This is a genomic window from Pseudofrankia sp. EUN1h (genome assembly GCF_001854645.1).
Classification (GTDB): domain Bacteria; phylum Actinomycetota; class Actinomycetes; order Frankiales; family Frankiaceae; genus Pseudofrankia; species Pseudofrankia saprophytica.
The window spans coordinates 57672-115342 of record NZ_MBLN01000073.1 but is presented as its reverse complement, the minus strand read 5'-3'; the positions used below and the strand labels follow the sequence as shown (position 1 = coordinate 115342).

Genomic DNA, 57671 nt, shown 5'->3' with positions numbered 1-57671 from the left:
GAGCGCGGGGAGCACCGACCCGGCGGCCGTCGCGATCGCGGCGACCGCGACCGGCCATGGCTACTGGCTCGTCGACGCGTCGGGCGCCGGCCACCCGGTGGGCGACGCGGCGTCGCTGCCGGCGGGCGCGGGCGGCGGCCCGGTGGTCGCCGCGGCCGCCAGCCCCACCGGGGGCGGGTACTGGACCGTCACCGCCGTCGGCGTGGTCGCGGCGCACGGCGGCCTTGCCGGCTACGGGTCGCTCCTGGCGGCGCCGGCGGCGCCGGTCGTCGGCATCGCCGCCACCCCGACCGGTGGCGGGTACTGGTTGGTGGACGCGGCCGGCGGGGTCTACCCGTTCGGCGACGCCGGCGGCATCGCGGCCGGCGTGACGCCCTCGACCGCCGCCACCGGGTCCGCCCGCGCCGTCGGCATCGCCGCGAGCCCGACCGGCTCCGGCTACTGGACCGTCACGGCGGCCGGCGCGGTGGTGGCCCACGGCGCGGCCGGCCAGGTCGGCTCGCCCGCCTCCCCACCGGCCGCGGTGGTCGGTATCGCGGCGACTCCCAGCGGCCGCGGCTACTGGTTGGTGGACGCGGCCGGCGGGGTCTACCCGTTCGGCGACGCGGTCGCCCTGTCCGCGTCGGTCCCGGCGGGCACCCGGGTGGTGGCCGTGGCGGCGGTGCCGTGACCGGTATAGACATATTTCTCACTCGGACGCCGCGCTGCTGGCGTAGCGTCGTCGCTCCCGGTCGTCGTCGGGCGAGCCAGGGAACCAGGTCGGAGGCCGTCATGCCGCGGTTCGGGTCGCCATTTCGGTCTCGGCGGGCACAGCGGTCTCGGCGGGTGCGCGGCGCCCGCGTCGTCGCGCCGGCGCTGGCGCTGCTGGCCGGCGCGCTGTCCGCCTGCTCGGACGGCGGCGGCTCGCCTTCGCCGGAACCGGTCACGACGACCTCGGCCGCCGTGGCGTCCACCTCGGCCGGCGGGAGCGCGACCCCGGCTCCCGGAGCGTCGCCCACGTCGAGCGTCGGAGGGAACGCGCCGACCTGGTCGAGCGGCCCGACGTCGCTCACCCGCTCGACAAGCCCCTCGCCGCGGCTGGTCGAGGTGCGCGCGGCGCACAACGTCGAGGGCGGCCTGAGCTTCGACCGGATCGTCCTGGAGTTCACCGGCGGCCTGCCCGGGTACTCGGCTCGTTACGTCCAGGACGTGGTCAGGCCGGGCGAGGGCTCACCGCTCGCGCTGGCCGGCCAGGCGCACTTCGAGATCGTGCTGCACCCGGCCGACGCCCATGACGACGCGGGCCGGTCGACGCTGCGCTCGCCGGTCACCGGTGGCGGCCTGCCGGCGGTGCGCCAGGTCGCCATGGCCGGCGACTTCGAGGGCTACGTCCACCTGGGCGTCGGCCTCGACGACGTCGTCGGCTACCGGGTCACCGAGCTGACCGCCCCCGACCGCCTGATCTTCGACTTCGCCGCCTAGCCCCTCGGCACCCCTCGGCGGACGCGCTGCCCGCCGCCGGCTGGCGGGAGCTAGCCGACCGGCGGAAACGCGGCGAGGCGGGCGTTCTCGTCGGCTTGCAGGGCGGCGACGGTGTCGGCGTGGAGGCCTGACTTGATCTTGCCGAGCGCCGGCGACGCCTTGGCCGTGAGCGGGCGGGCGACGCCGAGCGCGGCGAGGAGAACGGCGCGCTGCGCGGCGACGAGGTCCGCGGCGTCCGTGAGGGTTCCGGCGGCGACGGCGTCGACGATCCCGGCCTCGAACGCGTCCACGCCGCCGTAGCGGCGGCCGGTGACCATCGCCTCGGCGGCCGTTCTGGCGGGCAGCCGCGCGGTGAGCAGTCTCGTCATCCCGGCGGTGAACGGCATGCCCAGGTCGACCTCCGGCAGGCACCAGTAGCCGCGGTCGGCGCGCATCACCTGCTGGTCGTGCGCGAGCGCGAGCATGGCGCCGGCGCCGAAGGCGTGCCCCTGCACGGCGGCGACGGTGACGAACGGCAGCGTCAGCACCCGGGCGAGCAGGGCCTGCACGGTGTTCAGATAGGAGCCCAGCTCGCTCGGATACGCCAGAATCCTGTCCAGATCGAGCCCGTTCGACCAGATCTTCCCGCGCGCGGTGGTGACCAGCGCCTTGTGCCCGTCGGCGTCCTCGACCTCGGACAGCAGGGCATTCACCGCCGTCAGCCAGGGGGTAGTGAACCGGTTCTCGCCGTCGCCGAGATCCAGCACGTACACGTCCCCGTCGTGTTCCAGGTGCGGCATCGATCGGCTCCCTTGGTCATCGGTCTCGCCATCGTCGCGCCCCCGGCCGCCGCCTGCCCACTGGACGGCGCCTGACACACCGCTCGTCACCTTCACCACTCAAGTGACTACGTTCGGTAATATTCGTGTACTGCTCGTCTGTCTCCGGGGGCTCGACAAAGCGGGGTACCGATGGATCCAACAAAGTTGCGGCCGTCATCGGGCTTGTTCGGCGGCCGGAGCGGTCCGCGACGGCGGGCGTTGGCCGCGGTGACGATGATCCCGGGCCTGGCCGCGGCCGGACTGGTCCTCGCCGCCGCGCCCGCGAGCGCCGTCGCACCTGCCAGCGACGTCACGTATGCCRGCGACGGCACGCCCGTCGACGACGTCACATATGCCGGCGACGTCACGTATGCCGGCGACGCCATGCCTGCCGGCGGCACCGGCCCGGAGCTCACCCTGACGACACACATGGCCTTCGTGGACCCGGGCGCCGTGGACCTCCTCTACACCGTCGGGAATGTCGGCTTCAGTGACCTGATCTTCGTTTCGGTCCAGGACGACCTCGCCGCCGGTGGCCTCACGCCGATCATCTGCCCGAGCTCGACGCTGGCGGCCGGGGCCTCCATGACCTGCACCGCGAGGTACTTCTACGGGGCGACCGACATCCCCCCGCAGGGGACGGTGACGAGCATGGCGACGGCCGTCGGCAGCGACGACGCGGGGACCGAGACCGTGATCTCGCCGACGGTGGCGACGGACATCCCGGTTCTTGACACAGCTGGCGGGCTCGGGTTTTCGGAGCCGCCGCCCTGGCCCACCGACCTCATCCAGCCGGCAACTACCGGCGAAGGTGTGCCTACGGTGCAGATCTACGCCAACGTAATAAACGTCAACATAAATGGCGATGTGCCGCCGTCGCCGGGCCTGGATAGTGGCTTCGGCCCGTCGGATGTCGACTGGGGTGACCCCGATCCGGGATTCCTTGATCCGGATTTCCTCGGCGCTCCGGATTACCCCGCCCCGAGATTCGACTACCAGCCTCTCGACGAGGCGCTCTGACGCGGGTCAGGTGTCGCGGGTCAGGTATGGAGCCGCTCCATACATCTGCTGACATCTCCCGCCTCTCCGGCACATCTGCGCCCGCTCTTCGCGGTTGACGCCGATCCCATCCCTCCAGGGCTGGTTCTGTCCGGACCCGCCGGGTACTTGCGCGACGGGACGAGAACGGCAGGCGAACGGAGGAGGGGCACGATGTCGACTCCATCCGGCGGGCGAGCCGCCAAGGGAACGGACACGCGTTCGAGGCCAGCGACCGGGCCGGCTCGGGGCAGGACCGCGGAGGCGGGCGCGGGCGCCAGCGACGAGGAGATGACCAGGCAGGTCGCCCGCCAGACCGCGTCCGACCGGGCGGTCGAGCCGTTCTTCGAGCGGGAGCGAGGCGGGGCCTCGACCGACGTCGAGGCGGCCAAGGCTGGCGCCGACCAGGTGAGGTAGCGCACCCGCTGAACTCGCGGGCCCGCTGAAGTGGGCGGAAACCTCCGCTGACCAAACGCGCACAACCAGCGTCGATTGGTCGCGCGCCCCTGCGGACCGAGCATTCGTCGTCGAAGGTGGGTGGGGGCGCGGTTTGCGCTGCGCCCGCCGGGAACTCACCGACAGACACCGAGCCGGACGCGCACTTCGATCGCGGCGGTGCGCGACTCGAACAGAGGATGCCCGGGCAGACGCCGGCCTCAGGGCGTGACCGGCGCCTCGGTCGAGCCGGCTCGACCCTCGTCCTGACGACGAGGGCTCCAGCGGAGGTGATGCAGTTGCCTACCAAGCAGATGCCCGCGAAGATGACCCGTACCAGCCCTACCAAGACGACGACTCCTACCAAGACGGCTTCCCGTTCCCGTAAGGCGGAGCAGGCCGACCAGACGTGCGCCGGCGTGCCGTCGACGATCACGCGGTCCGACGGTTTGGCCGTCCGCACCTGGAAGAAAGCCCACGACTCGGCGGTGGGCACCTACGGCGAGGGCCAGCGCGCGCACCGGGCCGCGTACGCCGCGCTGAAGCACACCCACGAGAAGGTCGGCGACCACTGGCGGCCGAAGTCGTCACCCGGGCCGTCCGACGCGCGGGCGAAGCAGAGCGCGCCGGCGAGCGTACGCCGGCCGCGTCCGACCGCCGAGGGCGTGAACGCGACCGCTCCGTTGACCCGGCTGCGCGAGATGGCCCGCGAGCTGGAGATCCCCGGCCGTACCCGGATGACGAGGGACGAGCTGATTTCCGCGATCAAGAAGGCCAACCGGCGCGCCACCGCCGCCGCCCGCAGGTGACCCGGCGCGTCGCGTCGGCGTCGGGAAGTCGCGCGGGGTGACGGCGGGACCGCTGGCAAGCCAGGATTCGCCATGGTCGCGCGCGGGGGTGCCCGATGATCCGCGTCCGTCGATCATCGGGCACCCCTTCAGCTCGCGATGTGAGGTTGGTGACGCGACGCGCGGCTGTGGCGCCCTGCCAGGCGCGACTTCCGCCGGGTGACGTTGCGGGGCGGTTTCGTGGCCGTGGTCGCGGTCGCGCCGCCTGCGCGCCGCCGATAGTCTCGATACAGACCTCTTCCACCTGCTGGCGAGCCGTCCGGTGGTCGGGTCGGCGTCGGCTCGCGGGTCCGCGAACCGGGGTCACAACCACATACTGTGCCGCTCACACCCGTGCGGGAGAGTCCCGGGCAAGCCAGCCCGAGGCGCCGAAGGAGCAAGATCTCCCCACAAACTCTCAGGCCCCCAACCGCCGGGTCAGGCAACTCTGGAAAGCGGATGCCGCTGGGTGTCCCGCCGACGGTGCAAACCGGGCACGAGGTTGCCCGGTGAAGCTCTCAGGCCGATGACAGAGGGGGAGGCCGAGGCGAGCGACCCCTCCGTGGTCGAACGCCTGCCGTGCCTACCGGGGGTAACCCCGGACCCCGAAGCGGGGCCGGTACCAGGCCGGTGCCGCCTGACCTGCGGAGCGACACGTGCCTGACACCACCCCGACCCCGGCCACCACCACGCTCCCGATCGCGGCGCTCCCGGCCCCCGCCTATCGCGCCTTCGTCGACCGCCACATCGGGCCAGACGCCGAGGCTCAGGCGACCATGCTCGCCGCGCTCGGCTACTCGTCGCTCGCCGCGCTGACCGACGCGGCCGTGCCGGCGGCCATCCGATCCACCGAGCTGGAGCTGCCGGCGCCGGTCCCGGAGAGCGCCGCGCTCGACGAGCTGCGCGCGCTGGCCGGCCGCAACCGGCGGGTGACCTCGATGATCGGGCTCGGATTCCACCCGACCGTGCTGCCCGGCGTGATCCAGCGCAACGTGCTGGAGAACCCGGCCTGGTACACCGCCTACACGCCGTATCAGCCGGAGATCTCGCAGGGCCGTCTCGAGGCGCTGCTCAACTTCCAGACGGTGGTCACCGACCTCACCGGCCTCGCGACCGCCGGCGCGTCCCTGCTCGACGAGTCGACGGCGGCGGCCGAGGCGATGCAGCTCGCCCACCGCGTCGACAAGAAGAAGCGCTCGACCTTCCTCATCGACGCCGACACGCTGCCGCAGACGATCGCCGTCGTGCGGACCCGGGCCGAGGCRCTGGGCCTGACGGTGCACGTCGCCGACCTGCGCGAGGGCGTCATTCCTCGCCCGGCGCCAGCCCCGGGCGAGGGCCCGGCCGAACCGCTGCCCGCCGAGCCGGGCGAGGGCCCCGCGGAGGCCGCGGGTGAGCTGCCGGCGGCCGTGCTGGCCGACACGTTCGGCCTGCTGCTGTCCTACCCCGGCGCGAACGGCGAGGTCCGCGACCTGCGGGGCGTCATCGCCCAGGCGCGCGACCACGCCGTGACGGTGACCGTCGCCGCCGACCTGCTCGCGCTCACGCTGCTCGCCTCGCCGGGCGAGCTCGGCGCCGACATCGCGGTCGGCACCACCCAGCGGTTCGGGCTGCCGGTGATGTTCGGCGGCCCGCACGCCGGCTACATGGCGGTGCGCAAGGGATTGGAGCGGATGCTGCCCGGCCGGCTCGTCGGCGTCTCGGTCGACGCCGCCGGGAAGCCGGCCTACCGGCTGACGCTGCAGACCCGCGAGCAGCACATCCGCCGGGAGAAGGCCACCAGCAACATCTGCACCGCCCAGGTGCTGCCGGCCGTGGTCGCCTCGATGTACGCCGTCTACCACGGGCCCGCCGGGCTCGCCGGGATCGCGACGACCGTGCACGCCCACGCCGTCCGGCTCGCCGCCGGGCTGCGCGCCGGCGGGGTCGACGTCGTCCACGACGAGTTCTTCGACACGGTGCTCGCCCGGGTGCCCGCGCGGGCCGGCGAGGTCGTCGCGGCGGCGCTGGAGCACGGCGTGAACCTGCGCCTCGTCGACGACGACCACGTGGGGATCTCCTGCAACGAGGCGACGCTGGACGCCGACCTGCACTCCGTCTGGGCCGCCTTCGGCGTCCCGGCCCCCAGCGAGGCGCCGCCGGCCGTGCCTGGCCTCGACGCGGCCGGCGCGCTGCCGACGGCGCTCGTCCGCTCGTCCGGCTACCTGGAGCACCCGGTGTTCCACAGCCACCGCTCGGAGACCGCGATGCTGCGCTACCTGCGCCGGCTCGCGGACGTGGACTTCGCGCTCGACCGCGGGATGATCCCGCTCGGCTCCTGCACGATGAAGCTGAACGCGACCGCCGAGATGGCGGCCGTCACCTGGCCCGAGTTCGCCGAGATCCACCCGTTCGCGCCGCTCGACCAGGCCGCCGGCTACCTGGAGATGATCGCGGACCTGGAGCGCTGGCTCAGCGAGATCACCGGCTATGCCGGGGTGTCGCTGCAGCCGAACGCCGGCAGCCAGGGCGAGCTGGCCGGGCTGCTCGCCATCCGCGCCTACCACCGCGACCACACCGCGGGCGACGGTTTCCGTGACGTCTGCCTGATCCCGTCGTCGGCGCACGGCACGAACGCGGCGAGCGCGGCGATGGCGGGGATGAAGGTCGTCGTCGTCGCCTGCGACGACGACGGCAACGTCGACCTCGCCGACCTCGCCGCGAAGGCCGCGCAGCACGCGTCGCGGCTGGCCGCGCTCATGGTCACCTACCCGTCGACGCACGGCGTCTACGAGGAGGGCATCGGCCAGGCGTGCGCGATCGTGCACGACGCCGGCGGCCTGGTCTACGTCGACGGGGCGAACCTGAACGCGCTCGTCGGCCTCGCCCGCCCCGGCCGGTTCGGCGCGGACGTCAGCCACCTCAACCTGCACAAGACGTTCTGCATCCCGCACGGCGGCGGCGGCCCCGGCGTCGGCCCGGTGGCGGTTGGCGAGAAGCTGCTGCCCTACCTGCCGAACCACCCGCTCTGCCCGGAGGCGGGCCCGGCAACCGGTATCGGCCCGATCTCCGAGGCCCCGTGGGGCTCAGCCGGAATTCTCATGATCCCGTGGGTGTACCTGCGGCTGATGGGGGCCGAGGGCGTGCGCGCGGCGACGTCGGTCGCGGTACTGAACGCGAACCACATCGCCAGCCGGCTGCGCCACCACTACCTCGTCCTCTACACCGGCCGGGGCGGCCTGGTCGCGCACGAGTGCATCCTCGACCTGCGCCAGCTCACCAAGGAGACCGGCGTGACGGTCGACGACGTCGCCAAGCGGCTCGTCGACTACGGCTTCCACGCGCCGACGATGTCCTTCCCGGTCGCCGGCACGCTGATGGTCGAGCCGACCGAGAGCGAGGACCTGACCGAGATCGACCGGTTCTGCGACGCGATGATCGCGATCCGGGCCGAGGCGGACAAGGTGGGCGACGGCACCTGGCCGGCGGACGACAACCCGCTGCGCAATGCCCCGCACACCGCCGAGATGGTCACCGGCGACGACTGGGACCACCCGTACCCCCGGTCGGTGGCCGCCTACCCGGTGGCATCGCTGCGCACCGCGAAGTACTGGTCCCCGGTCCGGCGGATCGACGGCGCGTACGGCGACCGCAACCTCGTCTGCACCTGCCCGCCGCCGGAGGCTTTCGCCGACGACCTGACGGCCGCGGACGCCGCCACCGTCCCGGGCGCTCGCTCGGCCGCCCGCCCGCTCACCCCCGTTGGCACTGCCGGTTAGCGCCGCCGCCGGAAGATCAGACCTCCATATTCAGGCTATGCTCGATCCGCCTGAATATGGAGGTCATCGTGGCACAGCTCGTGCGGCGCCGCTGGGAGAGTGACCTCGGTGCTGGGCTGTCGAGGAAGGACCGGCTGTCGTGCGAGTACGACGCCTACCTGCCGGATCCCCTCGTCGGGCGCGCGTTCACGCTGGACGGGCTGACCGCGGCCGACGTGGTCGACGCGGAGCATGCGATCGCCGCCCTCAACCGCGACGCGGTGGCGTTGCGCGGCATGGAGGTGCTGGCCCGGATCCTGCTGCGAGCCGAGTCGGTCGGCTCGTCCTGGATCGAGGGGCTCGAGGTCGGCGGTCGGCGCCTGCTGCGCGAAGAAGCCAGCCGCGAGTTCGGAGAGCCGGTGACGGACGTCACGGCCGCCGAGGTGCTCGCCAACGTGGACGCGATGGTCCGCGCGTCGGAGCTGGTGGGGGCCGGCGACCCGATCACGGTGGCGTCCCTGCTGGAGATCCACCAACGGCTGCTCGCCGGGAGCCGGCTGGAGCCGTATGGCGGCAAGGTCCGGACCGAGCAGAACTGGATCGGCGGCAGTAGCTACAACCCGTGCTCCGCGGCCTTCGTGCCACCGCCGCCGGAAGCCGTGCCCGACCTCCTGGAGGATCTTTGCGCGTTCTGCGCGGACGATGGCCTGCCGGCTGTGGCGCAGGCCGCCGTCGCGCACGCGCAGTTCGAGACGATCCACCCCTTCGTCGACGGAAACGGCCGGACCGGTCGGGCGCTGATCCACATGGTTCTGCGTCGGCGGGGCCTCGCGCCTGACGTGCTCCCGCCCGTCTCGCTGGTTCTCGCGACCCGGTCGCGGGACTACGTGGCGGCGCTGACCGCGACCCGGTACCTCGGGCCCTCGGACTCCGAGCAGGCCCGGGCCGCGGACGACGCCTGGATCGGCACGTTCGCCGGCGCCTGCGTTCGAGCCTGTGCCGACGCGGGCGACTTCGAGAGGCGAATCGGCACCCTCCAGGAGGCCTGGCGTCAGCGAGTCGGCCCGGCGCGCCCAGACTCCACCCTGGATCGGCTCCTGCGGATGCTGCCCGCCGCGCCGGTGCTCACAGTGCGCTCCGCGGCCGAGCTCACCGGGCGCAGCGTGCAGACCGCCAATGAGGCGGTGAGCCGGCTGGTGGACGTCGGCGTGCTCCGACAGATAACGGTCGGGCGGCGCAACCGGGCTTTCGAGGCCGCGGACGTGATCGAGGCGTTCACCTTCCTCGAGCGGCGTCTCGCCAGCCCGGGGGGAGACACCATGGCCAGCCCGCCGTCTCGGCGCGTACCGCGACGTCCCTGCTGAGCGGGGCACCCTGCGGGAACCGGGCATCTGGGCGCGAGGGTTGGGATACTGCTCGCCGCGGCGCGCGGCGCCAGGCGCGTGGGTGATGGCCGGGCGAGCCGGGCGCTCGGTGGGAGCTTGGAGGAGACGGATGGTCACGACGATCCAGGGGATCGAGGGCGCCAAGGCGCTGGCCGGGCAGGAATGGGGCAGCAGCGGCTGGATCGAGGTGACCCAGGAGCAGGTCAACACGTTCGCCGACGCCACCGGGGACCACCAGTGGATCCACGTCGACGTCGAGAAGGCGAAGGCCGGGCCGTTCGGCGGGCCGATCGCGCACGGGTTCCTCACGCTTTCGCTGATCCCGGTGCTGTTCCATGACGTGGTCCACGTCGAGGGCATCTCGATGGCGGTGAACTACGGCCTGAACAAGGTGCGGTTCCCCGCGCCGGTGCCGGTGGGCTCCAAGCTGCGCGCGCACATCAAGAACCTGACGGTCGAGGACGTCACCGGCGGCGTCCAGGTCGTCAACCAGGTCACCATCGAGCTCGAGGGCCAGACCAAGCCGGTCTGCGTCGCCGAGTTCATCTCCCGCTACTTCGCCTGAGACGGCTCAGGTGGTCGGGCTGGTGGCGAGGCCTGGAGCGCCTCGCCACCAGCGATCTGGTCAGCTGACGACCGCCGGCTGTTCGTCGGCTTGGTCGGCCTCGTCGGCCTCGTCGGATGGCTCGCCGCGCGGCGCGGGCAGGGCCAGCGCCGGCGCCGCGGACCTCTCGCCGYGCAGGTCGATGCGCGGGAGGATCCGGTCGAGCCAGCGCGGTAGCCACCAGTTGGCACGGCCGAGCAGGGCCATGGTCGCCGGCACCAGCACGAGCCGGATGACGGTCATGTCGACAAGGACGGCGACCGCCATGCCGAGGCCGATCATCTTCACGGTCACGTCCGGGTCCAGCGCGAAGCCGGCGAAGACGGCGATCATGATGAGGCCGGCGCTGGTGATGACCCGGCCGCTCTTCGCGAGCCCCCGCGTCACGCTGCCACGGGCGTCGCCGGTGGCCAGCCAGTCCTCCCGGATCCGGGAGAGCAGGAACACCTCGTAGTCCATGCTCAGCCCGAACAGCACCGCGAACATCAGCAGTGGCAGCCAGCTCGACATCGGCACGGCATGTGGCAGGCCCAGCAGGCCGGTGCCCCAGCCCCACTGGAAGACGGCGACGATGACGCCGTAGGCGGCGGCGATCGACAGCATGTTCATCACCGCGGCCTTCAGCGCGACCAGCGGCGAGCGGAACACCAGCAACAGAAGCAGCACCGAGACGCCGACGACGAAGGCCACGACCTCCCACAGCTGGTCGGCGAGCAGGGCGGAGATGTCGGTGAACGAGGCGGTCCAGCCGGTGATCTCGGCGCCGCCCGGCAGCACGTCGGCTCGCAGGTGGCGGACCAGCGCGGATGCCCTGGGGTCGCTCGGGCCGACCGTCGGCTCCGCGACGAGCAACGCGGTCGAGCCGTCGGCGGAGAAGATCGGGTCGGCGACGCCGGCGACATCCGGAGTCGCCCGGATCTTCGCGGCCAGCGGGCCGAGCTCGGCCTTCGGCAGCGTGCGCAGGTCCGTGGCGATCAGCAGCGGGCCGTTGGCGCCCGGCCCGAACTCGGCCGCGATCAGGTCATAGGCGCGCCGCTGGGTGAGCGACGTCGACTGGCTGCCGGCGTCCTGCGGCCAGGTGCGCATGTCGAGCACCGGGGCGGCGAGGGCGAGCAGCAACCCGAGCGCGCCCAGCGCCCAGGGCAGCGGCCGGCGGCCGACCCGGGCGGCCCAGCGCGCGGTGAGCGGCTCCCTGGCTGAGGTGGCAGCGGGTGCGCCGTCGGTGGTGCCCTGGCCGGCGTCGGCCGTGCCGCCGGCCCCGGCCCCGGCCGCGCCGCCGGCCCCGGCGGTCGCCGCGGTGGCCAGGGCACGGCGGGCCTTTCGGCCGAGCAGCCGTTGACCGGCCAGGCCGCACAGCGCCGGCACCAGCGTGAGCGACGTCGCGACGACCGCGACGACGACCAGGGCCGTGGTGAAGCCGGTCGTGGAGTAGGTCTTGAGGTGGACGAGGCGCAGGCCCATCAGCGCCAGCACGACGGTCGCGCCGGCGAACAGCACCGAGGTCCCGGACGTGGCCGTGGCCCTGGCCGCCGCCTCCCGTACCGGCAGGCCGGCGCGCAGGCCCTCGACGTGCCGGGTGACGAGCAGCAGGGCGTAGTCGATGCCCACGCCGAGGCCGACCATCGTGCCGAGGGTGGGGGCGATGGTGCTGACCTGGGTCGTAGCCGCGATCAGCGTGACGCTGCCGGAGCCGATCCCGAGCCCGATCAGGGCGACGGCCAGCGGTACGCCGGCGGCGATGACCGAGCCGAAGGCGAACAGCAGGATGACCAGCGCGGCGGCGATGCCGATCGCCTCGGCGGTGCCGTCGACCTTCTGGATGTTCTCCGCGACCTGGCCGCCGATCTCCGCGGTGACGCCGCCGGCCCGGCTGGGCCCGGCCACGGCCGCGACCAGCTCGTCGAGTGCCTTCTTGCCGCCCACGTGGGTGACCGGCCGGTCGTAGTAGACGGTGATGAGCGCCGTGTCGCCGTCGGCGGACAGCCGGGGCGGGGTGACCAGGTCGACGTGCTCGACGCCGGCGAGGTTCCTGGAGACGGCGGTCGTGACGGCGGCGTCGAGCGGGCTGTCGCGGTCGTGCAGCACGATGCGCGCGTCGGCGCCCGCCACCTCGGGGAAGCCGGCCCGCAGCAGGTCGGTCGCCGCCTGCGAGGGCAGGCCCGGGGTGTCGTAGTTGTCCTGGGGCGCGCCGCCGAACGTGCCCGCCAGGCCCAGTGTCAGTACCAGCGCTGCGACCCAGGCGCCGACCACCCGCCAGGGGTGGGCGGCGCAGGCCCCACCCAGTCGCTGCAAGAACCCGGACATCGTCTCCTCGTTCCCTTCGGGGTCGCGGTCCCGGACATGACGAGCCGGACCCGGGGACTGTGACATCCGTGGTCATCCACGGGCAGTCGCGTACCCGACCGGTGTGACGCCAGACATCCGACGGGCCGCCGTGTCGGCCGGGTTGTGGTCGGTGGCGTTGGTCCCGCCCGGCTCCCAGGCCGCGTGGGGGCGAATGCACCCTGCAACCGAATGGAACAAATTCTGGACAAGTAAGGCACATGTTCCATGGTGTGATCTATACGAAGAGCGACGACTCGATACTGTTGCGTTGGGGCTCGCGGTGCGTCGGCTCCCGGTGGCAAACAGGCACTACCGGTATGTAGGCGAACGGTTTGCCGGCGCCGTCGCGAGCACTCGCACGGCCGAGATCGCGCGCGCGACACGTCTCCCGGCGCCGCGAGACGGCGTCGCGACGACGTCGGCGGCCGTGTCCCCACGTGCGGCGGCCGCCCTGGCGCGCCGCGTCATGGCGCCCTCTGGCGAAAGGCTGCGCATGGCATCGATCGATGATCTTTGTCGAGCCGGCTCGCCGTCGCCGGCTCGGCTACCCGCGCGGGAACACGGCGCGTCCGGCGACCCGCCCGATGGCACGGCGGGCCTGGCCGGGTGGGCGGCCGCGGGCCGCGCCGCGGTGAGCCTCGTCCGCCTGCCCGTCGCGGCCGTCGAGCGGGTGACCATGCCGCCCCTGCTGTGGGCGGGCAGGCTCTGGCTGGGCTATGTGGCCTTCGGCGCCGTCGCGATCTCCAGCTGCTACATCGGCGGGTACGGCGCGGGCTCCACCACCACCAGCGGCTGGGTGGTCGCGCGGTTCACCGTCTACTGCGCCACCAGCGTTTCGGCCGCCGGCGCGGTGTTCGTCGGGCTCCTGCGGTTCCGCCCCACGCCCCGGTCGCCCTGGCTGCTCATCGGGATCTCCCAGCTGGTCTATGCCGGCGCGGGCATCGCCTTCTGCGTCGATCGTTACCTGTTCGCCTCGACGGCGTTCGTCGCGATCAGCGATGGGCTCTACTTCGCCCACTACCCGTTGCTGGTCGCCGGCCTGCTGCCGATCGTCCGTCGACGGACGCCAGGCGGCGACCTGCCGGGCCTGCTCGACGGGCTGCTGGCCGCCACCTGCGCGGCCACAGTGGCGTACCTGCACCTGGTCAGGCCGCGCCTGGACGGCGAGCTGTCCACCGCGGTCGCCGTCATGTGGGTCGCCTACCCGATCGCGGACCTCATCGTGTTCGTGATCGGTGTCCGGCTCGTTCTGGGCACCGGTAGCCGGCCGCCGGCGTTCAGCCTGCTCACCGCCAGCCTGTTCGTGATCCTCGCCGCGGATGCCGGCTACTCCCTGCGGCAGCTCAGCGATGGGTACTCATTGGGCGGCGGGCTGGAGGGCGCCTGGCTTGCCGGGAACATCGCCCTGGGGGCCGCCGCGCTGCACCCCACGATGGCCGGCATCGCCGAGCCCGCGCACCGACCCGCCGGGCTTGGCCGCGCCCGGCTGTTGGTGCTCTATCTCGCCGGCCTCATCGCCCCGCTCACCCTGGTCCTGCAGGGCGGGCGCGCTGACTCCCACACCGAGCTGGTCATCGCGTTGGCGATGGCCGTGTCGACCGCTCTGATCATGATCCGGATGCGGTGCGCCGAGGCCCAGCAGCGCCGGCTCGCCAACACCGACGTGCTGACCGGCCTGTGTACCCGGCGCTTCCTGGAGACCCGGCTGGCGCTGGCGACGGCGCGAGCGGCACCGCGCGGCTGGGCGCTCGCCCTCCTCCTCGTCGACATCGACCATTTCAAGTCGATCAACGACCGGTACGGCCACCCCGCCGGGGACCGCGCGCTGGCCGAGGTGGCGCTTCGGCTGCGTACCGCGGCCCAGTCCCGGGACGTGGTGGCTCGCTACGGTGGCGAGGAGTTCGCGCTGCTCGCGACCGGAGTCGGCCAGGACGACCTGCGCGCCCTCGGCGAGCTGCTGCGCGCGACGGTCGCGGCCACCCCCGTCCTCATCGCGGACGGAGTCCACCTCACCGTGACGGTGTCGGTCGGCGCCGCCGCGGTCGTGGCGGCACCCGCGAGCCCGGCGGAGCTGGTCGACCGCGCGGACCGAGCCCTCTACGCCGCGAAGGCCGCCGGCCGCGACTGCGTGGTCGTCGCCGACCGCGTCGAGTACGGCCACCTCGGCACCCATGGCCGGCTCAGGGTGTTCGGTTCGTACTGAGGTGAGGTCCGCCCGGCGGAGAGGTCGCGGCGGACGTCGGGCCTGGGATGGCTCGTCCGGGTAGTGCCGGGTATCCGGAAGACGTCAGGTGACGGCGGGGTGTCGGCTGCGCGTCCCGCGCATCGAACCGGCTGACCGCGGGTAATCCGTGTTGGACACTGAAAACTCCGGTACGCCCTGCCCGTCGCCATGAGGCCAACGGGCGTCAAAGTGACGATGTCGCCACCGACCACGACCGTCACCGGGGGTCGGGTGTGAGGGAGCTAACGCCCCGCGCCGTGCCCGGGTGGGAGGAATGGTCGGAAGCGGATACTGCGGATACTTTGACCAGGAGGACCTTTCGATATCGCCCGCCCCGCGCGGGCCACCACCCAGTCATCCGCGCCGCGGCGAGGACGGCTGTGGCGGACCGCGTTGTCAGCAGGGCTGGCGAGTCGCTGTTCGATACCCGTACCGCCACCGGCGGCCGGGACGGATAGAGAGGAAGTGTTCCGGCCGACGGGCGGAGCCGGGCCGGGCGGATGCCCGGGTGAGCTCCCTCGCTGTCGCGACGCACGAGCCGGAGCGGGGTGGTGCGGGTTCGGCGCGACTCGCACGCGGTGGCCGCACCCCGTTCCGACGACGTTCCAGGCGACGGGCGTGACAAAACCCATGGCCGGGTGGAGGGGATGTCCACACCACACTAGGTCACCCGAGAGGGGCGTCCGTGCAAACGCTCGATCCCACCACCCTCGACCTCGACGCGATCGAGGAAGACAGGCTCGCGCGAGGAATCACGCTGAGCCTGCTGATTCCGGCCAGGGGGCCGGAATCCGCGAAAACCCTGGGCAACATGATCGCGCAGATCCGGGATCGATGGATGCGGGACCGGCATGCCGTCGACGAGATCGGCGTGATCGTCGACCCGACCTCCGACGGTGACGAGCACGGCCTGGTAGACATCGCCGAGGACGCCGGCGCCAGCTGGGCGGTGCGCGGCGAGAGCGTGCTCGCGGCGCACGCGGGCGCGGAGGCGCCGTCGCTGGGCGGCAAGGCCGGAGCCATGCGCAGCCTCGCCTATCTCGCCTTCGGCAACCGGCTGATCTTCCACGACTCCGATCTGGAGAACTACGATCCCAACACGGTCGGCCGGCTCGCGGCGGCGGTCACCGCCGACGAGGGCCTGATGTTCGTCAACGGCAGCTCGCCCCGGCTCACCGGGAGCGGCCAGCCAGGCGGGCGCACCACCGAGATGCTGCGCTCGCTCTACTCGAAGCAGCTCTCCGGCCACGTCCCGGCCGTCACCACGACCTACCAGCCCCTGATCGGCGAGTTCGTGCTCGACGCGGACGTCTTCGCCGCGCTGGCGTTCTCCCGGGGCTACGGCGTGGAGACGTCGGTGAAGGTCCTGGCCCTGGATCTGCTGGCGCCGGAGGAATGCGCCCAGGTGGAGCTGCCGATCAAGTACCAGGTCGGCCAGCACTACCTCGACCTGGTCAAGCAGTTCCACGAGATCAGTTTCACCGTCGACGTACTGGAGGCGTACTTCCAACGCCGCCGGGTCGACCCGCGCGTGACGGTCTGCGAGATCGCGGACGACTACGACCTGCTGTTCCCGGGCCGGCAGTACGCGCTGCACCGGCCGTCGGGCTACGACCAGGCCGACTTCATGCCGCGCCTCGGTTTCTACCCGCCGCTGGCGAGCACGCCCGCCTACCAGGCGCGGCTGCCCGAGATCATGACCGCGCGGCGCGCGGCGCTCGACGCGCTCGGCCGCAAGATGCGCACCTCGGCCTAGAGGGCCAAAGGGCGTGCGAAAATGATCTTCTTTCGCACGCCCGGAGGCCGTTGTCCCGGATCACCAATAGGGGTTACCGAGCCGGATAGGCGGCGGGCTGGCTGGTGGGGGTCGAACTGCCCACCAGCCAGCCCGCCGGGGAAGGCGCGGCGGTCGTTGCCATGCTGACCGGGTGTCGGTAGCCGATGCGGATGATGACGTCCAGCATCTGCTGGTCGAACAGGTCGTCGAAGTGGCCGAGCGCCGGTGGCAGGTGGCCGAAGAGCTCCAGCGACAGGAACCCATGCAGCTGGGTCCAGACGATCAGGCAACCGGCGAGGCCCGCGGGAGAGATCGGGGCGCTCTCCTCCACCCCCCAGTCGATCAGCCGTGACCGCAGCTCCGGCTCGAGCTGCTCGTCGAGGTGGGAGGGGTCGACGGCGCCGCTGGCCATCTGTTCGCTCATGCACCGGAACAGCACCGCGGTGCCGCGGTGCATCTCGTCGCCGCAGCGCCCGGACTTGTCCAGCTCCAGGGTGCTCGGCCCGAACAGCAGCGCGTACTCCGGCTTGTTCGCATGTGCCCAGTCGCGGTACGCCCTCGCCAGCAGCAGCCAGCGCCTGGCCTGGTCCGGCTCGCCGACGCCGGCCTCGAAGGCCGCCTCGAGCGTGTCCGCGAGCGAGCCGAACGCGTCCGCGCACAGCTCGCCGATCAGCACGTCGTGGCTGTCGAAGTATCGATACAGCGCCGACGGTGTCATTCCCATCGCCCTGGCCACGCCGCGCAGCGAGACCGCCGCTACCCCGCCCTGCGCGACCTGGTCGCGAGCGGCCTGCTTGATCTCCGCGATCGTCGCCGCGCGCAGCCGCTCGCGCCGCGGTGCCAGTGGGTTCATCGGGGCCATCTTTCCAGCTTCCAGCCGAGATCGGCCACCGCGACGGACCGAGGGCGGTCGCGCGGCAAGCGTTCTTGCCGGCATTTGCTCTTGACAGCATTCGCGCTAGAGAACACTGTTCTCTCTTGAGACTATAGCTCGCAGGAGGCAACGGTGTTCTCGCGTCTCGCCGGGGCAGTCACTGGACGGCCCCGCATCGTCCTGGTCGCCACGTTGGTCTTCGTGCTCGGGGCGGGCGTGCTCGGCGTCGGTGCCTTCGGCAAGCTGCTGACCGGCGGCTTCGACGACCCGAAGTCCGACTCGTCCCGCGCCGCCGACATCGTCGACACCCAGTTCGGCGGTGCTCCCAACCTCGTCCTGCTGGTCACCGCGCGGTCGGGCACCGTCGACGACCCGGCCGTCGCCGCCGCCGGCCGGTCGCTGACCGCACAGCTCGGCAAGGAGCCGGGTGTACGCGGCGCCGCCTCCTACTGGACGGGCGCCGGCCCGGCGCTGCGCTCGGACGACTCGCGCGCGGCGCTGGTCGTCGCCTCGGTGGACGACGACCACTCGGATGACGTCGTCGAGAAGTACGAGGACGCCGTCGACCCGTCCGGCCCGGTCACCGTGCGACCGGGCGGCGCAGCGGGCGTCAACAGGGACATCGGCGTCACCGTGAGCGCCGACCTCGCCACCGCCGAGTCGTTCGCGATCCCGATCACGCTCGTCCTGCTGGTCCTCGCGTTCGCCGGCGTCGTCGCCGCACTGCTCCCGCTGGGCGTCGGTCTGATCGGGATCCTCGGCGGGTTCGCCGCGCTGTCCGTGATCGCCGAGGCGACCGACGTCTCGATCTTCGCGGTCAACCTGGCGACGTCGTTGGGGCTCGGCCTCGGCATCGACTACGCGCTGCTCACGGTGAGCCGTTTCCGCGAGGAGCTGGCCACCGGTAAGGACAGCCGCGCCGCCGCGGTCGCGACCGTCCAGACCGCCGGGCGCACCATCCTCTTCAGCGGTGCCACCGTGATCGTCGCGCTCGCCGTGATGCTGGTCTTCCCGCCGTTCTTCCTGAAGTCGATGGCGTACGCGGGAATCGCCGTCACCCTGGTCACGATGCTCACCGCCGTGGTGGCACTGCCGGCCGTCCTGCTGCTGCTCGGGGAGCGGGTCAACGCGCTGCGGGTGGGCGGCCTGATCAGCCTGTTCCGGCGTCGCCGCGCCGCCCGGCAGAGCATGGCTTCCACGCCCACGGCCGCCGCGGCCGCCGGCCCGCCGCGGGAGGCCACCGAGTCGCCGTTCTGGCGGGCCGTCGCGACCCAGGTGATGCGCCGGCCGCTGCTGACCGGGCTGCCGGTGGTCGCGTTGCTCCTGCTGCTCGCCGCGCCGCTGCTGCACGTCAGCTTCGGCACACCGGACGACCGGGTGCTCAGCGGTGACAGGTCGAGCCGGTCGGTCGGCGACGTGCTGCGGGACGACTTCGGCTCCAACATCAGCGGCGCGCTCGACGTCGTCGTCAACGGCCCGACCACGACCGACACGCTCGCCGGCTATGCCACCTCGCTGTCCAGGCTGCCGGGCGTCGGCCGGGTCGACAGCGCGGCCGGGGAGTTCCGCGACGGCGCGCTGACGACGCCGGCCGGCCCCGCCTCGGCCCGTTTCGCCTCGGCCGACGGCACCTTCCTGCAGGTGGTCCCGTCGATCGACCCGATGTCCGGCGCCGGTCAGGACCTGGTCCGCGCGGCCCGCGCGCTGCCGGTGCCGGCGAACACCGAGGTCCTCGTCGGCGGGCAGCCGGCCTACCTCGTCGACGGCAAGCACGTGATCAGCGCGAAGCTCCCGCTCGCCATCGGCCTGATCGCGCTCGCGACGTTCGTGCTGCTGTTCCTGTTCACCGGGAGCGTGATCCTCCCGCTGAAGGCCATCGTGCTCAACGGGCTGGTGCTCGGCGCGGTCCTCGGCGTCTCGGTCTGGATCTTCCAGGACGGGCACCTCGCCGGGCTGTTCGGCTTCACGCCCGGCCCGTTGGACACGTCGATGCCGGTGCTGCTGTTCTGCATCGCGTTCGGCCTGTCGATGGACTACGAGGTCTTCCTGCTCTCCCGCATCAAGGAGCAGCACGACGCGGGCGTGCCCAACACCGAGGCCGTCGCCACCGGCCTCGCCCGCACCGGTCGGATCGTCACGACCGCCGCGGTGCTGCTCGCCGTCACCTTCGCCGCGTTCGCGACCGGCTCGGTGCGGTTCATGCAGATGTTCGGCCTGGGTACGGCGCTGGCGATCCTGCTCGACGCGAGCCTGGTGCGCGGCGTCCTCGTACCTGCCTTCATGCGGGTCGCGGGCGACCTCAACTGGTGGGCGCCGGCGCCGCTTCGCTGGCTGCACGCCCGTATCGGCCTCAGCGAGGGCACCCCGGCGCCCGCTCCGGCCGAGGCGGGCGTCCCGACCATGGCCGAGATCCCGCGTCCGGGCGGCGAGCCGGAGGGCCGGGCCTCGTCGGCCGCCTCCGCCTCCAGGTCCTGATCTCCAGGTCCCTGATCTCTCGGCCCGGCTCCGCGCCGGCCACCAGCCCGACCGGTGGCCGGCGCGGTGTCCTTCGTGGCCTTGGCCGCCGGCGGCCGGCTCAGGTCGCCGGCGTCGGGCGGGGGGTGGCGGCCGGGGCGGGAGCGGGGGCGGACGCGTGGCCGTCGGGGGTGTGGGCGCGGGTGACGGCCAGGTCGAACCAGAGGTACTTGCCGGAGTCGGCGGTGACCGCGCCCCAGCTACCGGCGAGGGCGTCGAGAACGAGCAGGCCACGGCCGCCCTCGGAGTCGTCGTCGACTGTGCGGCGTTCGGGCAGCGCGGTGGAGGTGTCGGAGACCGAGGCGTGGATCAGGCCGGGGCGCAGCTCCACCAGCAGCCAGACGGGCGGCTGGCCGTATTTCACCGCATTGGTCACCAGCTCGCTGACCAGGAGCTCGGCGACCGAGGCGGCGTCCTCGTCGAGGCCGGCGCCGCGCAGCGACTCGCGTAGCACCTGGCGGGCCCGCGGTACCGCCGAAGGCAGGTAGGGCAGCTCGGCGAGGATGTGGGTCGCCGGTGGGGTGCGCGACGTCGCCCGGCGCACGACGTTCACCGGCGCCACCTCCCCATCCGGTTCCGCGAGCGGAATCGAAGGGGACCCCTGCATCGCGCTCATCGACCACCAAATCGGAACGAGGACATCCAACACGGTCTACCCAGCCGGAGCGATTCGGAAGCCTCGGTCAGGCACCGATTTTTCCGCTGTCGTCCCGTCCCGGAGCCCACGCGACCGGCTCGCCCGCGCCTCCGGCGGCCCGGGAGTGCAGGTCGCCGGCCTGTCGGCGGCGAACCCTTGGTCACGCTCCGGGTCGGTTTGCCCCGAAATGACGGTCGGTCATTACCGGGGGACTGCCGCCAGCCTCCTACCCCGCTACCCGCTGTCGCAACCACCGGGCCTTTTTGGCTACAGAGAGTCACTAGCATGTGCGGACCGCGGTCGTCAAACCGGGCGGACGGGACGGGCGGCGAGCTCGAGGTGGGCGGATCCGGTCCGCCTGCGTGTCGCTGCTGGCATGACGGGTGCCGCTGGCGTCACGTCGCTAGTGGCGTCACGCCGTCGCCAGCGTGGTGCTGGGGACCCGGATGACGACGATGGCCACGTCGTCGCGCAGGTTGCCGCCCGCGAACCGGTCGGCGGCGGCCCGTACCCGGTCGGCGATGCCCTGGGCGGACATCCCCGCGCAGCCACCGACCGCCTCCAGCAGCCGCTGCTCGCCGAGCAGTTCCCGGCCCGCCCTGGCCTCCACCACGCCGTCCGTGTAGAGCACCAACGCGTCGCCGGGGTGYAGCTCGACGTCCGTCGACGGGAACGCGACCTCGTCGTCGTCGAGCACACCGAGCAGCGTCCCGGGCACGCCCACGTAGGCGACCCCGCCGTCGCCCGCCAGCATCACCGGCTGCGGATGGCCGGCCAGGTGCAGCGTCAGCCGGACACCCTTCTCCGACGGTTCGGAGAGGCTCGCCGTCGCCATCGTGCAGAACCTCGGCTGGCCGTGCGGGTAGGCGGTCGCGGTGTCCCGCAGCGTCCTGTTCAGGTCGATGAGGATGCGTCCCACCGGGGTGGCCAGTCCGGTGAGCAGCCGCAGCACGGCCCGCGCGACGCCGGTGACGGTCGCCGCCTCGGCGCCCTTGCCGCAGACGTCACCGATCGCGATCGTCCAGCCGTCGGGCCCGGGCATCAGGTCGAAGAAGTCGCCGCCGACATCCAGCCCGGCCGAACGGGCGGCGCCGTACGCGGCGCCAAGGTCGAGCCCGGAGATCTCGGGCAGGACGGGCGGGCGCAGCCCGGCCTGCAGGCCGTCGGCGAGCTCCACCTGCCGGCTGTAGAGCTTGGCGTTGTCCACCGCGAACGCGGCGCGGCGGGCGAGGTCGGCGAGCAGGTCGGCCTCGTCGGCGGCGAACGTGGCGCCGGGGTCGCGGCCGATGGCGACCATGCCGAGCGCCCGGCGCCTGGCCCGCAGCACCGCGACGAGGACCGGCCCGTCCGGGGTGGCCACCTGCCGCACCGGCGTGGCGCCGGCGCCGCGTACCGCCGCGAGCAGCGGGCCGTCGGGGTCGCTGGCGGCCCTGGTGAGCTCGGGCTCCGCGGCCTCCTCGGCGTGCGCGACCGCCGCGAGGACCGGATTCCCGTCGTCGCGGCGCAGGTAGACGGCGCACCAGCGGCCGATCCGCGGCACCGGCAGGTGAGCCAGCATCGACAGCGTGTGCTCCAGCTCGAGGCTGCCGGCGAGCAGGTCCGAGGCCTCGGCGAGGAACGACAGCATCCCGATCCGGCGTTCCTCGGCCTGGCGCATGTCGCCGCCGCCCAGCGCGAGCGCCATCCAGCGCGCCACCAGCCGGACTCGCTCGCCGTCGACGCCGTCGACGCCGTCGACGGCGTCCGGCTGGCCGCCGTCGACCGGGTGGGCGTGGTCTGGCCAGAGCAGCACCTCGCCGAGGCTGTCCTGGGTGGGGTCGAGCGGGAACGACAGCGCCTTGGCGGGGTCGCCGGTATTGCCGAGGGCGGCGACGATCTCCGGTTCCGGGTCGTCCGGTGACGGCCGGTGGACCAGGCCGCCCGTCACCGGCTGGGTGTCGACGAGCTGCGCGAGCAGCTCGGCCACCTCGCCCTCGGCGGTCAGGGCCCGTGCGGTCGACCGGGAGATGAGCCGCGGGGGCCGCGGGTGGGGCTCCAGTGCCGGTCCGATGGTGGTGGACGGCGCCATCCCGTTCATGGCCGGCGGCGGGCCGGTGGGTATCGCCGTCGGCTGGGTCGGCCCGGCCAGCGAGCCGTCCGCCGCCCGCTGCGCGGACGTCGGAGCCGCGTTGGGCGCCGACGGCGCGGTCACGGGCGCTGATGTGATAGAAATCACATCGGCGGTTGGCTCGGAGGGGGTGGCCGCCGGCTCGGCGGGTGGGGTCGGCGACTGGGCGGGGCCGGCGAGATGGAACCACACGGTCTTGCCGCCGGCGCCGTGCTGGGTGCCCCAGCTGCTGGCCAGGGCGTCGACGAGGGCGAGACCGCGGCCGTCCTCGCGCAGCCCACCCAGGCCCGACTCGCCGAGACCGCCCTCGTGGGAGCCGGCCGGCCCGTCACCCCCGCCACGCCGCGAGGATCCGATGCGCACCGGATGCAGGTCGTGCACCCGGACCGTCAGCTCCCCCGAGGGCGTGGCCGTGACGTCGACCGTGGCCGGCGTACCCGCGTGCACCACCACGTTGGTGACAAGTTCCGTGACCAGCAGCAACGCCGAGTCGAGCGTGTCCTCGTCGATCCGCCCGCGCAGGGCGGACAGCAGAAATCTGCGAGCGGAACGTGGTGACTCCGCCGCGGGTGGCAGTGTGATGGTGTGGTGAGGTAGCCGTTCATCCAGCCCTACGGCGCTCATGTCGGTCAGTCTCTCCTGTGATGTCCCCGCCGAGGCGGATACTGGCGCCGGGTGTGACCTGCCGAGGGACGATTAGCTACCACCGGTGTGCTGCCGTAGACCCCGAGGAGACAGATGAGCCTCGATCGTGACCACGAAACGCCGGATGCGCGCCAAGATGATGGTGCCCTGCCCGGTTCGTCGGCGAGCACGAAGGCCCGCTCGGCATCGGCGGATCACGGGGGGACCACGGAGAGCGCCGGATCCGCGAGCCAGAACGGCGGCGGTCATGGGACGGCGACCGCCGTCCTGGACGGCCCGCCGGCCGACGGGGCGGGGCACGACCTCGCCCCGGGCGCCGTGGACAACCTGCTGTCGGATCTGCTCGCCGGCCTGTCCGGGCTCTGTGACGGCGACTTCGGCGTCCGCCTCGGCGCCCGGGAGGGGCTGTCCGGCGAGGTCGCCCGCCGCTTCGACGAGCTGGCCGCGACCCAGGAGCGGCACGCCCGCGAGCTGGAACGGGTGAGCAACGTCATCCGCCGCGAGGGCCGGCTGACGCAGCGGATGGACGACCTCGGCGGCCGGGACGGCTGGCGCAGCCTCACCCGGTCGGTGAACTCGCTGATCGACGACCTCGCCCGCCCGACGCACGAGGTCGGCCGGGTCATCGCGGCGGTGGCCGAGGGTGACCTCTCCCAGCACATGCCGCTGGAGATCGCCGGCCAGCCGGTGCGGGGGGAGTTCCTGCACATCGGCACCACCGTGAACACGATGGTCGACCAGCTGTCGTCCTTCGCCGACGAGGTCACCCGGGTGGCCCGCGAGGTGGGTACCGAGGGCAAGCTGGCCGGCCAGGCCCAGGTCAAGGGCGTCTCCGGCGTGTGGCGGGACCTGACCGAGTCGGTGAACTCGATGGCGGGCAACCTGACCGCTCAGGTCCGCGGGATCGCCCACGTCACCACCGCGGTGGCGAACGGCGACCTGTCACAGAAGATCACCGTCGACGCGCAGGGCGAGATCGCCGAGCTCAAGCACACCGTCAACACGATGGTCGACCAGCTCTCCGCCTTCGCCGACGAGGTCACCCGGGTCGCCAAGGAGGTCGGCACCGAGGGCAAGCTCGGCGGCCAGGCGACGGTCAAGGGCGTCTCCGGCGTCTGGCGCGACCTGACCGACTCGGTCAACGTCATGGCGGCCAACCTGACCACCCAGGTCCGCGGCATCGCCGAGATGGCGGCGGCGGTCCAGCGCGGCGACCTGACCCGCCAGATCCAGGTCGACGCCCGCGGCGAGGTGGCCGCGCTGGCGCACACGCTGAACACGATGGTCGACCAGCTGTCCTCGTTCGCCGACGAGGTGACCAGGGTCGCCTGGGAGGTGGGCACCGAGGGCAACCTGGCCGGCCAGGCGCACGTGCGTGGGGTCTCCGGGGTGTGGCGGGACCTGACCGAGTCGGTGAACTCGATGGCGGGCAACCTGACCGCCCAGGTCCGCAACATCGCCCTGGTGGCGAAGGCCGTCGCCAACGGCGACCTCTCGCAGAAGATCACCGTCACCGCTCAGGGCGAGATCGCCGACCTCAAGGAAACCCTGAACACGATGGTCGACCAGCTCTCGGCCTTCGCCGACGAGGTCACCAGGGTCGCCAAGGAGGTCGGCACCGAGGGCAACCTGGGCGAGCAGGCGCACGTGCGCGGGGTCTCCGGCGTCTGGCGGGACCTGACCGACTCGGTCAACGTCATGGCCACCAACCTGACCACCCAGGTCCGCGGCATCGCCCTGGTCACGACGGCGGTCGCCAAGGGCGACCTGTCCCAGAAGATCACGGTCAACGCGCAGGGCGAGATCGCCGAGCTCAAGGACACCGTCAACATCATGGTTGACCAGCTGTCCTCGTTCGCGGYCGAGGTGACCCGGGTGGCCCGCGAGGTCGGCGTCGAGGGCGAGCTCGGCGGCCAGGCGACGGTCGCGGGCGTCGCCGGCGTGTGGCGCGACCTGACCGACAGCGTCAACCAGCTCGCCTCGACGCTCACCATCCAGCTGCGCGCCATCGGCGACGTGTCGACGGCGGTGACCCGCGGCGACCTGACCAGGACGATCTCGGTCGAGGCCGAGGGTGAGGTCGCCGAGCTCAAGGACAACATCAACCAGATGATCACCCGGCTGCGCGAGACCACCGAGGTGAACGCGCAGCAGGACTGGCTGAAGTCGAACCTGGCCAGGATCGGCAGCAAGATGCAGGGCCAGCGCGACCTGTACGCCGTCTGCCAGATGATCATTTCCGAGATGACCCCGGCGGTGAACGCCCAGCAGGGCACCGTCTACCTGCTCGACTTCATCGAGGGCGACAAGCTGCGCTACGTCGCCGGCTACGGCTCGGTGCCGCGGCGCCGCTCGGACGGCACCTTCCTGTTCGGCGAGGGCCTGATCGGCCAGGCCGCCGTGGAGAAGACCCGGATCAGGGTGGAGAAGGTGCCGGCCGGCTACCTGACCATCCGCAGCGGCCTGGGCAGCGCGCCGCCGAGTGACCTGGTCGTCGTGCCGGTGCTGTTCGAGAACCAGGTGCTCGGCGTGATCGAGCTGGCCAGCTTCACCCCGTTCTCGGACCTGCACCTGAACCTGGTCGAGCAGCTCGTCGACACGATCGGCGTGGTGCTCAACACGATCATGGCGAACGCCAGGACCGAGGAGCTGCTGGCGCAGTCCCAGCGGCTCACCCAGGAGCTGCGTTCCCAGTCCGTCGAGCTGCAGCGCACGAACGCCGAGCTGGAGGAGAAGGCGCAGCTGCTCGAGGTGAAGAACCGCGAGATCGAGCTCGCCAGGATCGGCCTGGAGGAGAAGGCCGAGCAGCTCGCGCTGTCCTCGCAGTACAAGACCGAGTTCCTCGCGAACATGAGCCATGAGCTGCGCACCCCGCTGAACAGCCTGCTCATCCTGGCGAAGCTGCTGGCCGACAACCAGGACGACAACCTCACGTTCCAGCAGATCGAGTTCGCGAAGACGATTCACTCCTCCGGCTCCGAGCTGCTCATGCTGATCAACGACATCCTCGACCTGTCGAAGGTCGAGGCCGGKAAGATGGACGTCGAGGCGGCGGCGGTGCGCACGGACTCGCTGTGCGACGCCCTCGGGCAGGCGGTCCGGCCGTTGGCCGAGGAGAAGGGGCTCACCTTCGCGGTGACGGTCGCCACCGACGTGCCGACGGAGTTCGTCACCGACGAGCAGCGCATCCAGCAGGTGCTGCGCAACCTGCTGTCGAACGCGGTCAAGTTCACCGACGCCGGCATGGTCCGCCTCGACGTCACGGTCGCGTCCTCCGACGGGCCGTTCATCGTGCCGAGCCTGCGCTCGGCGCCGACCGTGCTGTCGTTCGCCGTGTCCGACACCGGCATCGGGATCGCCGCCGACAAGCTCCGCATGATCTTCGAGGCGTTCCAGCAGGCGGACGGGACGACGTCGCGGCGCTACGGCGGCACGGGGCTCGGCCTGTCGATCAGCAAGGAGATCGCGCGGCTGCTCGGCGGCTCGATCGCGGTGTCCAGCGTCTTCGGGCAGGGCAGCATCTTCACGCTCTACGTCCCGTCGGTGATGCCCACGGACCACGTGCCCTACGGGCTCACGCCCGGCGAGCCGGACGACGTCCTGATCATCATCGGCGACGAGGGCGCGTCGGGCGGCCGAGGGGCAGGGCCGGGCGGCCACGGCGCGTTCACCCCGCCCGGCCAGCCGGGCGCGGGCTACCTGGGTGTGGGCCACGGCGACGCCTGGGCCGCCGACGCCACGGCGCCCCGCCTCGCCCCGCCCCCGCCAGCACTGCCCGCCGCCGAGCCGGGCGAGAGCGAGCCGCCGACCGTGCGGACGCTCTCGAGCGGCGGCGCCGGTACGGGTCCCGCGACCCGGCGCGGAGAGGTGGGCACGCCGGAACCGGGCGGGACGCCGTTCCTCACCGAGACCTCACGGCCGCGCCGCGAGCTCGACCCGGACGAGACCGACCCGTTGCAGGGCACCACGGTGCTGGTCGTCGACGACGACGTGCGCAACGTCTTCGCGCTGACCAGCGCGCTGGAGATGTTCGGCATGCGGGTGCGCTACGCGGACAACGGACGCGATGCCATCAAGCTGCTACAGCAGGAGGCCACCGAGGCCGTCAGGCTCGTGCTGATGGACGTGATGCTGCCCGGCATGGACGGCAACGAGGCGACCTCGGTCATCCGGGCGATGCCGGCGTTCATCGATCTGCCTATCCTGGTACTGACCGCGAAGGCGATGCCGGGCGACCGGGAGAAGAGCATCTCGGCCGGCGCGAGCGACTACATCACCAAGCCGGTCGACCTCGACCACCTCCTCTCCGTCATGCGTTCACACCTGTGAGGCCCGCGATTCATCGCCCCGCGGTCGGAAGTTGTGCGTTGTCAGCCGGCGACCGCCAGCTACCTGGGAAGCCGGTGGGCGTGGCTCACGGGCGATTGTTCGGGGGGCGGTGGTGACCGCTTGGCGGCTATCGGCGATGGTTGGTATGTCGGCGCGCGCGTGGAGGACGATCCTGGTGTCCCGTGCCCGCGGAACCGGCGCGACCTAGGAGCATCACGACAGGAGGAGGAAGGCGGGTGACCGAGCGGACCGGCGGTCCTGTCGACACAGGAGACGGGCCGAGCGCGGAACGGCCACGGAGCAAGATTCTGTTGGTCGACGACCGGCCCGACAACCTCATGGCGCTGGAGGCGATCCTCGCCTCGCTGGACCAGGAGCTCGTTACCGCCTCATCCGGCGAGGAGGCGCTCAAGCGCCTGCTCGTCGACGACTTCGCGGTGATCCTGCTGGACGTGCAGATGCCCGGCATGGACGGCTTCGAGACCGCCCACCGGATCAAGCAGCGCGGGCGGACCAGAGACACGCCGATCATCTTTCTCACCGCCATCGACCGTGAGCCGCACCACGCTTTCCGGGGCTATGCCGTCGGCGCCGTCGACTACATCGCGAAGCCGTTCGACCCGTGGCTGCTGCGGGCCAAGGTCAGCGTCTTCGTCGAGCTGTTCGAGAAGAACGAGCGGCTCGGCGAGCTGGCCCATCAGCGTGTTCGTGACTTCGACCTGATGACCGAGGTCGCGGAGCGGTTGATCGCGCTCGATGTGCTGCTGGAAGGCGCGCGCGACGCCTCGGCGGAGGAGATCATCGCCGCGGCGGGCGCGGAGGTGCGCGGACTGGTGGCACGACTGCAGCCGTTCGCCCGGTCAACGCCCGCCGGCTGATGTCGCTTGGGCGGCCAATGGTCGTCGGCGGGCGGCTCCTCGTTGTCTCTGGTCGGGGTGGCGGCGCGCCGCGGCTGGCACGCGTGGACCAAACGCGCCCGTGGTTCCGTGCGTCCTGCCCAGCCATTCCGACTGGTCATCGGGCCGTGCGGGCGCGCGGATAGCATCCGGCCTGGACAGACGTACCGAACGGCAGACTCGATGACATCTCCCGCGCCCGGCATTTCGATGGCGGCCCGGTTGTCGGGATTGCCGGCGGGCCAGCGATATCGCTGGGGTAACCAGGCGACCGGATGTCGTTCGGCGAGACCGCGTCGTCCACTGGCTGGTCGGCGTTTCCTGGAGGTCGATGCGTGGCCGTAGCCGGTGAGCGCCCGACGCCCGCGCGCCAGAACCGTGGCGGCCGCGCGGAGCGGCCGACGCGGATCGGTCCGTACGCCGTCGAGCGGGTGCTGGTGACCAGCGGTACCGGGACGGTGTACCTGGGCCACGCGGCCGACGGCCGGCAGGCGGCCGTGAAGATCATCGCTCCTGACCTGGCTCGTGACCGCGCCTTCCTGGGGCAGCTGCGCTCGGAGGCGCTGCGCGCGCGCGACGCCGCGCCGGCCTGCCTGGCCGAGGTCCTGGACGCCGACGTGAACGGGTCGACGCCGTACGTCGCGACCGAGTTCCTCGACGCTCCGACCCTCGGCGCGGTCGTCGACGGCGGCGGCCCGCTGTCCGCGGACGCGGTCGGGCGGCTGGGCGCGGCGATGGCGACCGGGCTCGCCGAGCTGCACCACAAGGACCTGGTGCTCGGCGACCTCAACCCGCCGCGGGTCGCGCTTGCCGCCGGTGGCCCCCGGTTCATCGACTTCGGGGTGGTCAGGGCGCTCGGCCGGCTCGGAGCGGGGACCCGCCGCGGCCCGGCCGTGGCGACCTTCGGGGCGCCCGCGTTCATGGCGCCGGAGCTGGTGCTAGGCAACCCGCTGACGGCCGCCGCCGACGTGTTCGCCTGCGGCGCGCTGGTCATCTACGCGGCCACCGGCCGACCGCCGTTCGGTACCGGCTCACCGCGCGCGCTGCTGCAACGGGTCGTCTACACCGAGCCGGACCTCAGAGGGGCGCCGCCGCCGCTCGCGGCGCTGCTGGCCGATGCGATGCGCAAGAATCCGGCCCGCCGGATCAGCGCCCGCAGCCTCGCCGACCGCCTGCTCGAGTTCGCCCACCTGCCCGCGCCGGGCACGGTGGCGATCCCCGTGCGCCCCGTCCGGGCGGCGGCCGATCCGAGCTCGGCGGCCGTCGAGCTCGAGGACCTCTTCGGGGACGCCGCGCCGCGGTCCGAACGCGACGGCACGCGGCCCGCGGCTGAGCCGGCCGCGGCCCCGACGCCCCCGACGGCTCCGACGGCGGTGTCCGAGGAGACGGCCACGGTCGTCGAGGTCGCGGCGGTCGTCGAGGAGCCCGTGGTCCTCGAAGAGCCCGCCGTCGTCGAGGAGCCGGCCGTCGTCGAGGAGCCCGCTGCTCCGGACGGCGCCGGCACGGCCGCGGACACCCAGGTGGCGGCGTCCGACGGCGAGTCGTTGGACGGGGACACCCCACCTGTGCCCGACGAGAAGCCCGATCCGCCCGTGTCGGCGGTGCCCGTCACGGACGGTGGGACGACGCCTGCGGGAGCCCCCGAGCCGCCCACCGACCTGAATTCGGCGGATGCTCCCCCCGACCCCGACCCCGACCCCGACCCCGACCCCGACCCCGACCCCGACCCCGACCCCGAGCCCGAGCCCGAGCCCGAGCCCGAGCCCGAGCCCGAGCCCGAGCCCGAGCCCGAGCCCGAGCCGGAGCCCGAGCCGGAGCCGGAGCCGGAGCCCGAGCTCAAGGCCGAGCCCGAGTCGGAGCTCAAGGCCGAGTCCGAGCTCAAGTCCAAGTCGGATCTCGAGCCGGATCTCGAGCCCGAGCTGGATCGCGGGTCGGATCCTGAGGGGCGGCCCGAGCCGGTGGCCGCCGGTACCGGCCCGTCGGCGGACGCGGACCGCGAGCCAGGGCCGCCCGGCGACCTGCCCCCGGGCGGCGGCGCGGGCGGCGGGGCCGGCGTCACCCCGTTACCGGCCGCCAGCCAGGAGCCCGACGACGAGCCGGCCTCGCCGCCCGCGCCGGAGATCGGGTCGGCACGGGCCAGGGGCGCCCGCCGCTGGGGCTCCGCGGCCGTCCGCCGGCTGCGGGCGCTGGTGACACCGGCGAGCACGCTGGTCACCGTCGTCCTGGCCGCCGTGCTGGTCATCGGCGTGATCGCGGTACTCGATCGGGTGCACGCGACCCGCGACGCGGCGACGTCGCGGCGGCTCGCCGCCGAGGCGAGCCAGCTCCTGCCCGCGCGCCCGGACTTCGCCGGTCAGCTCGCCGTGGCCGCCTACCGGATCTCCAGGACCGCGCAGGCCGCGCAGGTGCTCGTCGCCGCCGCGGTGCGCGAGACAGGGCAGGCGGGCGGCGCCGTGCACGACGTCGCGCTGAGCGCCGACGGCGCGACGCTCCTGCAGGCGGGCGACACCGGCGTGGGCGTCTGGGACCTGCGCGACCCGAGCGCGGTCCGCCGGGGCGCCACGTTCCTGGCGAAGACGGGCGCGGTCATGACGGTCGCCTCCGCGCCCGCGGATGCCGAGGACCGGCGGGTGGCGGCCACCGGCGGCGCCGACCGGCTGGTCAGGCTGTGGGATCTCGCCGACCCGGCCCGCCCCGTCCAGCTCGCGGTGCTGCGCGGTGCCACGGCGACGGTCAACGACGTCGTGTTCTCCGCCGATGGCCGGACGCTCGCCACGGCGGAGGCGGACGGCTCCGTGCGCCTCTGGGACGTGGCGGACCGTGCTCATCCGCGCCAGCTCGCCGCGGTCAGGATCGCGGGTCCCGCGCTGTCGGTCGCGCTCGCGCCGGACGGCCGGACGCTCGCGGTCGGGGGCGTCGGCTTCCTGCGGGTCTGGGATCTCTCCGAACGGGCCCGGCCGCGCCCCTACGCCGAGTTCTACGTCTGGACCAAGGCGAGCCAGGTCCGGTTCAGCCCGGATGGCTCCCTGCTCGCCGTCGCCACCACCCCGCTCGACCGGTCCTCCGCCGGCGCCGCGGCCTCCACCGCGTCGGACGGCGGCAACATCCAGCTCTACCAGCTGTCCGGCGGCCGGCGGCCGCGGCCGGTGGCCACGTTCGGCGCCCGCCCCGCCGGCGTCGCGGGCCTGGTCTTCAGCCAGGACGGGCGGACACTCCTGTCCGGCGGCGCCGACGGTGAGATCACGATCTGGGACATGACCTGGCCCACGCGCCCGCGGGCCGGGGGCACCCTGCGCGTGGACGGGACACCGGGTGCGCTCGCCCTCAGCTCGTCCGGCCGCGGCTGGGTGCTGGCCGCCGTGGGYGCCGGCTCGACGCGGGTGTGGGAGCTGGATCCGGCGGTCGCGGCGGAGCAGGTCTGCGCCCGGGTCGGCACTCGTCTCACCCAGGCGGAATGGCTGCGCGCCCTTCCCGGCCACTCCTACCGGGCGCCCTGCCCGTAGCTCCGCCTGCCCGTACCTCCGCGTGCCCGCAGCCCCGCGCCTGGTGGGAGCCCGGCTGGACGGCCGAGATCTGGACGGCCGGGGCGTCAGGAACGGACTAGACGGGCGATGGCGGCGGTGCCGAGACGAGCGGGAAGGTACCCAGCCCAGGGGCCAGGCCCGAACGGTCGTGCAGCGCGGCGCCGACGGCGGCCAGGCGGGCGTCCGATCCGGCCGGGCCGATCAGGCTCACACCGTAGGGGAGACCGGCGGCGAAACCGGCCGGGACCGCGACCGCCGCGAGATCCAGCAGGTTCACGAACGTCGTGTACCGGCCGAGGCGGGCGTTGCGCCGGATCGGGTCGGCCAGCATGTCCGCGACGGAGAACGTCCGCGGCACGGTCGGCAGCAGCAGCGCGTCGGCCGCCCGCCACGCCGCCTCGGTCTGGCGGCGCAGCGTCCGCAGCCGTTCGAAGCCGGTGAAGACGTCGACGCCGCTGACCCGCGCGCCGGGCGCGAGCAGCTCGGCGACGACCGGGTGGACGGCGTCCGGGTGCTCCTCGAGGAAGTCGCCGACCGCGGCGTAGCGCTCGGCGAGCCACGGGCCCTCGTAGAGCATGGTTCCGGCCTCGAGGAACGGCGCGAGGTCGATCTCGACCAGCTCGGCGCCCAGGTCGGTGAGCAGGTCGAGCGCCCGCGCGAACACCGCCTGGACCGCGTCGTCGCAGTCGGCGGCCACCAGCGCCGCGGCCGGGATCCCCAGCCGGACGGGTGGCGCGCCCAACCCCCCGAGACCGGGCGCGCCACCCGTCGCGTTGTCGTCCGCCACGTCGTCGTCCGCCGGGTGGTCGTCCTCGCCGCTCCAGGAGACCCGGCCTGGCGTCGGCGGGGGAAAACGGCGCGACCAGGGGTCGTGTTCGTCGAAGCCGCTGATGACGTCCAGCACGAGCGTGCCGTCGGCGACCGACAGCGCCGAGACCGCCGGGCAGTCCAGCGACCGGCAGGCGGGCACGACGCCGCGGGAGCTGACCAGCCCGCGCGACGGCTTGATGCCGACGGTGTTCGTCAGTGCGGCCGGTACCCGGCCGGAGCCGGCCGTGTCGGTGCCGATGGCGAACGTGACCAGGCCGGCCCCGACCGCCACCCCCGAGCCGGAGCTGGACCCGCCGGCGATCATGGCCGGGTCGAACGGCGAGGTGGGGATGCCGTAGGGGCTGCGCACCCCGGACAGACCGGTGGCGAACTGGTCGAGGTTGGTCTTGCCGACGCAGACGGCGCCGGCGGCGAGCAGCGCGTCGACCAGCGGCGCGCCGGCGGTGGCCGGGTAGGCGAAGCCTGGGCAGGCGGCCGTCGTCGGCATCCCGGCCACGTCGATGTTGTCCTTCACCGCGAACGGCAGGCCGAACAGCGGCGGGAGGTCGCCACCGGACGCCGTCCCGATCAGGGAGGTTCGGAGCACGTCGAGCTCCGCCGCCCTGGCGAGCAGGTCGGCGCGGTCCGCGACGTGGATCCAGACGCCGTCGTCGCCGCGGGCGGTGATGGCCGCCAGCACCGCCTCGACGACGTCGATCACCCGCAGCCGCCCCGAGAGGTAGGCGTCGCGCAGCACGGCGGCCTGCAGGTCGAGCGGCCCTGGCGGGAGCGCCGGCGCTGTCGCCGGCTCGGAGGCTGGAACTGGGGGTTGGACTTCGGGCTGTGTCAGGGCTTCGGGTTCGGGGAAGGTACTGACCATCGCCGGTCAGCCGGCGACCGGGGCGGCCACGGTGGCCAGCAGCGCGTCCGAGGTGGCGACCGAGCCGAAGACACCGCCCTGCATCTTGACCATGTTGAGGGCGGCCTCGTAGTTGCCGTAGTCGGTCGCGCCGGTGCAGTCGGAAAGCAGCAGGCACTCGTAGCCGCGGTCGTTGGCGTCACGCATCGTAGTGTGCACGCACACGTCGGTGGTGATGCCGGTCAGGATGATGTGGGTGATGCCGGCGCGCGCCAGGATCAGGTTCAGGTCGGTGGCGTAGAACGAGCCCTTGCCCGGCTTGTCGATGACGACCTCGCCGGGCAGCGGGGCGACTTCGGGGACGATCTCCCAGCCGGGCTCGCCGCGGGTGAGGATGCGGCCCTGCGGACCCTCGTCGCCGATGCCGGCGCCGATCCGCTTCGAGCGCCACAGCTTGTTCGGCGGGCAGTCGGACAGGTCGGGGCGGTGGCCCTCGCGGGTGTGCACGATGAAGAACCCGAGCGGCCGCAGCGCCTCGAGCAGTCGCGCCGTCGGGGCGAGCCCCGCCCTGGTGAGCTCCAGGTCGTAGCCCATGGTGTCGACGTAGCCGCCCTTGCCGCAGAAGTCGACCTGCCAGTCGATGTTGATCACGGCGGTGGTGGCGGGGGAGAAAGACCCGTTGTACGGCCAGTCGTACGGGTCCGCCTCCACGGTGGCGAAGGTGACGTCGTTGGCGGTCATCGTGGTCCTACCTTCCGGATTCCCCGAACTGCTGGCATAGGTCGATGGCCCGCTTTCCCCGCCGATTCCGTCCGGCCCGGCACCAAGGTCGAAGCTATGGCGCCAGGGCCAGCGGAATCGGCGGGGAAGCGAGGCGGAGAGTCAGGTCGTGCGATTGGTCGTGTCTAGGACTTGGGAAGCTCCCCGACGACGCCGTCGACGAAGTAGTCGATGGTGTCGAGGGTCGCATAGTCCGGGACGGTGCCGGCCGGGATGCGGACCTTGCCCTCCTGGTCGGTGATCGGGCCCTTGAACGGCGAGCCGTCCGTCGCCGAGATCGCCGTCTTGGCCTTCGTGATGGCGTCCTTCGTGTCCTGGGTGACGGACGGCCCGAACTTCGACTGGACGAACGGGTTCTCACCGTTCTTGTAGCCGACCCGGTAGTTCGCGTTGTACTTGCTACCGGTGAAGCTCCCGGCCAGCGACGTCTTCACGATGTCGGTGTAGAGCGGGCCCCAGGCCCACTCGGAGCCGGTGAGCCAGCCCTTCGGCGCGAGCGCCGAGGCGTCCGCGTGGTAGCCCACGGTGAATGCTCCGCCGGCCTCGGTCGCCTTGATGACGGTGCCGGTGCAGTCCTGGTGCTGGGTGATGACGTCGACGCCCTGGGAGAGCAGGCTCTGCGTGGCCTGGGCCTGCTTGGCCGGGTCGCACCAGTTGGAGGTGTTGACGGTGTAGGTCTTCGCGTCCGGGTTGACCGACTTCGCGCCGAGCTCGAAGGCGTCGATGTTCGCGATCGTCTGCGGGATCGGGAACGCGTAGACGTAGCCCAGCTTGTTGGACTTCGTCGCCTTCCCGGCGGCGWTGCCGGCCAGGTAGACCGGCTCGTAGACCGTGCCGAAGTAGGTGCCGGTGTTCGCCGTGACCTTCCCGTCGGCGATCACGTTGCCCTGCTGGACGACGACGACGTCCGGGTGCGCGGCGGCGACCTTGAGCGCGGCGTCCAGGTGGCCGTAGCTGGTGGCGAAGATGATCTTCGCGCCCTTCTGGATCATGCCTTCCATGACCCGGGCCGCGTTGTCGTCCTCGGGGACGTTCTCCGCGGTGATGACCTGCAGGTCCGGGAAGGCCTTCTTGACCTMCTGGCTGCCCTGGTACGCGGCCTGGTTGTAGCCGTAGTCGTCCTTYGGGCCGACGAAGATGAAGCCGACGGCCTTGCTGTCCTTGCCTGGCACCGATGAGCCGGTGGCGGCGCCGGCGGAGTCGTGGGACGCCGCGCTGCTGCAGCCGGCGGCCGCGATCGCGAGCGCGGAGGCGAGCGCGGTGAACGCCACCGCGACGCGCCGTGAACGGAATCGCATGGTGAAAGGGTCCTTCCCGGTGGAAGTGAGCCGAGGTTCCCGCGGAACGCGGTCGTTTCGGGCAGGGAGGAATGACGCCGCCGGGGGTCAGTGCGGCGCGCACGGGCAGGGAGAGATGGCCGGACGGCCAAAGGGGGGCAGGGGAGGATCCCGGCCGTCCGGCCGATCGGTGAGAAACCGATGCGGGGGCTTTGTGGCCCGCGCGGCGCGGGTCTCGCGCCAGGCGGCGCGGGGTCTCGCGCTAGGCGGCGCGGGTCTCGAAGACGCGGCGCAGTTCGTCGGGCGCGGCGAGCAGCGTGCGCTTGCCCAGCACGGCGAGCACCAGGATCGTCACGACGAACGGGATCGCGTCCAGGGCGAACTGGTTGATGCCGTAGCCGCGAGCCTGCAGCGCGGGCGAGAGCGCGAGCGCCGCGCCGAACAGGTACGAGCCGGCCATGACCCGCAGCGGGTTCCAGGTCGCGAAGATGACCAGCGCCACCGCGATGAAGCCGCGACCGACCGTCATGTTCTCGAACCAGGCGTTCGAGTAGGCGATCGACAGCTGCGCCCCGCCGAGCCCGCACAGCCCGCCGCCGGCGATGACGGAGACGTAGCGCACGGCGTTCGTCGAGTAGCCGTGGACGAGCAGCACCTCGGAGTGCTCGCCGGCGGTGCGGATCAGCAGGCCGACCCGGCTCTTGTAGAGCAGCCACCACACCAGCGGGGCGACCGCGAACGAGAGGTAGGTCAGCGGGTCGTGGTCGAACAGGATCTGGCCGACCCAGGGGATCGACGACAGGCCCGGTACCTTCCACGGGTCGAGCGCGTGGATCTGCCGCCCGACGTAGGCCGCGCCGAACAGGGACGTGAGGCCCAGCGCGAAGAACATCACCGTCAGCCCGGAGGCGAACTGGTTGGCCTTGCGGGCCACCACCAGTACCGCGTGCACGGYGGCGAGCGCCGCGCCGGCGCCCATGCCGGCCAGCACGCCGACCCACGGGCTGCCGGAGGTCGCGGTGGCCGCGTAGGCCGCCAGCGCCCCGCCGAGCATGCTGCCCTCGGTGCCCAGATTGATCACACCCGCGCGCTCGGAGATGGTCTCGCCGAGCCCGGCGTACATGATCGCCGTGCCGCCGCCGACGGCGCCGGCCAGGACGTCGACCACCAGGCTGCTCATCGCGCCTTCCCCCCGCTCTTCTTGCGTGTCGTCCAGCCGAGGACGGCGATGAGCACGAGGCCCATCAGGATGTTCACCGTGGCCGCGGGCAGCGCCGAGTCGAGCTGCAGGCTGTCGCCGGCGACCGTGATGGCCGCGAGCGCGAGCGCCGCGAGCACGACGCTCACCGGGTTGTGCCGCGCGAGCCAGCTCGCGAGGAACGCGATGTAGCCGAAGTTGGTGGTGATGCCGGTGCGCAGCTTGTACTCGACGCCGGCGTAGTGGACCATGCCGCCGAGCCCGGCGAGCGCCCCGCCGACGAGCATCGCCGACAGCAGCAGCAGCGCGACCGGGAGCCCGGCGCGCCGGGCCGCCTCCGGGTTGCCGCCGATCACCCGCAGGCGGAAGCCCCAGGTCGTGTAGCGCAGCAGCAGCCACACGACCGCCGTCGCGATCAGTGCGAACACGATCCCGACGTGGACCGCGGTGGTGCCGATGTAGGGMAGCTTCGCCGTGTCCGCGAGCGGTGCGGTCGTCGGCTGCCCGGTACCGTGCGGGTCCTTCCACGGCGAGTAGATCAGGTAGAGCAGCAGGTCGAGGGCGATGTAGTTCATCAGCAGCGTGCTGACCGCCTCGTTGATGCCGACCGTCAGGCGCAACACCGCGGCGAGCCCCGCCCAGGCCGCCCCGGCCGCCATCGACGCGACGACCATCAGGATCATGACCAGCCCGCCGCCGAGCCGGTCGCCGAGCGAGATGCCGATCCCGCCGGCGGCGACCGCGCCGATCACGATCTGCCCCTCGCCACCGACGTTGACGAGCCCGGCCCTGGCCGGCACCACGACGGCGAGCGCGCCGAGCAGCAGCGGCGCCGCCTTGATGAAGATCTGCTCGATCGACTGCTGGTGGGTGAACGTCGAGGTCCACACGTTGGAGTAGACGCTCGCCGGGTTCGCGCCCTTGAGCAGCAGGAGCACGGTGAAGATCGTGATCGCGCCGGCGAGCGCGGCCGCCCACCGGGCCACCCCGCGGCCGATCCCGGTCAGCCGGCTCTCGACGGCCGGCATGACCGGTGCCGCGGACGCACCCGGAGTCCCGGGGGCGACCGGTACCTCGGGAGCAAGGGTCGCCGTCGCCACGGCGCCCGTCCCGCCCGCCGCGTCCTCCGGCGCGAACTGCGCCGGAATGGTCGTGTCGCTCATGCCCCTTCGTCCCCCTCTGACGTCGGGCCGCCCGCCGGCGCGTCGGCCGTCGCCGTCTCGGCCGCGGCGGTCTGCTCCGTGGGACCAGGCGCGCCCGTCATCAGGGCGCCGAGCTCCTGGCGGTTCGTGGTCGCCGCCGGCACGACGCCGGTGAGCCGGCCGGCGCAGAACACCGCGATCCGGTCCGCGACCGACATCAGCTCGTCGAGGTCCTCGGAGACCACCAGCAGCCCGGCGCCGTCGGCGCGGCGGGCCAGCAGCAGCTCCTGGGTGCGCCGGGTGGTCGCGATGTCCAGGCCCCTGCTCGGGTAGGCGGCGACCACGAGGCTCGCCTCCCGGCCGAGCGCCCGCGAGAGCATCACGCGCTGGATGTTGCCGCCGGACAGGTCGGCGACTCGGCGGTGCGCCGGCGCCATCCGCAGCTTGACCCGGTCGTTGATCTCCGTCGTGTGCCTGCCGATCCGGCGCCAGTCCACGCCGATCCGGCGCAGGAAGGCCCGCAGGTTGCCCAGGGCCATGTGCTCGAGCACGGTCAGCGTCGGGACGACGGCGTCGTTCACCGGGTCCTCCGGCACGTCGACGGCGCCGGCGGTGATCCCCGCGGTCGGGCCGCCGCGGCCGAGCTCCTGGCCGCTCACCCGGACGGTGCCGGCCGACGTCGGCCGGGCGCCGACGGCGACCTCGCACAGCTCCCGCTGCCCGCTGCCGGCCACGCCGGCCACACCGACGATCTCGCCCGGCTGGACGGTCAGGGTGACCTCGTGCAGCGCGGTGACCCCGCGGTCGCCGAGCGCGCTCACCCCGACCAGTTCGAGCGCCGGCGGCGCCTCCGAGGCGACCGTCGGCCGTTCCGCCGGCAGGGGCGCCACCGTCTGCCCGACCATCGCCTCGACCAGCTCGGCGTCGGTCATCGGCTTCGGGTCGACGCCGCCCAGCACGACCCGCCCGCCGCGCAGCACCGTCACCCGGTCGGCGATGGCCCGCACCTCGGCCAGCTTGTGGGTGACGATCACGACGCCGAAGCCCTGCGCCTTCAGGCCGTTCACCATCGCGAACAGCGCGTCAACCTCGGACGGCGCGAGCACGCTCGTCGGCTCGTCGAGGATGACGATCCGGGCGCCCGTCATCAGCACCTTGAGGATCTCGGTGCGCTGACGCTCGCCGATCGACAGGTGGCGCACCAGCGCCGTCGGGTCGACGGCCAGCCCGTAGGACTCGCTCGCCTCGGCGATGCGCCGGCGCAGTTCGCCATGGCGCAGYGTGAGCCCGGTCCTGGCCAGCGCCAGCGCGTAGTTCTCGGTCACGGTGAACGCGGGCACCAGCCGCAGGTCCTGGAAGACCATGCCGATGCCGAGGGCGCGGGCCTGTGTGGGCGAGCCGACGGCAACCTGCTCGCCGGCCACCCGCATCTCGCCGGAGTCCGGCCGGTACATGCCGTAGACCAGCTTGAGCAGGGTGGACTTTCCGGCGCCGTTCTCACCGATGAGGGCGTGCACCTCACCCGGTCGAACGTCGAAGCTCACGTCCGTGTTGGCGAGCACCTCGCCGAACCGCTTGGTGAAGCCGGTGACGGCGAGCAGCGGCTCGGCGGTGGTGGTCGCGCCGGGCGCTTCGACGGTCACCGTGGACATGGCATGCCCGCGGGTATTGCCGGGATCGACGGCCGCCGGGTGTGCGAAAGAAGATCATTTTCGCATACCCTTTGGCCCTGTGTTGCCGGGATCGACGGCCGCCGGGTGTGCGAAAGAAGATCATTTTCGCACACCCTTTGGCCCTGTGTTGCCGGGATCGACGGCCGCCGGGTGTGCGAAAGAAGATCATTTTCGCACACCCTTTGGCCCTGCGTGGCTCCGGGCGCGCGCCCGGACAGTTCTGACATCGCGGCCTTCCGGTTCCTCGGCCCGGGAGGATGCGTCCTCGTCGGGCCCGTCGGGCGGTGCTGGATCTGTGCCTTCGAGGGCATGCTCGAAGGCACGAAGGAAGGGTGGACAAAAGCGCGCGTGACAATGGCGATGTCTTGTGCGCGGAGTCCGGGTGACCCGTCCTTCGGCAACGCCCGACCGTCCGGCCGCGTGGGCCCGCCGCGCGCGGCACCGGCGAAGACGGTCAGCGGGAGAGCTGTCTCCCGCGGGCCGACGACGGCGKCGAGCGGCGTGGCGGTGTCACGGGCCTTGGCGCGGTGAGCGGCCTCGGCGGAGCACCATCTGGGTAATTGCGCGGGCGGCCCGCTTCTCCACGACCTCCATCGACTCGCCGACATGGCTGCGCAGCTTGCGCACCGCGTCGGGCAGGTCGCCGGTGAGCACGGTCTCGACGATGCCGAGATGCTGCTCGATGGTGAGAAGGATGCGGTCCTCGGTGAGGAAGTCGTGCATGCGGACGGGCCGGATCCTGGCGTTTATGGCGTCGAGCAGGCTGGCCAGCTCGAGGTTGCCGGACGCCCGGGAAAGCGTGAGGTGGAAGTCCTCGTCGAGGGCGACGAAGGAGGGGTCAGGGTCGGGAGGCGCCGTACGCAGGGCCCGCCAGCTGTCGCGCAACGGTTCCAGGAGTGCGGCCTCGTGCGGGACACCGGACTCCAGTGCCCTTTCCAGGCCGCGCAGCTCCAGCACCACCCGGATCTCGTAGAGGTCGCGCAGGCCGGTGAGGTCGGGCTCCGCCGGGTAGTAGCCCCCGTCCTGCCGTTTCTCGACCAGGCCGTCGCCCGCCAGCCGGGTGAGCGCCTCCCGCACCGGTGTTCGCGAGACACCGAGCAGTGCGGCGAGCCGTTCCTCGGTCAGTCGGTCGCGGAAGGAGAACTCGCCCTCCATCAGCCGCTGGCGCAGGGCGACGTAGGCGTGCTCGCGCAGGTTTCCGACCGGCACGGTCCTGGCCGGCGACCGGCGCGCCACGGTGCGCGGCTGCGCGCCCGGTGGCTGCGCCCCCGGCGGCCGTGCTGCGGGCGGCTGCGCTGTCGGCGGCTGCGTCGGTGTCATGCAGCCGAGCATCCGCCATGGGCCACAGCCGTGTCCCAGGCCCCCACCCGATCCTGGCCCTGAGCGGGCACGACGCTGAGCATGGTCGTACCTCCTAGGGCGGACGGCGGTCGGCGGCCGGCAGTGAACCTGGCCGTGGCGGGGAAGGGAGGGTGGCGCGCCAGGGCGGCGGACGGGCGGTGCCAGACACCTCGCGACCTCCTTCCCCCTCTGAATACGAGCCTGTATACAGGCTCGTGTACATGCAGGTGACGGTAGAGATTCGCGTGTTTCGGATCAACGCGCCGCTTGTTACGTTCCTGGGTCGCGGCCGCCGCCGCCGGCCGCCCGCGGCCGTGGCGGACCGATGATGGCGGCCGGACCGCCGGACCGGGCGCGGCGGCTGGACCGGGCGCGGCGGCTGGCCGGCGACCACGCCATCACGATGGAGGTGACCGCGACGATGAGGACGGCTGAGCCGGCGCCCGCGCCGTCGTTCCTGCTGCTGCACGGGGCGGCGACGACCGGCGCCATCTGGGCCGGGGTGCGCCGGGAGCTGGGGGAGCGCCAGGTGCTGGCCCCCGACCGGCCGTCCACTGGCGATCTCGCGCGGGAGCTGGCCGCGGTGCGCGCCGCCGTCGAGCACGCCGGACGGCTCGGCGTCCCGGTGCCCGCCCCGGCGAGGCCCAAGGCCTCAGAGCTCGAGGCGGCGCGGACGGTGGTGTTCGGCGGGGTGAGCGGTGGGGCGACCCTGGGCCTGGCCGCGCTGGCGGCCGGGGTACCGATCGGGGCCGCGGTGCTGCACGAGCCGGCCGTCGGGTCGCTGCTGCCCGGCCTGCTCGCGCCCATGGCGGCCGCGTTCGAGACCGGCGGGGTGGCGGCCTTTGGGCGGACGCTCTACGGGGATCGCTGGCGGCCGTCGGACGCGCCGCTCGACCCGGGCGCGGTCGCGCGCGACCTGGCGATGTTCCTGCGCTTCGAGCCGGCCGCGCCGGGGCCGACGCCCGGCCCGGTGATCGTCACGGTCGGTGAGCGTTCCCCGGACGTCCGCCACCGCGCCGCCGAGCTGTTGCGGCGCGAGCTGGGCGTGACGGTTCGGGTGCTTGCCGACTGCGGCCACGCGGCCCACCTGGAGGCGCCGGCCGAGTTCGCCGCGCGGCTCCTGGATGCCGCGGGAAATCTGCGCTGACGACGACAGTCCTTCCAGCCCTTCCCACGCGGCCCCTCAGTGATCCAGACGACAATGGCCTCCGGGTGCGCGAAAGAAGATCATTTTCGCACACCCTTTGGCCCTCTAGTCGACGTGGTGCGGGGGCACGTCCGCCAGCAGGCGGGCGAGGTTGTCGCCCCCACCGCGCAGCGAGTCCTCGGGGTCGACGCCCTGCGCGGGCTCGCGTTCCCAGTCAAGGTCGAGGTGACGCCGCGCCACCCGCGGTGCTGACGGCGCGGGAAGAGCGGGCGGCGCGGAAGCGTCCGCCGGAATCCCGTCCTCCGTTCGGCCATCCTTGGGCAGGCTTTCGCTTGTCATGGTTCGATCCTGCTCCCTGTGCGTGTGCTCGGGCTCGGTGCGTGGTGCCAGTCGCCTCCGGTTCGCTCGCGCGATGAGGACCGGATTCATCCGCAACTTATCGCTGGAAAGCAAAACAGCCCTAGTGTCTATCTTGCGCGAGCAAAGTGGCTACGATGTCCGCCGTGGACGACGGTGAGCAGTTGGTCGGTATCGGGGACATCGCGTTCCAGCTCAAGATCACGCGTCAGGCGGTGGACTACTGGACTCGTAAGGACCCAAAGTTCCCCGACCCCTTGCAGGTCATCAACGCACCCGCGGGCAGTGGGGCCAAAGGAACTCGGGTCTGGCGCAAGCGAGAGGTCGATGCGTGGATCATCGATCACTACCGAAGGCGCAAGTCGTAGCGGTCCGGACCGTCAAACGCCTGGCGCTTCACCCGTTGGTGGCGTCCGGGTTGTCTTCCGCCGACGCTTTGATGGCACTGGGTGCCTTATTGCTGCCGGTTAAACGGAACGTCCGTTACCAAACTGGGCTAGATAGGCCGCATCGCCCTTCCTCGCCGATTGACCGGTCGGTCCGCGCGTACGGGGCGCCAATCGGAGACCAGTCAGCAGGGAGACCAGTCGGCAGGGAGACCAGTCGGCAGGGGTCCCATCAACAGGGGTCCCGTCAGCAGAGGGTCCCGCCCCGATCGGGGCGGGACCCTGGCGCGACCGTGGCGGAGGCGCGGAGCCGGGCGGCAGCGGCGAGGTCAGGCGGCGTTGGCCGCGCTGCCACCACCGCTGGCGGACGAGGAGGAGGCACTCGAGGCGGCCGGCGTCGCGGTGGACTTCGCCGCGTCCGAGCTCGTGCTCTTGCCGCCGCTGTCCGCCGCGGTCTCCTTGCCGCCGCCCTCGGCCGCGGCCTCCTTGGTGCGCTGCGCCGGCGCGGTCGCGGACGACCCCGAGCGGCTGTCGGTCTTGTAGAACCCGCTGCCCTTGAACACCAGGCCAACCGAGCTGAAGACCTTGCGCAGCCGACCCTGGCAGACCGGGCACTCGGTCAGCGCGGCGTCGCTGAAGCTCTGCACGGCCTCCAGGTCATTGCCGCAGGCGGTGCAGCGGTACTGGTACGTCGGCACGGTCTCCTCCCCAGGAGTTGGCACTCGACAGTAACGACTGCCAACTGTAACCGGTTGGCCGGCGTCACGTTCCCGCCGGAGCCAGCGAACGGGTATCCGAACCGTCACACCGGTCCGCGGCGTACGACCTGGGTGGGCGTCACGATGACGGAGACAGACAGGTCGTGCGCGTCGACGGGCACGCTGTCCACGATAGCGAGGTCGTCGACGACGGCGACCAGCGTCGCCTCGGGACGGACCCGGCGCAGGGCGCGGTCGTAGGAACCGCCGCCACGGCCCAGGCGGCGGCCGTGCCGGTCGACGGCGACCGCCGGGACGAGCACGACGTCCGCGGCCGCGAGCTCGACGGCCGGCGCCGCAGGGGGTGGCTCTCGCGTGCCCAGCGCTCCCGGGACGAGGGCGCCGGTGAACTCGCGGAAGTCGAGGTCGAGATCCTCCCGGACCGCCGGCAGCAGCACCCGGGCGCCGCGGGCGCGCAGGGCCGCCAGCAACGGTCGCGTGTCGGGCTCGCCCGGCAGGCCGACGAACGCCGCCACCCAGACCGCGTTGGTGACCTCGGGCAGGGCGAGCACCCGGCCCGCGATCCCGGCGCCGCCGGCCCGGGCGGTCCGTGGTCCGGTGCCCGCCGACGGACCGAGCCTGGCGTCGGGCGCCGGCCGTGGCTCGGCGCCGCTCCGGCGTGCCGCGACCAGCCGACGAAGCTCCGCCTTCGCGTGGGCCGTCAGGTCGGCGCCGTCCAGCGCCCTGCCCCACTCCGACACGGGTCAAGACTGCCCGAAGACGGTGCCTGACGGGAGGCGTCGGCGCATGCGGATCACCGGCGCCCACGGCGGCGGTCAGAACGAAGGCATGGCCGTCGGTCGACGCGCTCCTGGTGGCCGGCCGCCCGTCGGCCACCGGACGGCAACCTCGCGGACGGTGTGGTGTTTACCGAGCCGTGCGGCCATGGCTGTGCCTCCGACAGTTGGGGCCACTAAGGTTTCGGCTATGCCAGTGACGAAGGCGGTAATTCCGGCTGCGGGCCTCGGGACCCGGTTCCTTCCGGCGACGAAGGCTGTGCCCAAGGAGATGCTGCCCGTCGTCGATCGGCCGGCCATCGAATACGTGGTCGAGGAGGCGTCGCGGGCTGGCCTGCGGGATGTCCTGCTCGTCACGAGTAGGTCGAAGAAGGCCATCGAGGACCACTTTGACCGCGACGCCGAGCTGGAGCTGGTGCTCGAACGCAAGGGCGACGCCACGAGGCTCGAACGGGTCCGTGCCTCGAACGAGCTGGGCGAGGTGCATTCCGTCCGGCAGGGCGCGCCGCGGGGCCTTGGACACGCGGTGCTCTGCGGTGCCGGTCATGTGGGCGACGAGCCGTTCGCCGTGCTGCTCGGCGACGACCTGATCGACGAACGTGACCCGCTCCTGCCGGAGATGCTGGCCGTGCAGGAGCAGTTCGGCGGCAGCGTCGTGGCGCTCATGGAGGTCCCGGAGGAGATGGTCTCGCTGTATGGCGTGGCCACCGTGGACCCGGAGCCGGTGCGGGCCGATGGTCGCTACGAGACGGTGCGGATCCGCGACCTGGTCGAGAAGCCGCCGGTCGCCGAGGCACCGAGCAACCTCGCCATCATCGGGCGCTACGTGCTCTCGCCGGTCGTCTTCGACGTGCTGCGACGCACCGGGCCCGGCCGCGGCGGTGAGATCCAGCTGACCGACGCGCTGCGCGAGCTGGCGATGGCGGCGGACGAGGCCGGCGAGCCGGTGCACGGCGTGGTCTTCACGGGCCGCCGCTACGACACCGGCGACCGGATCGACTATCTGAAGGCGATCATCCGGCTGGCCTGCGAGCGGCCTGACCTCGGCCCCGAGCTCTACCCCTGGCTCGAGGAGTACGTCGCGGGTGGCGGCCCGAAGGCCGACAGCTGACCCGGCATCCCCCAAAAGAGCCGGAGGGGAAGATGCTCGCCGGGCCGTCAGGGCGCGGTGCTTCTTTCCCACTGACCGCCCGCCACTCACTATCGCGGACGGGCGCGCCGCGGCTGGGTAGCCCTGCGTGCCGGAGCCGCGCCGGCCGGGGTCTCGTCAGGAATCGACGGCGGTCGTCGGCGGCGCATACTGGTGACCATGAGTGATTGGCCTGGCGGCGTGGGTCGTGGCCGGGCCGCGCCCGGTGCCTCGATCCGGCGTAGCCCGAGGGTGCCTGTGCACAAACCGGCGGCGATCGCTTGACGCCGGTGGTGTACCGCCGGAACGCTGCGGGGTCTGGGACGTGTGAACGCCAGGCCCGCCGGTCGGCGGCCGGTCGTCGGAGAGGCTGGACGCCGTCGGCCGAGGTGCTCGGCGTCCGGACGTCGGGCCAAGGCTCGTCACAACTCGCGACGGAGGACGCGGGTTGATCGGGCCGTCCGTGGAACGCGTTCCACGGGTTATGGAGGTCAAGCGCCGATGAAGACGGTCGACGAGCATATTTCGGACATTCTGCGCACGGTCGAGGTGTTGCCGGCGAAACGCATTCCCCTGGCCGAGGCCCATGGCTGTGTGCTGGGGGCCGATGTACGGGCGACCATGGCGATTCCCAGGTTCGACAACTCCGCGATGGACGGCTACGCGGTGCGTTCGGCTGATATCGCGGCGGCCTCCGAGCACGCCCCGGTGCGCCTGCCGGTGACCGGGGAGATCGCCGCGGGCGCGGCGCGGCCGGGCGAGGTCGCCGCGGGCACCGCGGTGAGGATCATGACCGGCGCGCCGTTCCCGCCGGGCGCCGACACCGTCGTCCAGGTGGAGTGGACCGACGGCGGCACCGAGACGGTGACCGTCTACCAGCCGGCCCGCCGGGGCCTGCACATCCGCCGCGCCGGCGAGGACGTCGCCCCCGGCACCCTCGTGCTCACCGCCGGGACGCCTCTCGGCGCCGCCCAGATCGGCCTGCTCGCCGCGATCAACATCGCCCGTCCGCCGGTTCACCCGCGCCCGCGAGTCGCGGTGCTGTCCACCGGCAGCGAGCTCGTCGACGTCGGCGAGCGGGTCGGCCCCGGCCAGATCGTTGACTCGAACAGCTACGCGGTCGCCGCGGCGGCCCGCGAGACGGGGGCCGAGGTTCGCCGCCTGATCGGCGTGCCGGACGACCCGGCCCGGTTCGAGGCGGCGCTGCGCGCGGTGCTGCCCATGGTGGACGCGGTCGTCACCACCGGCGGGGTGAGCGTCGGCGCGCACGACATCGTCAAGGAGGTGCTCGCCGCCACCGGCGAGGTCACCTTCGACCGGATCGCGATGCAGCCGGGCAAGCCGCAGGGGTTCGGCGTGATCGACGGTGTGCCGGTCTTCACGCTGCCCGGCAACCCAGTGAGTGCCCTGGTGTCGTTCGAGCTGTTCGTCCGGCCGGCGCTGCGCAGGATGCGCGGACTGGTGGGGCCTGGCCGTCCGCGGCTGATCGTTACCGCCGCCGAGGCTCTGGCCTCGCCCGCCGGGAAGCGCTCCTACTTGCGGGTACGGGTCGGCCGAGGGGAGGACGGTGGCCTGGTCGCGTGGTCGGCCGGCGGCCAGGGATCGCATCAGCTGTCCGCCGCGGCGGGGGCGAACGCGCTGCTGGTCGTCCCCGAGGACGTGACCGAGGTGGAGCCGGGCAAGCCGCTTACCGCCATCCTGCTCGCCACCGACCCGGCGGACGCCCTGCTCGCCGCCGCGGCCGTCACCGACACCCCGGAGATCGACATCTAGATGGCCACCCCGCCGCCTACTCCCCGGCTGACCCATGTCGACGAGACCGGCGCCGCCCGGATGGTCGACGTGTCCGCGAAGGACGTCACCGTTCGCACCGCCACGGCTGGCGGCCGCCTGCTGGTGAGCCCGGCCGTGGTCGAGCTGCTGCGCGGCGAGGGCGTGCCGAAGGGAGACGCGCTGGGCACCGCCCGGATCGCCGGGATCATGGGCGCGAAGCGGACCTCGGAGCTCGTGCCGCTGTGCCATCCGCTCGCGCTGTCCGGGGTGACCGTCGACCTGGCCGTTCGCGACGACGCCGTGGAGATCACCGCCACGGTGCGGACGACCGGCCGTACGGGTGTCGAGATGGAGGCGCTCACCGCGGTCGCGGTGGCCGGCCTCACACTGCACGACATGGTCAAGGCGGTGGACCCGGCGGCGGAGCTCACCGGCGTCCGGCTGCTGGCGAAGTCGGGCGGCCGGCACGGCGACTGGCGCCGCCCGGAGGCGGCGGCCGTTACCGCGACGACCGCCGGCCTTGATAAGAAGGCCAGCATCGATATGAAGGCCGCCACCGCGAAGAAGGACGACGAGGAGCAAGGTCAGCCGTGAGCGGGACCGCTGGGTTGCCGGAAGGCGCGCGGGCCAGCGTCGTCACCGTCTCCGACCGGGCGTTCCGTGGCAGCTACCCGGACCGGTCAGGTCCGGTGCTGGCCGAAGGGCTGGCCGGGATGGGCTTCGCCGTCGACGGCCCGACGGTCGTGCCGGACGAGCGCGCCCAGATCGTCGCGGCGCTGCGGACGGCGATCGCCGCGGGGGCCGACCTGGTCGTCACCACCGGCGGCACCGGGCTCGCGCCGCGCGACGTCACCCCGGAGGCGACGGCCGACGTCATCGAGCGGGCGGTGCCCGGCCTCGCCGAGGCGCTGCGCGCGGCCGGGCAGGCCAAGGTGCCCACCGCGGTGCTCTCCCGCGGGCTCGCCGGCGTCGCCGGCCGGACGCTCGTGGTGAACCTGCCCGGCTCGACCGGTGGCGTGCGCGACGGCCTCGCCGTGCTCGGCCCGGTCGTCGGCCATGCCGTCGACCAGCTGCGCGGTGCCGGCGACCACCAACCCGGCGGCCACCAGCCCAGTGGCCACCAGGCCGGCGGCCACCAGGCCAGTGACCATCAGCCCGGTGGCCGGCAGGTTGGCGGCCCGGGCGTCGACGGTCCCGACGCCGGTGGCGCGGGCGCGGAACCGGCAGCGAGCCCGTGAACGCGCCGGGCTGGCCCGCGCGGCTGGTCGACGGCCCGATCGAGGTGCGCCCGCTGCGGGTCCGCGACGGACCGACCTGGGTCGACATGCGCCGGCGCAACGGCGACTGGCTGGCGCCCTGGGAGGCGACCCCGCCGAGCGTGACGTCCTTCCGGCTCAGCTGGGCGCAGCGCCAGACGCTCAACATCTACAGCCAGATGCTGCGCCGGCTGCGCCAGCAGGCCAGGGCGGGCATCGCTCTGCCGTTCGCGACCTTCTACGGCGGGGCGCTGGTGGGTCAGGTCACGGTGTCGACGATCGTGCGCGGGGCGTTCAACAGCGGGCACGTCGGCTACTGGGTCGACCAGGGGCACGCCGGGCGCGGCATCACGCCGACGGCGCTCGCTCTCGTCGTCGACCACTGTTTCGGGCCCGTCGGACTGCACCGCATAGAGGCGAACGTGCGACCGGAGAACGTGGCGAGCCGTCGCGTGCTGGAGAAGCTGGGATTCCGCGAGGAAGGTATGCACCGGCGCTACCTGGCCATCGACGGCTTCTACCGCGACCACGTCGGTTACGCGCTCACCACGGAGGACGTGCCCGAAGGGCTGCTCAGCCGGTGGCACGCGCTTCGTTCCGCCCGACCCTGACGGCCCGATCCCGACGGCCCGATCCCGACGGCCTGGCCCAGACGGCCAGGRCCAGACGGCCAGGGCCACGCTCCGGCGTGCGCGTTTCGCCCAGCTGGCCTGTGCGCTTCGCCTAGCCGGCCTAGCCGGCCCGCCGGCGTGGTCCTGAGTCGCGAGTCGCGCCGTCGTGACGCGGCGAGAATGCGGCCCGGTCGCCGAGATGCGGCCGCGTGCCGGTCAGGTGGGTACTCAGACGGCGGGTTTCGCGCCCCCGCAGGGGGTGTTGGGGCTCGCGCGCTTGACGAGTGCCAGCTGTTGCGCGACACGCGGGTTGGTGGTCGGTGACCGGACGGATTTCCCTCACTAGCGTCAAGCAAGAAATCGGAAACCCACCGCCAAAGGCACACCACGACAAGGAAGGTGTTACATGGCCGGCACTCCCGCGCTCCGTGCGCGTTCGGCGTCGCCCAAGCGCCGTCGCCACGGCTGCCGGGTGGTTCCGGCGCAGGTAGTCGCCGGCCGCCAGGGATGCCGGGGCACCCGTGTGTGCCGCGGCTCGAGCTGGGCGGTCACCGTATGAGCGCACTGATCTGGCTCGCGATCGTCGGCGTCTGGGGTTTCGTCCTCATCCCGATGTGGCTGCGGCATCATGACGGCGCGCTCGAGCAGCGTTCCGCCGACCGCTTCTCCACCGCGATGCGTGTCCTTTCCCGCCGGGGCGGGCGCGCTCAGCCCGCGCCGGCCACCGTGCGCGGAGTCATCGATGTCGACGTCGATGTTGATGTCCATGTGGACGTGGACGATCTGGACCGTGTGGACCGTGTGGACCGCGTGGACCTTTCCGGGCAGCCTGAGACCGAGGGCGTGGACGAGGCGGCGGACGCGGACGACGAGATGATCGGGACGGCGCCCGAGAGCGCGCCGGTGTCCCGGTTGAGTGGGCCGCGCCTCGACACCGGGCCGGCCGCCCAGGCCCGCTCGGCGCGCCTCGCCGCGACCAGCGGCACCGCGTCGGGATCGGGCCGGCTGACTGGCCAGGGCCGCCACCCCGGCGGGCAGGCAACGCCGCCTCGCGCGGGCACTCCCGCGGCGGACGGCGTCGCCCTGGGCGACGGCGAGCCGGACGAGACCGCGCACACGGTGGCCGTGGGGCCGACGCGGCCGGTGCCACCGGCGCGGATAGCCGACCCACGGCGTCGCGCGCTGCTGCGGCTGCGTCGTCAGCGGCTCCTGGTTCTGCTGGCCGCCGTGCCCATCACGATCGGGCTCGCCGCCGGTCTCGCCGGCATGTGGATCGTCGTGCAGCTGCTCGTCGACGTCGGGCTCACGGTCTACCTCGCGCATCTTCGGCGCTCCACCCGGGCCGAGCGGCGACTCGCGGCGTCCCGCGCCGCCCGCGACCGCCGGATCGCCACGGAGCGGGCCGCGCGCCGCGCGAGCCGGCAGACGGGGGCGCCACCCGTGTCGGCGGGCCGGCCCACGGCCGGGCGTGGCTCGGCCGCCGCCACCAGCAGGGCCGCCGCCGATCCGCGTCAGCGCATGGCCGGAGGAGGCTCGTCGGCGCCCACCTCCGCCCGGGAGACTTCCTCGGCGTCGCGCTCGGGGGCGGGCCACCGCGCCGAGCCCGCCGACGGCGACTTCGCCGGGCGGCCCCGCGTCTCCAGCGGCCAGGCCGGCCGGCTGGCCTCGCCGGAGTACGCCCCCGTCCGGCTGTCCGGAGACGACGGGCCGCCGCTGACCGAGGAGGAGCTGGCGACCGCGCACGCGCAGACCGTCGACCTCGGCGGCTATGTCGCGGCCGCGACCGTGGTCGCGGGGGCGTCCGGCGGGGCCGAAACGAGCCCACCGGCCACCGGCGAGGATGAGACGTACACCAACAACGTGCGGGTGACGGGCGCGCGCCCGGCCGCGCGCCCCAATGCCCGCCCGTCGACCTCACGGCCCGGGCGGGTGCAGGTGAACCCGCCCGGGACCCACGGCGGCCTCACCGCCCCGCCGGCGGCGGGCGGTACCGTCGTCGCGCCCCCGGCCGTCACGTCCGCGAACGCGGGCGGCCCGGGCTCCACCGGCGCGCCGGCCGTCGGCGAGCCGGCGGTGGCCGGCCGCGAGGAGGGCGGCGCCGCGGTCCACGTCCTGCGCCCCGCCGTCGGCAGCTGACCCTCCCCACAGCCCCCGCCACGTGGCGGGGGGCGCAGTCCCGTGCCCCGCGCCGCCTCACGCCGCGTGGCGCGCGTCTCAGATAGGTGTCTGGCTGTCCGGCAGGCTCGGAAGCCGTCAGGACGAGGTGTCATGGCGGGCTGTCCGCGGTCCGGCGGCTGCCGGCTGAGACGTCGGATGGCCCCTGTTTGTGCTGGTAGCGGGTGAAGGACCGGTTCGGCGGCGGCAGCTTGCACGGGGCGTCGCGTGGGCGGAACGTTGGAGCGCGGACGTGCATAATGGGCTCGTGACCCACCGTGTGCAGCCGAGCCTCACGCCCCTTGGCGTGGCGGCCGGCGCGCGCTGTCCGCGGTGTTGTCGTTGTCGACGCCCTCGCGTCCGCTGACGCCCGCGTTCGTTCATCCCGCGGCGACGTCTAGCGCCGCCGGCCAGCCAGGTATGGCTGGTGGCCCGGGACGCGAGGGGTTCCGAGCTGGCTGATCCTGACGCCTTGCCGATGGTCGCGACCGCGCTCCGGGAACACCCCGACATCGAGCCCGATTCGACCGGCGGTGCCCGGGGCTGATCGTCCGACCGAGGGTGATCGTCGTCCCGAAGGTGATCGCTTGTCCGAGGGTGATCGTCCGACCCGAGGGATCGCCTGGCGACAGGCAAAGCCATCGCACACTCGCCAGCTCTGCTGTCCACCGCGCCGCGCGGTGCACGCCTCATCGCCATTTTCGTGGACCGTCGCTGCTCACGGGCCGTCGCTGTTCGCGGGCCGTTGCCGTGCCGTTTGGGTGTCGGCCCACGAAGCGACGCCCACAGGCGGCGGGACGCCCGAGGACGGCCGGGCTGGGCGGACACCGACCACCACCATCGAAAGGCAGCCGCCGTGACGTTCGAAGCCTGGCTTGCCCGGCTCCGGAACGACGGATACCTGCTCTGCCCGGCCAGCACGGCTGTGCCCGTGGAGCTGCGCGCCGTGCGCCCCGACGGCTGGGGCCTGCACCTGCGCTGCCGCGGCGTCCGCGTCCAACTTGGTCTCTACCGGCCTGGTCGTTCTGCCTGGCAGGTGCCGCTGTGGGATCGCGACGTCCTGCCCGAGGACAGCCTGGAGCTGTGGGAGCACCGGCCACTGCCCCTGACCGGGGTGGCGGTGCCCGAAGGCACTCGCATCGCCTTCACCGGCGCCCACGAGGCGCCGGACCATCTGGTCGTCTTCGACGGCGCGCGCGAGCGCGGCTGGCGGGGCTACGAGGCAGGCCTGCTGCGTTCCGGAGACGCTGCCGAGATCTTCGCCGCGCTGCTGGCCGCGGYGGAACCCGAGCTCGTCCACTGGGGCCCAGCCGCTTCCGAACGCCCCCGTCACGCCCTGGCCGGTGCGGTCGCCGTCGCCGCCGAGCTCCTTCCCGGCGGCCTGGTGCCGTCCGCCCGGACAGCCTTGCGGGAAGGCCGTCCCGCGGCGGCGACCTCGTCGCGTTGACCACCGGTTCCGGCGCTCGTGGCGCCCTTCGCCGCGTTCCCGACCGACCCGCCAGCTGGCCGGATTGTCCTGGAAGATCCCAGTCGCCCTCTCAACCACATCCGTGCGTCCGTCCTGTAAGCTGCGAAGTGCTTCCGGGGGTGTAGCTCAGCCTGGTAGAGCGCCTCCCTCGCACGGAGGAGGCCAGGGGTTCGAGTCCCCTCACCTCCACAAGAGTTGCCACGTTCGAAACATGATCTTGGCTGCTTTGTACCCCTGAAGCCATTTCGCCGTTCGGGCCGAGCCCGGACGGCGTTTTGTTTTGCCCGAGAACTGTCCGCAGCCGGCCTCGCGTCCTGACCGACGACGTGCCGTTGGGCGGTTCTAGAACGGGCAGAAAACGTCGGTCGCGGACCGCGTGTTCGGTGTGGCTGGTCGTGTCGTGGTTCGGGTGGTGGGTGTCGTGCTGGCTGGGTTGGTGGTCCAGGTGTGGGGGTCTTCGTGAGGGAGGAGACCTTCTTCTTCGGYGGTGGTGGTGGTGGTGTCGTTGCGGTGGGTCCGGCCGGTGGGGGTGGTCCAGATGAACATCCCTGGTTCGGGCTGGTCTAGTTGCCATCCTGGGCTGTGGTCAAGGCCTACATGTGTGGCTTGACGCAGAGGACTGTGACGTGCGAGTTCCCGACTGCGGCCCCCGACAGTCGGGCCTGCGGCTTGATCGCTGTTTGTGCACTCGGGTGGTCACGATCTGGCCTCGCCGGCAACCACGGCAGTGCACAAACCGCGATCACCGAGGCTGACACGTCGGCCGGTGCGTTCGCCGTCACAGAAGTGCGGATCGACTTCTCCGTCTGATCGGCTGGCGGGAAAATCGGAGCAGCGCGCCAATCCGCACCCATGATCCCACCAGATCGCCGGGCAGTTCATGATCTGGTGGGATTTTCGGAGTCCCAGCTCCGAAAATCCCACCAGATCATCGACTGTCATCGGTGGCCACCGCTGCCGGCAGGCTCATCACCGTCAACGCTGTGCTCTTCAATCGGAAGAAGCGGCCTGGCGCGGGAGATCGACACTTCGCCTGCGCAACCACACCAATCGCCACCCTCGGCCTTGGGTAAGGCCTCCACCTGACTTGGCGGCGACGACTACGACCTGCGGGCCTGCCTCCAATGGCCGCCCGGCCGAGCGAGCGCGCCGGTGATCTTCGACCATACGGCTGCCAGCACCCCCGGGCGGTTCAGCTCCTTGGTGCTGCTGTCGTGCTGGTTGGTCGGGCGGTCGGGGCTGAGCTGTTGACGGCCGCGTCGAGCTGCTCGCGGCACGCCTGCTGGACAATCGCCCGAATCTGATCATCGGTCGGGCTCTCCAGGAACTTCCACTCGTCGGCGAGGAGGTACAGCTGGCCCAGTGGCAGGCTGGCGACCGACTCATCAATAACCGACACAAGCCTCCTATCGGGGTCAAGCATCCTGTACACCGTGCGCAGCACCCATTGTTCGGTCGCGCGTCCCTGGGCGTGTAGTTCGGCGATGGYGGTGAAGGCGGTCACGGCGGCCGCGCGCCTGCGATCCCGTTGCGCGGTGCCGAGATCGGCCCCGTCCAGGCCGCAGCCGCCCAGGGCTGCCCCGAGCAGTTCGTGGACGGGGCCAGGGTCACGTCCGCTGAGYCCCGCGAGTTCGACGAGAGCCTCGCCGTCGTAGCCAGCAACCAGCCAGTGCGCGGCCCAGAGAGGGACCCGCCGTGTCGGCACGGTGTCCAGTACCCGCCAGGCGGCGACGAGCCGCGGAGACGGGACTTGATCCGGCCAGTCATCCACGCCCGCATCATCCCGAGGCTCGCCGCGCCMGTCGCGCCAATTAGCCACGATGGCGGACCCACGACCACGGCCCACCTCTGCACGAGTGCGGGAAATGACATTCCTGACCATGTTTCATGACGTGGTGGCGGCGGCAGAGCGGGCCCAGATTGTCCAGCGCGGTGCGGCCACCGTCGGCCCTGGCGATCGTGTGGTCGAGGTCGCAGGCGACGGCGGGCATGGCGCAGCCGGGGTAGACGCAGCGGGTGTCGCGGTGGCGGACAAGCCTGGCGAGTGCAGGGGTCGGGACGCGGCGGTGTCTCAGGTCCAGGACGGTGCCGGTCCGGGGGTCGGTCAGGACTCTTCGCCAGTGGGCGTCCGCGGCCAGTACCCGGCCGATGTGCGCGGGGATCGGGCCGTGGCCGACCAGCTCGGCGGGGTTGTCGTCGAGTCCGGTGAGAGTGCCGACGGGGGGCGATGACCTGGATCTCGACCGTGACCCGCTCGTGGCGGTTCCCGAGGAGCAGGGCGGTCAGGACGTCGGCCCGCCGGGCGCCGATCGGTCGGGTGTCGCCGTCATGGTGGGCGTCGTTCCTGGCGATCCGGTCAACGAGATCGAAGACCGCTCGGGCGTCCTCGGCGGGCAGGGTCGCCGACAGCAGTGCCATGCCGTCCTCGGCGGGTTCGAGCGACACCTCCCGCCGGGCCTTCGCTTCCTTGTGGCGGCGGGTGGCCGCGTCGGGGTCGAGCCTGCCGATCATTCGGTGGATCTTGCGGCGCCACTGGGTGGGTGACCTCAGCCGGCCGCCGGCCAGCATCTGTGCCTCGACCGTCGCCCGCTGCCCGTCGGACAGAACCTGGGTGAGTGCGTGCAGCGCGCGTGGCCGGGTCTGGTCCAGCTCGCCGCCCGTCAACGCGTCGAGGGCGGCTGGGAGGCGGTGGGCGAGGTCCCAGGCCTGGTCGAGCCGGCTGGTCATCGTCCGCGGTGACTGGCCCAGCTCGGCGGCCAGTTCGTCACCCAGATACGGCGAGGACGGCTCACCCTCCTCACCCTCCTCCCCCTCCTCACCGTCCAGACATCCCCCGACAGCCGGATGCAGCTCCGCCAGCCGTACCTGCGCCCGGACCGTCAGCCCCTCCAACCGTGACGCCAGCCGCGCGAGCCCGACCACCAGATCGAACGCCTCCGCCTCGGCACACCCAGCCAGACCCGCCAACACCTCGTCGAAGACCGCGCCCACTGCCACCAACCGAGCCGCCAACCCACCAGTGGCCTCGAGCCCCCCGTCAACGGCAGGCCCGTCAACGGCAGGCCCGTCAACGGCGCGGCCATCGGCCGCGGACCCACCGGCGGTCGACTCGCCAACCGCAGGTCCGCCGACGGTGAGGTCGGAGTCAGAGACCCTCACCGAATCCGCGGCGCCTTCCGCTGGCCCCGTCCTGGCTCGTAGCGCCCGCGTGCCGGCACGCGACGACGAGCGTCGTGCAGTCCCTCGCGAGGCTGTGACCGGCCACGGCCGGAATTCGCTGGCCGCGGGGGCCGGCCTGGCCGCGCGCCGACGGCCGCGGCCGAAGGGTTCCGGAATGACGGCACGGCGCCATCTCCTGAATCCCTTGAGTCCTCGCCGTTTGTTTCGAACATGCGTTCACTCTGGTCGGAAATGCGGAGTCACGCAAGCCGTTTACTGGGCGGCTAAACCCCATGATTGAGCCTTCTGTATTTGCCATCTCCTATTTCATGGATAGATGCTGGCGGGTCGAATGCGGGATCTATCGAGAGGGGGGCTGTCGGCATTGTATTGCGCATGTGAAAGCCGGTAGACGCAGTGTCGGAACGCGATGGAGATGATTACCTTCCAAAGGCTCGTGGGACTTTGTTTGGCCTTGCAAGGAGCTTGGATTCGAGCTGGTGGCGATGGATCCGCAACCGACGTCTGTGCCCCGTCCATCGGCGGTTGCTGCTCAGACGGCCTCGGCGTCAGCGCCCGTGCCCCGCCCGCCTGCTCGCCCGCCCGCTGCCCCGTCACCCGACTGCCCGGTGGCCCGTCGCTGGGTCGGCAGCCCGACGTGGTTCGCTGGTGAGGGGGTACTCGACCCCGCGGTTTGCCCGGTTTGACTGATTGGGAGCATTGGGTCGAGTGTGGCGCCGTGTCCGTGCCGTCCTGGTCGCGTCGACCGGGGCCTCGGCAGGTGCCCCTTGGGGGAGCGGTTGCTCGTCGCGGCGTTGAGGACACACGGGCCCGAGCTGGCTGGGCCGCTGCGCGGTCGGCGACACCCTCCCACGGCGTTCGGCGTGGACACCAGGTAGGTCCTGACTGGCGGAGGTAACTGCGTGACCCCGGATGAGCTGCTCGCGTCGGCACGCGAGACCACTGGCCTCGACGACTTCGGCGACGACGAGCTGTTCGGCGGGGACAGCTGGCGCGACGGGCTGGACGTCCTGCTCAAGAGCCTGGAGAACGACGGGCGGCTGACCGAGTTCGGGCAGATCGCCGTGGCGGGTGAGCTCGGCGGGTATCTGGCCAACCGGCTGCGGATCATCGCCCATCACCGCGCGCACCCGGAGATCAGGGATCGCGACGTCGCGCCGCCGATCGTCATCATCGGGCAGGCCAGGACGGGCACCACGATGCTGTTCGACGTCCTCGCCCAGGACCCGGCGCACCGGGCGCCGCTGACCTGGGAGGTCGAGGCCCCGCTGCCGCCGCCGCGGACCGAGACCTACGAGACCGACCCCCGGATCGCCCAGGTCGAGGAGCTCATCGGGCTCGTCGACATGTTCATCCCGGAATTCCGGTCCATCCACCAGCTCGGCGCCGGGCTCGCGCAGGAATGCGGCCGGATCGCCGGTAGCGCGTTCACCAGCGCCATCTTCGCGACCCAGTATCGCGTTCCCGGCTACCTGCGCTGGTGGTCACACGACGCC

The 57671-nt window shown here is 72.6% G+C and carries 42 protein-coding genes, 1 tRNA gene, 1 pseudogene and 2 riboswitches (2 of these 46 cut by a window edge); of the genes and pseudogenes, 25 read left to right on the top strand and 19 right to left on the bottom strand.

Annotated features, from left to right (window positions below; all coding sequences use genetic code 11):
- On the top strand, positions 1 to 670 hold the 3' portion of the coding sequence (locus BCD49_RS28785) for a hypothetical protein (RefSeq protein ID WP_071042111.1). 2489 nt of this gene lie to the left of the window's left edge; the window shows 670 of its 3159 coding nt (coding positions 2490-3159); its start codon lies off the left edge, out of view; its stop codon occupies positions 668 to 670.
- A gap of 155 nt (positions 671 to 825) precedes the next feature.
- The gene (locus BCD49_RS28780; RefSeq protein ID WP_035924550.1) at positions 826 to 1461 is read left to right on the top strand and encodes an AMIN-like domain-containing (lipo)protein; all 636 of its coding nucleotides are present in this window, start codon (positions 826 to 828) and stop codon (positions 1459 to 1461) included.
- A 50-nt stretch (positions 1462 to 1511) separates the two neighbouring features.
- On the opposite strand, the gene BCD49_RS28775 is transcribed toward BCD49_RS28780, so the two are convergent.
- On the bottom strand, positions 1512 to 2240 hold the full coding sequence (locus BCD49_RS28775; protein ID WP_007514938.1) for an enoyl-CoA hydratase/isomerase family protein: 729 nt from the start codon (positions 2238 to 2240) through the stop codon (positions 1512 to 1514).
- 255 nt (positions 2241 to 2495) lie between these two features.
- Here BCD49_RS28775 and BCD49_RS28770 point away from each other — a divergent pair, with 255 nt between their 5' ends.
- From BCD49_RS28770 to BCD49_RS28745, 6 genes are all read left to right on the top strand, one after another.
- A complete protein-coding gene (locus BCD49_RS28770) occupies positions 2496 to 3281 on the top strand; it encodes a DUF7507 domain-containing protein (RefSeq protein WP_071042110.1) in 786 nt (261 codons plus the stop codon).
- A gap of 192 nt (positions 3282 to 3473) precedes the next feature.
- Positions 3474 to 3716, top strand: a complete 243-nt coding sequence (locus tag BCD49_RS28765; protein ID WP_007514940.1) for a hypothetical protein — start codon at positions 3474 to 3476, stop codon at positions 3714 to 3716.
- Positions 3717 to 4033: 317 nt separating this feature from the next.
- Positions 4034 to 4543, top strand: a complete 510-nt coding sequence (locus BCD49_RS28760; RefSeq protein WP_007514941.1) for a ChaB family protein — start codon at positions 4034 to 4036, stop codon at positions 4541 to 4543.
- A gap of 365 nt (positions 4544 to 4908) precedes the next feature.
- A riboswitch (glycine riboswitch) is annotated at positions 4909 to 5004 on the top strand.
- Positions 5005 to 5101: riboswitch (glycine riboswitch) on the top strand. It begins immediately after the preceding riboswitch.
- Positions 5102 to 5259: 158 nt separating this feature from the next.
- Positions 5260 to 8319, top strand: coding sequence for an aminomethyl-transferring glycine dehydrogenase (gcvP, locus tag BCD49_RS28755; RefSeq protein WP_035927063.1), 3060 nt, complete (start codon positions 5260 to 5262; stop codon positions 8317 to 8319).
- Between the two features lie 68 nt (positions 8320 to 8387).
- Positions 8388 to 9662: a Fic family protein gene (locus BCD49_RS28750; protein WP_007514943.1), complete on the top strand. Its 1275-nt coding sequence runs from the start codon at positions 8388 to 8390 to the stop codon at positions 9660 to 9662.
- Positions 9663 to 9792: 130 nt separating this feature from the next.
- Complete coding sequence (locus tag BCD49_RS28745; protein WP_007514944.1) at positions 9793 to 10248, top strand: MaoC family dehydratase; 456 nt, start codon at positions 9793 to 9795, stop codon at positions 10246 to 10248.
- Between the two features lie 60 nt (positions 10249 to 10308).
- Here the strand turns inward: BCD49_RS28745 and BCD49_RS28740 are convergent, their stop codons facing one another.
- Positions 10309 to 12591, bottom strand: coding sequence for an MMPL family transporter (locus BCD49_RS28740; RefSeq protein WP_071042109.1), 2283 nt, complete (start codon positions 12589 to 12591; stop codon positions 10309 to 10311).
- 514 nt (positions 12592 to 13105) lie between these two features.
- On the opposite strand from BCD49_RS28740, the gene BCD49_RS28735 reads away from it, so the two are divergent.
- Together BCD49_RS28735 and BCD49_RS28730 are read left to right on the top strand one after the other, a co-directional pair.
- Positions 13106 to 14815 carry a GGDEF domain-containing protein gene (locus tag BCD49_RS28735; RefSeq protein ID WP_007514946.1) on the top strand — a complete coding sequence of 570 codons (1710 nt, stop codon included), beginning with the start codon at positions 13106 to 13108 and terminating at the stop codon, positions 14813 to 14815.
- Positions 14816 to 15521: 706 nt separating this feature from the next.
- Complete coding sequence (locus tag BCD49_RS28730) at positions 15522 to 16592, top strand: hypothetical protein (RefSeq protein WP_007514948.1); 1071 nt, start codon at positions 15522 to 15524, stop codon at positions 16590 to 16592.
- Positions 16593 to 16665: 73 nt separating this feature from the next.
- Here the strand turns inward: BCD49_RS28730 and BCD49_RS28725 are convergent, their stop codons facing one another.
- Positions 16666 to 17466 (bottom strand): TetR/AcrR family transcriptional regulator, encoded by an 801-nt coding sequence (locus BCD49_RS28725; RefSeq protein ID WP_106410163.1) that lies wholly within the window; start codon positions 17464 to 17466, stop codon positions 16666 to 16668.
- Positions 17467 to 17619: 153 nt separating this feature from the next.
- Between BCD49_RS28725 and BCD49_RS28720 the strand changes: the two genes are divergently transcribed.
- Positions 17620 to 19962 (top strand): MMPL family transporter, encoded by a 2343-nt coding sequence (locus BCD49_RS28720; RefSeq protein ID WP_007514950.1) that lies wholly within the window; start codon positions 17620 to 17622, stop codon positions 19960 to 19962.
- A 100-nt stretch (positions 19963 to 20062) separates the two neighbouring features.
- Here the strand turns inward: BCD49_RS28720 and BCD49_RS28715 are convergent, their stop codons facing one another.
- Complete coding sequence (locus BCD49_RS28715) at positions 20063 to 20554, bottom strand: ATP-binding protein (protein WP_007514951.1); 492 nt, start codon at positions 20552 to 20554, stop codon at positions 20063 to 20065.
- A 496-nt stretch (positions 20555 to 21050) separates the two neighbouring features.
- Entirely contained in the window at positions 21051 to 23369 is a 2319-nt protein-coding gene (locus tag BCD49_RS28710; protein ID WP_071042108.1) for a SpoIIE family protein phosphatase, read from the bottom strand.
- 114 nt (positions 23370 to 23483) lie between these two features.
- On the opposite strand from BCD49_RS28710, the gene BCD49_RS28705 reads away from it, so the two are divergent.
- The 3 genes from BCD49_RS28705 (at position 23484) to BCD49_RS28695 (ending at position 32118) form a co-directional block, all read left to right on the top strand.
- Positions 23484 to 27719 (top strand): HAMP domain-containing protein, encoded by a 4236-nt coding sequence (locus BCD49_RS28705; protein WP_071042107.1) that lies wholly within the window; start codon positions 23484 to 23486, stop codon positions 27717 to 27719.
- A gap of 236 nt (positions 27720 to 27955) precedes the next feature.
- A complete protein-coding gene (locus BCD49_RS28700) occupies positions 27956 to 28597 on the top strand; it encodes a response regulator (protein ID WP_007514954.1) in 642 nt (213 codons plus the stop codon).
- A gap of 353 nt (positions 28598 to 28950) precedes the next feature.
- Positions 28951 to 32118: a serine/threonine-protein kinase gene (locus BCD49_RS28695; RefSeq protein WP_071042106.1), complete on the top strand. Its 3168-nt coding sequence runs from the start codon at positions 28951 to 28953 to the stop codon at positions 32116 to 32118.
- Positions 32119 to 32215: 97 nt separating this feature from the next.
- Here BCD49_RS28695 and BCD49_RS28690 read toward each other — a convergent pair whose 3' ends face one another.
- The 7 genes from BCD49_RS28690 to BCD49_RS28660 form a co-directional block, all read right to left on the bottom strand.
- A complete protein-coding gene (locus BCD49_RS28690) occupies positions 32216 to 33829 on the bottom strand; it encodes an allophanate hydrolase (RefSeq protein ID WP_007514957.1) in 1614 nt (537 codons plus the stop codon).
- A 6-nt stretch (positions 33830 to 33835) separates the two neighbouring features.
- Positions 33836 to 34549, bottom strand: coding sequence for a biuret amidohydrolase (gene biuH, locus BCD49_RS28685; protein ID WP_007514958.1), 714 nt, complete (start codon positions 34547 to 34549; stop codon positions 33836 to 33838).
- Positions 34550 to 34713: 164 nt separating this feature from the next.
- Complete coding sequence (locus BCD49_RS28680) at positions 34714 to 35886, bottom strand: BMP family ABC transporter substrate-binding protein (protein WP_071042105.1); 1173 nt, start codon at positions 35884 to 35886, stop codon at positions 34714 to 34716.
- Positions 35887 to 36127: 241 nt separating this feature from the next.
- The gene (locus BCD49_RS28675; RefSeq protein WP_071042104.1) at positions 36128 to 37045 is read right to left on the bottom strand and encodes an ABC transporter permease; all 918 of its coding nucleotides are present in this window, start codon (positions 37043 to 37045) and stop codon (positions 36128 to 36130) included.
- Entirely contained in the window at positions 37042 to 38226 is a 1185-nt protein-coding gene (locus tag BCD49_RS28670) for an ABC transporter permease (protein ID WP_007514962.1), read from the bottom strand. Before BCD49_RS28670 ends, BCD49_RS28675 begins: the two co-directional genes overlap by 4 nt.
- On the bottom strand, positions 38223 to 39857 hold the full coding sequence (locus BCD49_RS28665; protein ID WP_007514963.1) for an ABC transporter ATP-binding protein: 1635 nt from the start codon (positions 39855 to 39857) through the stop codon (positions 38223 to 38225). The genes BCD49_RS28670 and BCD49_RS28665 overlap by 4 nt, the downstream gene beginning before the upstream one ends.
- Before the next feature lie 531 nt (positions 39858 to 40388).
- Positions 40389 to 41198 carry a GntR family transcriptional regulator gene (locus BCD49_RS28660; RefSeq protein ID WP_083401755.1) on the bottom strand — a complete coding sequence of 270 codons (810 nt, stop codon included), beginning with the start codon at positions 41196 to 41198 and terminating at the stop codon, positions 40389 to 40391.
- A 346-nt stretch (positions 41199 to 41544) separates the two neighbouring features.
- Here BCD49_RS28660 and BCD49_RS28655 point away from each other — a divergent pair, with 346 nt between their 5' ends.
- Positions 41545 to 42366, top strand: coding sequence for an alpha/beta hydrolase (locus BCD49_RS28655; RefSeq protein ID WP_007514965.1), 822 nt, complete (start codon positions 41545 to 41547; stop codon positions 42364 to 42366).
- Positions 42367 to 42471: 105 nt separating this feature from the next.
- Here BCD49_RS28655 and BCD49_RS43270 read toward each other — a convergent pair whose 3' ends face one another.
- The gene (locus tag BCD49_RS43270) at positions 42472 to 42705 is read right to left on the bottom strand and encodes a hypothetical protein (RefSeq protein ID WP_007514966.1); all 234 of its coding nucleotides are present in this window, start codon (positions 42703 to 42705) and stop codon (positions 42472 to 42474) included.
- A 155-nt stretch (positions 42706 to 42860) separates the two neighbouring features.
- On the opposite strand from BCD49_RS43270, the gene BCD49_RS28650 reads away from it, so the two are divergent.
- Entirely contained in the window at positions 42861 to 43091 is a 231-nt protein-coding gene (locus BCD49_RS28650; RefSeq protein ID WP_007514967.1) for a hypothetical protein, read from the top strand.
- Positions 43092 to 43438: 347 nt separating this feature from the next.
- Here the strand turns inward: BCD49_RS28650 and BCD49_RS28645 are convergent, their stop codons facing one another.
- A complete protein-coding gene (locus BCD49_RS28645; RefSeq protein ID WP_007514968.1) occupies positions 43439 to 43807 on the bottom strand; it encodes an FmdB family zinc ribbon protein in 369 nt (122 codons plus the stop codon).
- A 104-nt stretch (positions 43808 to 43911) separates the two neighbouring features.
- Positions 43912 to 44568: a 5-formyltetrahydrofolate cyclo-ligase gene (locus BCD49_RS28640; protein ID WP_007514970.1), complete on the bottom strand. Its 657-nt coding sequence runs from the start codon at positions 44566 to 44568 to the stop codon at positions 43912 to 43914.
- Between the two features lie 226 nt (positions 44569 to 44794).
- On the opposite strand from BCD49_RS28640, the gene BCD49_RS28635 reads away from it, so the two are divergent.
- The 8 genes from BCD49_RS28635 to BCD49_RS28600 all read left to right on the top strand — a co-directional run bounded on the left by BCD49_RS28635 (position 44795) and on the right by BCD49_RS28600 (position 53184).
- Entirely contained in the window at positions 44795 to 45715 is a 921-nt protein-coding gene (locus tag BCD49_RS28635; RefSeq protein WP_027140399.1) for a UTP--glucose-1-phosphate uridylyltransferase, read from the top strand.
- A 519-nt stretch (positions 45716 to 46234) separates the two neighbouring features.
- Entirely contained in the window at positions 46235 to 47506 is a 1272-nt protein-coding gene (gene glp, locus BCD49_RS28630) for a molybdotransferase-like divisome protein Glp (RefSeq protein ID WP_007514972.1), read from the top strand.
- Entirely contained in the window at positions 47507 to 48100 is a 594-nt protein-coding gene (moaC, locus tag BCD49_RS28625) for a cyclic pyranopterin monophosphate synthase MoaC (protein ID WP_007514973.1), read from the top strand.
- Positions 48097 to 48744 carry a MogA/MoaB family molybdenum cofactor biosynthesis protein gene (locus tag BCD49_RS28620; protein ID WP_007514974.1) on the top strand — a complete coding sequence of 216 codons (648 nt, stop codon included), beginning with the start codon at positions 48097 to 48099 and terminating at the stop codon, positions 48742 to 48744. Before moaC ends, BCD49_RS28620 begins: the two co-directional genes overlap by 4 nt.
- Positions 48741 to 49373 (top strand): GNAT family N-acetyltransferase, encoded by a 633-nt coding sequence (locus tag BCD49_RS28615; protein ID WP_007514975.1) that lies wholly within the window; start codon positions 48741 to 48743, stop codon positions 49371 to 49373. The genes BCD49_RS28620 and BCD49_RS28615 overlap by 4 nt, the downstream gene beginning before the upstream one ends.
- Before the next feature lie 555 nt (positions 49374 to 49928).
- A complete protein-coding gene (locus BCD49_RS28610) occupies positions 49929 to 51509 on the top strand; it encodes a gephyrin-like molybdotransferase receptor GlpR (protein ID WP_071042103.1) in 1581 nt (526 codons plus the stop codon).
- Positions 51510 to 52383: 874 nt separating this feature from the next.
- Positions 52384 to 52974 (top strand): hypothetical protein, encoded by a 591-nt coding sequence (locus BCD49_RS28605; RefSeq protein WP_071042102.1) that lies wholly within the window; start codon positions 52384 to 52386, stop codon positions 52972 to 52974.
- Positions 52975 to 53110: 136 nt separating this feature from the next.
- A tRNA-Ala gene (locus BCD49_RS28600) sits at positions 53111 to 53184 on the top strand.
- A gap of 507 nt (positions 53185 to 53691) precedes the next feature.
- On the opposite strand, the gene BCD49_RS43265 is transcribed toward BCD49_RS28600, so the two are convergent.
- From BCD49_RS43265 to BCD49_RS46205, 4 genes and pseudogenes are all read right to left on the bottom strand, one after another.
- Positions 53692 to 53937 (bottom strand): hypothetical protein, encoded by a 246-nt coding sequence (locus tag BCD49_RS43265; RefSeq protein WP_131803584.1) that lies wholly within the window; start codon positions 53935 to 53937, stop codon positions 53692 to 53694.
- A gap of 250 nt (positions 53938 to 54187) precedes the next feature.
- Positions 54188 to 54766: a hypothetical protein gene (locus BCD49_RS28595; RefSeq protein WP_071042101.1), complete on the bottom strand. Its 579-nt coding sequence runs from the start codon at positions 54764 to 54766 to the stop codon at positions 54188 to 54190.
- A 40-nt stretch (positions 54767 to 54806) separates the two neighbouring features.
- The gene (locus BCD49_RS46210) at positions 54807 to 55133 is read right to left on the bottom strand and encodes an HNH endonuclease signature motif containing protein (protein WP_335341719.1); all 327 of its coding nucleotides are present in this window, start codon (positions 55131 to 55133) and stop codon (positions 54807 to 54809) included.
- A 181-nt stretch (positions 55134 to 55314) separates the two neighbouring features.
- Positions 55315 to 55917, bottom strand: a pseudogene (locus BCD49_RS46205) (DUF222 domain-containing protein); the annotation flags it as partial.
- A 1160-nt stretch (positions 55918 to 57077) separates the two neighbouring features.
- On the opposite strand from BCD49_RS46205, the gene BCD49_RS28580 reads away from it, so the two are divergent.
- On the top strand, positions 57078 to 57671 hold the 5' portion of the coding sequence (locus BCD49_RS28580; protein WP_007514982.1) for a sulfotransferase family protein. The gene runs 591 nt beyond the window's last position; 594 of the gene's 1185 nt are visible here — the first part of the coding sequence; the start codon lies at positions 57078 to 57080; its stop codon lies off the right edge, out of view.

What these genes read in the sequence shown, in the direction of transcription:
- BCD49_RS28775 (WP_007514938.1), bottom strand. Translation starts at nt 2,240, where the DNA reads ATGCCGCACCTGGAACACGACGGGGACGTGTACGTGCTGGATCTCGGC.
- BCD49_RS28765 (WP_007514940.1), top strand. Translation starts at nt 3,474, where the DNA reads ATGTCGACTCCATCCGGCGGGCGAGCCGCCAAGGGAACGGACACGCGT.
- BCD49_RS28745 (WP_007514944.1), top strand. Translation starts at nt 9,793, where the DNA reads ATGGTCACGACGATCCAGGGGATCGAGGGCGCCAAGGCGCTGGCCGGG.
- BCD49_RS28735 (WP_007514946.1), top strand. Translation starts at nt 13,106, where the DNA reads ATGGCATCGATCGATGATCTTTGTCGAGCCGGCTCGCCGTCGCCGGCT.
- BCD49_RS28725 (WP_106410163.1), bottom strand. Translation starts at nt 17,466, where the DNA reads ATGAACCCACTGGCACCGCGGCGCGAGCGGCTGCGCGCGGCGACGATC.
- BCD49_RS28690 (WP_007514957.1), bottom strand. Translation starts at nt 33,829, where the DNA reads ATGGTCAGTACCTTCCCCGAACCCGAAGCCCTGACACAGCCCGAAGTC.
- biuH (WP_007514958.1), bottom strand. Translation starts at nt 34,549, where the DNA reads ATGACCGCCAACGACGTCACCTTCGCCACCGTGGAGGCGGACCCGTAC.
- BCD49_RS28660 (WP_083401755.1), bottom strand. Translation starts at nt 41,198, where the DNA reads ATGACACCGACGCAGCCGCCGACAGCGCAGCCGCCCGCAGCACGGCCG.
- BCD49_RS28655 (WP_007514965.1), top strand. Translation starts at nt 41,545, where the DNA reads ATGATGGCGGCCGGACCGCCGGACCGGGCGCGGCGGCTGGACCGGGCG.
- BCD49_RS43270 (WP_007514966.1), bottom strand. Translation starts at nt 42,705, where the DNA reads ATGACAAGCGAAAGCCTGCCCAAGGATGGCCGAACGGAGGACGGGATT.
- BCD49_RS28650 (WP_007514967.1), top strand. Translation starts at nt 42,861, where the DNA reads ATGTCCGCCGTGGACGACGGTGAGCAGTTGGTCGGTATCGGGGACATC.
- BCD49_RS28635 (WP_027140399.1), top strand. Translation starts at nt 44,795, where the DNA reads ATGCCAGTGACGAAGGCGGTAATTCCGGCTGCGGGCCTCGGGACCCGG.
- glp (WP_007514972.1), top strand. Translation starts at nt 46,235, where the DNA reads ATGAAGACGGTCGACGAGCATATTTCGGACATTCTGCGCACGGTCGAG.
- moaC (WP_007514973.1), top strand. Translation starts at nt 47,507, where the DNA reads ATGGCCACCCCGCCGCCTACTCCCCGGCTGACCCATGTCGACGAGACC.
- BCD49_RS28610 (WP_071042103.1), top strand. Translation starts at nt 49,929, where the DNA reads ATGAGCGCACTGATCTGGCTCGCGATCGTCGGCGTCTGGGGTTTCGTC.
- BCD49_RS43265 (WP_131803584.1), bottom strand. Translation starts at nt 53,937, where the DNA reads ATGACAGTCGATGATCTGGTGGGATTTTCGGAGCTGGGACTCCGAAAA.